Here is a 55,018-nt window from a genome sequence, read left to right as displayed (position 1 = left end):
GCAGAGGTAGACACCGGTTTTATCGAAGGTACACAACGGTTTTTCCATCCTTTGGACGTCAGGTACACACCAGTTTCGCCAGGAGGTACACAGAGGTTCGACCCTATTTCGGTCCGGCTGTCCTGGGCTTTTGGAGCGCTCTAATCGGTCCGTTTAGCGGCTGTCATCGCCACTGATCTTGATAGGCGATTCCGGCGACGTGGCCGGATGGTTGCAGGGTCGCCTTACCGGGGCCTGCCGCGCCCGGCGAGCGGGGTGGGGGCGCTTGATTTTACGGGTGCCGCCGCCCTGTCAAGTCTGGCTCCCCGGGCGGCGGCCCGGTGTCCACGGTGACGGTTCGGCGACCGGGAATCCAGACTTGACACGGCGGAACCGCGGCACCCACGGCGGGCCATAAGCGGGCAGGACGAGCCTGCCCGCCTCCTACGCGCCCCCACCCCGCCAGTTCACAGACGGACTACCGCAATTGCCTTGTCGTCGTGCCGTTTCGAGCGGGGAACCAGAATGCCGTCCGGATCGACTTCATATTCCCATCGGTGGATACGAGCGAGGAGAGCCGAAAGCTTCGCGCTGTCCATGCTGCCGATTTCCTGCCAGTCGACCTTGAGGGCGTCGATCAGGTCGGTCACTCCGTCGGTCGCCAGAGCAACCCAGGCAATGTCGGCCACTGGGCGAGCCGCAATGATCGCGTGCTGAGCGGCCTCCGGGGCAGTTGACGCAATCCAGTAGCCGCCGGGCCGATTTCGGCGACGCCGCTGTTCCTGCTGAAGCTCGGCGAGAATTTCACGGTGCCTGTCGTCGTATCCCCCACCTTGCTGGAGCCTCGACCGATACTTGCGAGACTGCACGAGACCAAGCTGTTCGAGCCGTTCATCGCAGATGGTCTCCACGGCTCCATCGCGATATCCGAGAACAATCGTGCTGTCGCCAAGGACAAGGAAATCGAGTGTTCCACGGCGCTTCCGAACGATCGCGATCGTGGATGAGGGCGCATTGGGCGACTCGATAGGAAGCTCAAGATCGCTGATCACGTACTGCAGGGCAACCTCGAGAAGTGCTGACAGAGACGCGGACTCGTCGGCAATCCTCACGAGAACTGCCCCTAGCCGCTCGGCGAATGTACCGCCGGAAATCTTGTTCTGGATGCCGTACGTCGTCGCCCCATCCAGAATGATCACCATCTCCGCAGTGATCACCAGCCGGTCCTCATTCGACTTGGCCGGGAGCTGCGCCGTGGCGACCCTCGCAAAGCTCACCAGAGGTACGGTCCTGCGATCAGGCGGGTGTCAACGATTGCGAAGTTATCGTCAAAGTCACAGTGGACGACACCGCTGATCGAGTGAGTCTCGTTGCCGTCGTACAACTTTGCGATGTTCGATTCGATCCACTGACAGACGCCAAGGGAGCCGACACTCATGATCCCGGCGACGTGCAGGACGATGCGGTTGCCGATCACGTGGCGGCCGAAGTATCCGACATCCGATTGGATCGTTGAGTCCGGCCGCCGGTATGGCGAGTCGAACCGGCGGCCATCCCGACTGTCCGTGATCCACCATCGATCCTCTGCCTGAAGGAAATCCAGATACGGATCACCAGCAAGAAGAGTGCGGGCCACAGGCGCGGACTTTGGCCCGCAGATGACGACAGCATCACCCTCGGGCACAACCTCACAGTCCGGCTCGATCGCGAACTTTGTTGATACCAGAGACAATCGGCCCAATGTCGCTTCCATGGCCGCCTGAGCGGCGGTGTCCGCGGCGTCGAAGAATGATCGTTCGCGACCTTCCTCGAAGCCATAGCGACGCGGGATGCCTACCGCCACCGGACCAACGCCGAAGAACGCCCGCTCCGGTGGCGGTGCCGAGGTTCTGATCTGAGTGATGCGGCCCTTCGTGATCCCCAGTTCGGCCGCGATCTCCGTGTAGTTCATGCCGAGGTTGTGATACGCCTCGGAGATCGACGCTCTGCGAAGACGTGCAAGCTCCGTGGCCCGCTGCTGATAGAAGGTAATGAGTTCGGTCGCACGCCGACCACGCCGCAGCGGGTCAGGATCGCGGCGGACCGCCTCAAACTCATCATCAGTCAGGTTCACGGGGCTCAGTTTAGGGGGTATTGACTCTCGGCAGCGGACGCGCCTACCCTTTGGTTTATACCACTCAATCGCCCGCGACCAACATGGCAGCGTTGGTTTAGGGGTATAAATCGACGCTCGTTCGAAGAGCGTGCGCCGGAACAAAGAGGCTCCCCGCCGATCGGTAGTCGTCGGGGAGCCCAGCACCGGAGCGGTTGCCACCGCCTCGATCATTTATCCACTTCAGAGACGTTAGGAAGACCTGAAGCAATGTCTATCGTAGTAGACCAACCTCGCAGTTCCGAGACCGGAACTGTCACCCCGAACGTCCGGCTCGCGGTTGTCATGGGCGGGCTGCGGCTCACCAATCATGGCTTGGCCCGGCGTATGCGTGATGCCAGTCAGCTCGACGGCGGCAAGCCGTTGGCTACCTCGAACACGAACATCGCGAAATACCTTGCGGGCCAGCACACCCCGACACCGCGCGTGTGTCAGGTGATGCTGAACGTGCTGGGCCAGCTCGCGAATCACCATCTCACCCCGGCGGATATCGGCTTTCCGAATGTGCGTCTGGAACTCGATCCCCGTGTCTCGGATCTGTCCGGGATCAGCTTCCCGCCCCGGTTCACCTTCGCCGGGGTGTGCATCTGGTGTCATCGGCGCGGCTGCAATGACCAGCGGTGCCGCGACCGGCACCGGGGCGCGCAGTGGGCGATCTGCTCGCTGTGCGACGGCGCGGCGATCGAATGCACCTGCACCTTCGGCATGATCGCCATCACTACGTCCTTGACGGCCACGATCGGGGAGGTGACCCGATGACCACGGTCGAAACCACCGCCGGCACTTGGACCCCGAACACGACACTCGCGTCGGTCACGAGTGAGTTGGGGTTGTCGAACAAGGGCTTCGCCCGGCTGATGCGTGAGGTCTCCCGTCAGGACGGCGGGGCTGCGGTCTCGCCCGACGGGAGTTCGCTGGCCCGCTACAAGTCCGGAGAGCACCAGCCCTCAACACGGACGTTGCAAGTCATGGTCAAGGTGCTCGAACAGATCACCGGCCACCAGTTCAGCACCGATGAACTCGGGTACCCGGATCGGGACCTGACGTTGCCCGCGATCGTGCACCGCCCACACACCTTGTCCAGCATGTTCTTCCCGTCCCGGCTGACCTTCGCCGGGGTGTGCATCTGGTGCCAGCGGCGCGGCTGCACCGCCGTCGAATGCATCGAAGAACACCGTGCCTCGCGCTGGCTGGTGTGCCCGATCTGCGACGGCACCGCGATCGGGTGCGAATGCACCTTCGGCATGATCCTGACCGAGCCCGCGGCGAGCACCAAGCCCGACCTGAAGGTGGTGCGCTGATGAAGGAGGTCAAGGGAATCCGTTTGCAGGGCTACGACAGCCTGTGGCACGAGTGGCTCTCGCAGATGTACGGGGTGCCGGTGGCCTTGATCAGCCGCATGACCGGCATGCGTACCGATCGGGTCTACCGCATGATCAAGCGCTGGCACCTCACGGAAATGTGCCGAGTCGCCCGCGTCGACTACAACATGCCCGGACCGTGGCGGCGCTCGTCCTACGACGCGCCCGACGCGGAAAACTCCGGGCCGTTGTGGGTGTGGCCGGACCGCGAATCAGCCTGGGGCATGCTGGATTTCGATCCCGGCGATTGGGAGCCCAAGGCCAGCACCGCCGCGCACCTGACGGCGGTCGCGCACCTGCGCTACGCGATCAACGGCCTGAACACCGATCCGGATATCTGGACCAGTGAGCGGATCTTGCGGCGGCGGATGGAACCCGGTTCCCACATCCACGACGGCTGGCTGCTCGATGAACACGACCGCGACCAGATCTGGGGCATCGAGGTCGAACTCTCGCGCAAACGGGAGAAGGGGCGACTGGTTGCCACCATGGCGGCGGCGCTGGACTCCGCCGACCAGCACGACCTCGCAGGCGTCCTCTACTACGTCCGCGGCGCGGATCTGCGGCGCGCCGTGCAGAGGGCCGCACAGACCCTCGCGCGGGAACGGGGCCAGATCCAGCTGTCCAACCTTCACGTTCACGACCTGGACGTGATCCTGGCCGGACACGAGGTGCCGTGATGACCATGAACCTCCGACTCCGGGAAGCCCTCATGGCAGCCCATCTCACCCCGGAGACCGCCGCCACCCTGCTTCAGGTCGATCCGAAAACCATTGAGCGGTGGATCAGTTCGGGCCGCACTCCCTTCCCCCGGCACCGCTACGCCATGGCCGCGCTGGTCGGCGTATCGGAATCGGACCTGTGGCCCGAGGCCGGGACGCTGAAGCCCTTGCGGTTCAGCTTCGCCGGAATATGCATCTGGTGCGACCAGCGCGGCTGCACCGACACCGAATGCATCCTCCGGCACGAGGCCGCACGCTGGGAAATCTGCCCACTGTGCGGCGGCGCACCTTGGACCCGGCCGGGCAGCACCTGCGGGTGCCTCAACGGCCTCGTCCAAGCAGTCATGACCAAGTTCGCGCTTCCCAAGGCGGTGGCCTGATGGATCATGACCGTTACCTCACGGCCAAGGACTGCGAAGAGTTGACCGGCATCCCGGAGTCCACATGGCGTTATTGGGCGCATATTGGTTCGGGGCCAACCAGTTTCAAGCTCGGCCGCCGCCGCGTATGGCGGGAGAGCGTGATCCTGGCCTGGATCGCCGAACAGGAAGCCGCGACCAGCAGCGACGGGGCGGCCTGACCATGACAGCCCGACGGAACCGCCGCGCCGGGGTCGAAGACCTCTGGTACAAGACCATCCGCGAGGAGGACGGCACCACGCGGCGCGTTCCGTCGAACCTGTTTGAGACCGGAAAGCGCTGGCGTGCAAGGTATGTCGATGACGGCGGCCACGAGCACACGCAGCGGTTCACCCGGAAGACTGATGCGCAATCATGGCTCGATATTCAGACCGCCGCCCTGGTCGCCGGGACACATATCCGGCCGCGCGATGCCCAGAAGACCGTTCGACAGTGGTGCGACGAGTGGCTGAAAGGCTATGCCCAGCACCGGGATACTAGCGAAGTGGCACGTGAAGAAGATCAAGGCGGAGTTCGGCGATTTGAAGCTGTCAGCCGTCCGACCGTCCGCGGTGAAGGCGTGGACAGCCAAGCTGAAGGCCGAAGGGCTTGCGGACAGCTACGTCTACTCGCTGCACTCTCGCCTGTCCCAAATCTTCAGCGATGCAGTGCATGACAATTTGTTGTCACGTAATCCGTGCTCGCGTCGGACATCGCCGAACGCAGGCCATCAGAAGATTTACGTAGCAACTACCGAACAGATCTGGGCGTTGTACGAGGCGATGCCCGAACACCTGCGGGTGGCGATCCTTCTCGGTGCTTTCGTCGGGCTCCGTATTTCGGAGGCCGCAGCGTTGCGGATCGATGAAGTCGATCTCGAAGACGGCATGGTCTATCCACAGCGGCAATGGCCAGATCGTCCACTCAAGACCAAGGCCAGCGATACGCCGGTGCCGATTCCGCAGGAACTTACGAGCCTGTTGAAGGTGGCCATCAGGGGGCGGACAGGCGGACACGTGGTCAGCGACGAGTTGGCCAAGCCCGTGTCCCCCTGGGTCATCGGGTGGCATGTCCGGTCAGTGAGGGCGGACATCCCCGGACTTCCCAAGGGCTTCAGCTTCCAAGACCTACGCCACTTCTATGCCTCCCTGCTGATCCGGCAGGGGGCGGACATCAAGACTGTCCAGGCCCGTGTCCGCCATGGCAGCGCGGTGACCACCCTGCGCTACTACGCCCACCTATGGCCGGACGCGGACGCCACCACGCGGACAGCCGTGGCCACCGTCCTCCGAGAGCATTTCGGCGGGACTGCGTACTAACTGCGTACCGAGACGGAAAAATCCGGCACTGACGTACCGGATGATTCCGAGAACCCGCAGGTAGATCGGGCTAGTTGAGGCCCGCGTAGCTGTGCAGGCCGCTCACCACGATGTTGATGATGAAGAGGTTGAAGAGCATGGCTACGAAGCCGGCGATGTTGATCCAGGCGGCTTTGGTGTCTCGCCAGCCTGAGGTGGCTCGGGCGTGGAGGTAGGCGGCGTAGAGGACCCAGGCTATGAAGGAGCAGGTTTCCTTGGGGTCCCAGCCCCAGAAGCGGCCCCAGGCGGCTTCGGCCCAGATGGCGCCGAGGATTACGCCGGCGCCGAAGATGGGGAAGCCGATGATGGTGGTGCGGTAGGCGAGGCGGTCGAGGAGCTGGGCGTCGGGGAGGAGGCGGGCCAGCTGGCCGAAGATGTTGTCGGACTCGGCGCCTGCGGGCTGCCAGATGCGGTAGAGGAACAGGAGACTCGCTACGCCTGAGACCAGGAAGACACCCGAGCCGATGGAGACGACGGTGACGTGGACCGGGAGCCAGTAGGACTTGAGGGCGGGGACGACGGGGGCCGCGTCGACGTGGAGTTTGGTGCCTGCCAGGAAGAGCAGGATCAGGACGGGGGTCAGTAGGAACGACCACATGCCGCGGTAGCGCTGGTCGCGCAGGAGGACCAGGCCGAGGCCGACGGCGGCCGCGGTGGCCATCGAGATGAACTCGAACATGTTGCCGAGGGGGAAGCGGTGGGTTGCGAAGCCGCGCAGCACGATCGAGGCCGCGTGGACGCCGAAGCCGACGTAGAGGACCGCGAAGGCCATGTTGCCCAGGCGCTCGGGGAAGGGACGCTCGGCACCGCGGGGGGCGACCTTGCCGGGCACGTCGGCGCGGGGCTCAGCCGGACCGGCGGTGTCGGAACCGCCGCCGACGGTGACCAATCGGCGCGCGGTGGTCGGCACCGTGCGGGTGAGGGCGAACTGCCACACCAGCATGATCCAGACCAGCGCGTAGATCACGATGGCCGACTTGAAGCCGAGATCACTGTAGGAGGCGATGGTCTCGTCGATCGGCATTACTTCTCTCCCGTCAGCAGCCGCTCACGCAGGCGGTCGAATTCGCCGCCCCACCCGGCCTGGTCGGTGCGGGCCAATCCGCCCATTTCTACTACGGTACGTCGTACCCCATCGGTTTCGGCGCCGGGGTACACGCGCAGCCAGATGCGTCGGCGCTTCACCAGCAGCGACACCAGCAGGCCCGCCATCATGGTGAGCGCGGACACCAGCACCCACTGCTGGGCCGGGTCGTGCGAAACCTGCAGGTTCACAAACTCTTCCGCGCCGTCGAAGGTCACCTTGGTGCCGTCGGCCAGGGTCGCGGACTCACCCGGCTTCAGGTTCACGCGCTGCTGCTTGACCAGGCGGCCCTGCTTGATCATCTCCGGATCCAGCGCGAACAGCGACTGCGCGCGACCGGTGTCCAGGCCGGTGTCGCCCTGGTAGATGTCGATCGCCACGGCCGGATCCTTCATGGCCGGATACCGGGAGGTGAGCAACTGGCCGTGCATGAGCGCGGTCGGCGCGAACAGGCCCTGGATCGCCACCTGATGCTTACGCCGCTCATCCTCGCTCGGATACATGCCGCCGGGCGGATCGATGCGCAGCACACCCGAGGACAGGAAGGTGGTCGCGTCGTCCGGCTTCCACTGGATGGCCTCGGTACGGGTCTGGCCGTTCGGGAAGGTCACCGTGAACTTGGGCGCGAAACCGTGGCCCTGCAGGTAAACCCGGTCACCGGCGACCCGCAGCGGATGGTTCACCTGGATGGTGGTGTCGCGCCAGGGGTCGGAGTTCAGGTCCTTGCCGGTCTGGTACCGGATGTTCGAGGTGAACATGGACGCCTGCCCGTTGGGCAGGTAGTCGGCCTTGAAGTCCTTGACCCGCACGCACATCGGCGTCAGCCCGGTGCCGTCGTTGACATTGCCCGCGCGGAAGGAGTCGAACACCGCGGGCGAGGTGGTGCAGAAGCCCGGCCCGTCATTGGCGAGCACGACCACATTGCCCTCGTAGCCGAACAGTTTGCCGATGGCCACCGCCGCCAGCAGACCCACCAGCGCCAGGTGGAAGACCAGGTTGCCGAGCTCGCGGGTGTAGCCCTTCTCCGCCGAAAGGGTCAGCTCCCCTTCGCGATTGCCCGGTTGCACGACCGTGCGCCAGCCGCGCATCTGCGCGCGGGCCCGCTCGATCGCCTGTTCCGGAGTCGCAGCATCGCTGCCCGAGTAGTGATGCGGCAGACGGGACAGATTGCGCGGAGCCTTCACCGGCGGCGTGCGCAACGCCCGGTAATGATCCAGGCAGCGCGGCAGGATGCAGCCCACCAGCGAAACGAACAGCAGCACATAGACGGCCGTGAACCAGGCACTGGAGAACACGTCGAACAGCTGCAGCCGGTCCATCCACGGACCCAGCGTCGGCCGGTTGCGGATGTAGTCGTCGACCTTGCCCGCGTTCAAACTGCGCTGCGGCAGCAGCGCGCCGGGGATGGCGGCCAGGGCCAGCAGGAACAGCAGCATCAGCGCGGTGCGCATACTGGTCAGCCCGCGCCACGCGTTGCGCAGCAGGGCGAGCAGGCGGCGCACCGGCGACTGGCGCGGCGGAAGGGCGGGGGCGCTGGGGGTTTCGATGGTGGCAGTCATGTCAGATCGGGAGGGTCACATCCGAGACGAAGGCGTCGCGGACCCAGGAAACGAACTGGTCCCACGCCCCGGTCACCAGGGCGATGCCGACGGCCACCAAGAGCAGCCCGCCGATCACCTGAATGGTGCGGGAATTACGGCGCAGCCAGCCGACGCCGCGCAGCGCGGTCGCCGAACCGAAGGCCAGGATCACGAAGGGCAGGCCCAGACCCAGGCAGTAGGCCACGATCAGGGCGACGCCGCGGACCGCGGTGGTGCCCTCGGTACCGGCCGACACCGCCATCACACCCGACAGCGTCGGGCCCAGGCACGGTGTCCAGCCGAGCGCGAAAACCGCGCCCAGCAGCGGAGCTCCGATCAGACCGCTCAGACGGCGCGGCTCCATGCGGGTGTCCCGCTGCAAGGCCGGGATGAGGCCGATGAAGGCCAGACCCATCACGATGGTGACCACGCCGCCGATGCGTTGCAGCAGATCGCGATTCACGTTCAACGCCTGGATCGCGCCGAACACCGTCGCCGAGGCGAGCACGAACACCACGGTGAAGCCCGCCACGAACAGGCCCGCCGCACCCGCCACCCGCAGGCGCGCGGAATTGCGGTTGGCCACGGCTGTTTTGGCGCTCTTGGCCGATTCGACCGTCACCGGCGGGGCCTCGGCACCGACCACACCCGCCAGGTAGGACAGGTAGCCCGGCACCAGCGGCACCACGCACGGCGAGGCGAACGACACCAGCCCCGCCAGCAGGCACGCGCCCAGCGCCAGCAGCAGCGGCCCGGTGGCGGCGGTCTGCTGGAACGAATCCCCCACGCTGGCAAGCACGGTCACGTGGTTCACGACTGCTCCTGCGCGAGCTTGTCCACCACCGGCTGCAGGTCCTCGGCCAGCAGGGCGCGCAGGAACACCGCCGCAACCCGGTGCTGCTTGTCCAGCACGATGGTGGTGGGGATGACGCTGGTCGGGAACTTGCCGCCGAGCGCGAGCAGGCTGCGCATGGACGGGTCGTAGATGGAGGGGTACCCGACCTTGTTGTCGGTCACGAAATCCTGGGCCTTGTCCTTCTGGTTGTCGCGGACATTGATGCCCAGGAAGGCGACGCCCTTGTCCTTGCTCGCCTGGTAGACCTGTTCCAGCGCCGGGGCTTCCGCGCGGCACGGGCCGCACCACTGACCCCAGATATTGATGACCACGACCTTGCCGGGGAAGTCGTCCACCGAGGTGGTCTTGCCGTCGTGCATCAGATCCGGGCCGGACAGCTTGCCGATGGTGCCGCGCGATGACGGCGGATCGTAGAAGATCTCGGTCTTGCCGCCCGGGGAGACGAAGTCGAAGGTGCCGCCCTGGGCCACCGCGTCCTTGCCCGCCGTCGAACAACCGGCCAGCACTGCTGCCGCACACAGTCCGGCCAGCAGCGCCACCGCGCGCCGGAAGGGGCGCGCGGGACGGGACGGGGACGCGGGGCGGGACTCGGACACGATGGCGGGTCTCATGCTCCGGTCACCGACGGATCGGACGCACCGGCCGGCTCCGAATACACGATGTCGATCAACGTATCGCCCTGGTAGACAAGCGAAGTCAGCGACGCCAGCGAGCACTGCCGGTTGCGCGGGTCGTGCCACAGCCGTTGCCCCTGCAGGAACCGCCGCAGCGTCCACACCGGCAGCTGATGCGACACCAGCACGGCCTCGCGACCGGCGGCCTCCACCCGCGCCTTGTTCACCGCGGCCAGCATCCGGTGCGCGATCTGCAGATACGGCTCACCCCAGGACGGCGTGAACGGATCCCGCAGCTTCCACCAGTGCCGGGGCTTGCGCAGCGCCTTGGGCGAAACCGTCAGGCCCTCGAAGGTATTGCCCGCCTCGATCAGATTCTCATCGGTCCGGATGGTGAGCCCGTGCCCGATCGCGATCGGATCCGCGGTCTCCTGCGCCCGCTGCAACGGCGAGGCCACCACCAGCGCGATGTCATGGTCGACCAGCGACCGCGCCACGGCCTGCGCCTGCGCCCGCCCGGTCACCGAGAGCTGGAACCCGGACAGCCGCCCGTACAGAATCCCCTTCGGATTGTGGACTTCACCGTGCCGCAGCACGTGCACGATCGTCTCGACATCGGAGGCCACATCCCCCGGCAGGATCAACCCGCTCGCCGCGATGTTGGATTCGACAACTTCGTCCCCGGCATCGGCAGCGTCCTCGGCATCGGCATCGGCATCGGCATCGGCGTCCGCGGCACCGTCGGCGTCCGCGGCACCGTCGGCGTCCGCGGCATTGTCGGCAATGAGCTGCGCCGCACCGGATTCGCCCGCCTCGTCCGCGGCGGGATCAACCTCGACCACCACTTCGGCCGTGAACCCGGCGGATTCGACGAACTCCGAAACACCCGCGAGGGAACCGTTCCCACCCGCCGCGAACTCATCGGCGGCACCGGCAACGGCCGCGAACACCTCGGCGGCAGACGAGACGGGCACACCCTCGGCACCGTGCTCGGCCGCCTGAGCGGTGAAATCGCCCGCCGCCGATCCGCTCACGCCCGATTCATCCGATTCCGCGGCGCCACTGGCATTCTCAGCGGCGATCGGCACGTCGGAAGCGGATTCATCTGCGACGAACTCGGCGGCGACAGCAGCTGCGCCCGCGACAACAGAATCGGCGGATTCGCCCTCGGTGGCTGATTCGCCCTCGGTGGCCGACTCAACCCCGGTGGCCGACTCGCCGCCGAGAGAATCGGCCGTGCCGGTGGCGATCTCGCTCGGCGCCGAGGCGGCCACGCCCGATTCGCCGGGTACCTGGGTCTGCGGGGCGGATTCGGCGGCGGTCGTCGCCGCGGATTCGGGTGCGGCGGTGGCGGCCTTGTTGACTGCCGGTGCCGCGGCGGGCTGGGCGGCGGGTTCGGCCTCGGTGGCCGCGTCGGAATTGTCGGATTCCGGTGTGGTGGCGGCGGATTCGGTGGCCGGGGAGACGGCGATGTGTTCGCCGGTTACGGCCAGGTCGTGTTCGGCCTGGCGGATGGAGTCCAGCAGGCGGGTGGCCTCGGCGGCGGAGAGCGGGGCCTCGTGGGGGGCCGGGGCGGGTAGGCCGGAGTCGGGGTGGGCGGAGCTCACGCGGCGGATCCTTCGGGGGTGGCGGCCGCCGCGGCGCGCGCGGCGGCGGGGAGGGCGGCGGCGATGCGGTCGAACGCGTTCTCGTCGAGGGCGGCCGAGACGAACCAGGCTTCGAAGGCGCTCGGGGGCGCGTAGACGCCGGCGTCCAGCAGCGCGTGGAAGAAGGCTGGGAAACGCCAGGTTTCGCTCGCCTTGGCGGCGGCGTAGTCGGTGACCGGGTTCTCGGCGAAGAACACGCTGACCATATTGCCCGCGAATTGCACGTGATGCCCGACGCCCTCGGCGGTGAGCGCCTCGGTCATGAGCGCGCCTAGGCGCTCGGCGTTCTTGTTCAGCGTCGCGTAGACCTGCTCGTCGGCGGCGCGCAGCGTGGCCAGGCCCGCGGCCACCGCGACCGGATTCCCGGACAGGGTGCCCGCCTGATAGACCGGACCCATCGGAGCCAGGTGGTTCATGATGTCGGCGCGCCCGCCGAAGGCGGCGGCCGGCAGGCCACCGCTCATCACCTTGCCGAAGGTGTAGAGGTCACCGGCCACACCGTCGAGGCCGAACCAGCCCGAGTGACTCACCCGGAAACCGGTCATGACCTCGTCCATGATCAGCAGTGCGCCATTCTCGGCGGTGAGCTTGCGCAGCCCCTCGTTGAATCCGGGCCGCGGCGCGACGGCGCCCATATTGCCCGCCGCGGCCTCGGTGATCACGCACGCGATCCGGCCCGGGTTCGCCGCGAAGGCGGCGGCCACGGCCTCGAGGTCGTTGTAGGGCAGCACGATGGTGTCGGCCGCCTGCGCACCGGTGACGCCCGGCGAGGTCGGCAGGCCCAGGGTGGCGACGCCCGAACCGGCGTCGGCCAGCAGCGCGTCCACGTGTCCGTGGTAGCAGCCGCTGAACTTGACGATCTTGCCGCGCCCGGTGAAGCCGCGCGCCAGCCGGACCGCGCTCATGGTGGCCTCGGTACCGGAGTTCACCAGCCGCACCCGCTCGACCGGTGCGACCCGGCCCGCGATGGTCTCGGCGAGTTCGATTTCGGCCTCGGTCGGTGCGCCGAAGGACAGCCCGCCCGTGGCCGCCCGCTGCACCGCCTCGACCACTGCCGGGTGCGCGTGCCCGAGAATCATCGGACCCCACGAGCACACCAGATCGACGTACTCGTTGCCGTCGGCGTCGGTCAGCGTGCAACCCCGCGCGGACGCGATGAATCGCGGCGTCCCGCCCACGGATTTGAACGCGCGCACGGGCGAATTCACGCCACCCGGAATGACCGCCGCGGCGCGTTCGAAAAGTTGGGCTGAGACCGGGACCGACACCTGGCTCACACGCGGAGAAGAACTCACGGCACCCAGTCTCTCAGCCGCCCCAACCCCCGTCGACGACAGGGTGTAGTCGAGTGGTGGGTCCCACAGCCGAACCGGCCATCCTCGCACCCCGGGGGTGAACTTCGCATCCCGGATGCAAACCCGCACTCGGCAGCCGCGCTTACACTCCCCGACCTCGGATCACTCCGTCCCGAGCCCGCGCACGCCCCCCGGATGTAGGCCGACATCGCACGGCACCGGGTCGGCGTACCGCGGCGCGGCCAGCATGGACACGCCGCACGCAACACGCCGAAATGAGTTTCGTACAACGTTATTCGCTAGTCGATTGCTGATGCGTAATGTCTCGGCGCAGGAGACTGCTTCGGAGAGAGGGCGAGACGAATGCGGGTCGTTCTGTTCGGGGTTGGAATCGCAGCGATCACCGCCGGGGCCGTGGCCGCGGGTGGCGCGGCGTCCGCGGGGGTGCCGTTTGCCCAGATCGATCAGGGGCGGGTGGGGGTGGCCTTGTCGCATGATGAAACCGTCGCTATCGCCGATGGTCCGATCCCCGCGGTGATCAGCATGTTCGTGCCCTTGAGCCGGATGGGGGCCGGGTTGCAGCCGGACACCTCGATATATAAGGACGACAAGGGCGGCGTGCATGCCTCACTGCGGCAGGTGATCATGGAGGCCGGCGATCACCCGGACGGCAGCGTGGTGGTCTTCTTCAATGCTCCGGGTACCCGCGGCGGCCGGGTGCTGGATATTTACCAGAACTGGGGATGAGCGCTTCGCGAACCGGGACCGAGTACTTCGCGTCAACCGGTCTGACGGCTTTCGCGAGCCGGGCGGCGGCGCGGTCTGCGGTCGCGCCGCCGCCACCGGCTCGGTGACACGGCCCCGCTACGAGAGCGGAATCCCCAGGCAGAAGACTGCCCATCCGGTGGATATCAGGCAATTCAATTGAGGCGGTAGTAGGTCTTCCCAGGAGGCCACGGGCTGCGCCCGGAGATCCGGGACGGCATCGACCGATGCTGCGGCGGCCGGAGCCACCGCCACCGCGCCGACGACACCCGTGGCCAGCACCGTTGCGGCGATGCGTTTCACGAGATCAATTCGCTTCATGAACACTATCTTCCGCCCGCGCACGAAGCCGCCCAAGACAAAACTCGACTTCGCACCCCCACCTCCGGAGTGTCGGCCCGACATGCGGGGCCCACTCCTCTGAAAACCGGCGAAAAGGTCAGCGCTCGCGGCCCCGTTGCCCCCGAGACGGTGAAAATGCCCGCGCCACAACATCGATGAACAGCAGTCCGGCCCCGATGGTGAAAACCGCCGATCCCGCCAGCCAGGGCCCGACATATCGGGTGGCGCCGAACGTCGGCGCCTCACCCTGCGGCTTGAACACGGTGGTCTGAATACCGTTGCGCCAGCACCACACCGCCGCCACCACCAGCACCGGCACGAGCACGAATTCGGCGAACACGGTCGGCCACCGCATCACCGCGCCTCCTTCTCCTCGACCGTTCCACCGTTCAACCGCTCCAGCGCGGCCGTGAGTTCGGCCCGCAGCGTGAGATGGTCACGCGCCCACGCCTGCACGAGCCGCCCGTCCTTCAACTTCAGCCCGAACCCCCTGCGCCGCCGCGGCACTCCGCTCAGCTCACCCAGCGCCCGCGCCGACTGCCAATCCTCATAATCCCAGGATTCCTCGTCCTCCTCCGGCAGCACCTCGGCGATGTCGCGCAAGGAGGTCACCTCGGTGCCCTCGCGCAGACTCTCCGGCGTCAGCTCGACACTGATGTGCCGCCGGCCCGCCACCACCTGCAACCACACGAACCCGGCCAGCAGCAGCGCGCAGAACGCCAGCCCGAACCAGTGGATGGCGCCCCCGCGAATCACCTCGATCACCAGGATGATCGTGCACAGCGCGGGCCCGTACGCGATGGCGCGCCAGCGCGCGCCGGGCTCGGAGAACAGCACGGACCCGGGGGCGTTGATGGCCTCACTCATAGGTCGAGCGTAAAGATCGTGGAATCGTTCAGCGGGCCAGGCCCGGAATCAACAGCACGGCGAGGGTGAGCAGTCCGAAGAGGAACAGCAGACTCAGCACCAATACATCCCGCCGTAGGCTGTGCGGCTGCTGGATCACCACTCGCATCGTTGCCTCCGCCTTACCCGGAGCCGATACGCGCCATCGCTCAACGCATGACGACCGGCTTCCGGTTCCCGAAATCCCTGTGACTGCCCTCACCATACCCGTTAGTACGCCCGTAACAAACTCAGGAGTACCTACTGCGCCCCGGGGCGGAAGTACGCCTCCGATTCACTTCGGTAGCAAAGGAATACGGCCCCACCTGCCAGCACCGCCTCGACGATATTGGCGCCGCCCGCCACCAGCGCGGCGGCGCTGTGCTTGACCCCGATCCCGAACAGCGTGCCGGCCGCGCCGAGCACCAGGAAAACCCCGAATCCGGTGAGCAGCGCTCGCGCCCAGGCCTTTCCACGGCCGAGCTGATACACCACCCCCACCGCCGCCCCGGTGAGGACCAGCCAGAACACGGCGACCAGGAAGAAGACGATGACCGTCCAGGTCTGCACCTGCGCCAGCGTCACCGCCGGCTGCTGCGCCTTGACCTGATCGAACATCTGCTGCGCCAACTCGTGCCGCTGCCCGTACTGCGCGACGAGCGTGGCGACCAACTGCACCACCCCGACACCCAGCGCGGCGTACCAGAGCTGGCAGGCGGTGCGGACGTCTTCCGGCGACGGGCGCGAAACACCCGGTGGGACCATCGGATTCACGACAGGAGCTACTCGGTTCCGCTCACCGCAACCAGTGCGCGGCCTCGGTGGCCCAGTAGGTGAGCACCATGTCCGCGCCCGCCCGCCGGATACCGAGCAGCGATTCCAGCACCGCGCCCTTGCGATCGATCCAGCCGCGCTGCGCGGCGGCGGTGATCATGGCGTACTCGCCGGAGATCTGATACGCCGCCACCGGCACCGTGGAGCGGTCCGCGACCTCGCGCAGGATGTCCAGATACGACATCGCCGGCTTCACCATGACGATGTCCGCGCCCTCCAGCAGATCCAGTTCCAGCTCGCGAATCGCCTCGCGGCGGTTGGCCGGATCCTGCTGATAGGTTCGGCGATCGCCCTGCAACGAGGAGCCGACGGCCTCGCGGAAGGGGCCGTAGAAGGCGGATGCGTACTTCGCGGCGTAGGCGAGGATGCCGGTGTCGGCGTATCCGGCGGCGTCGAGCCCCTCGCGGATCGCGCCCACCTGGCCGTCCATCATGCCGCTGGTGCCCAGCAGATCCGCGCCGGTTTCCGCCTGCGCCAGCGCCATTTCGACGTAGCGGGTGAGGGTGGCGTCATTGTCGACCGCGCCGTCGTCGTCCAGCACGCCGCAGTGGCCGTGGTCGGTGAACTCGTCGAGGCAGGTGTCGGCCATGACCACCGTCGACCCGCCGACCTCGTGCACCAGCGCGCGCAGGCCGCGATTCAGGATGCCGTCCGGATCGCTGGCCCCGCTCCCCTGCGCGTCCTTGTCCTCCGCCTTCGGCACGCCGAAGAGCATGAGCCCGCCGACGCCCGCGGCCACCGCTTCCACCGCGGCCTTGCGCAGCGAATCCATGGTGTGCTGGAAAACGCCTGGCATGGAGGAGATTTCGCGCGGTTCGTCGAGTCCGTCGGCGACGAACATGGGCAGAATCAGCTGCCGCGGCTCCAGGCTGGTCTCGGCGACGAGCCGACGCATGGCGGGAGTGCGGCGCAACCGCCGAGGGCGGTCCATTCCGGTCATGCACGCATGATATGCCCGACGCGCGAACCGGATGCGCGCGCCTCTTCGCCCCGGCCCGGCGCGGCCGTGAAAGTCATTGTGAGCAGCGAATTTTGTCGGTGGGTCCGAGTAGAATCGAAGATGTGTTCGATGGGGTCGCACCACCTGCTCGATGCTCGGGACAGGGGTGCGGGTCCGGATCGCAACGGAAGGAATGGCCGTGCTCGCAGCCGTAACCAGCATGTCCGACAAGAGGAACAAGCCCGCCGGGGTGCCGAAGAAGGGGGACGTGATCGATCACGCCTGGATGCCACTGGCCAAACAGCCGCTGCCGGCCGGAAGGCCGCGCACGTGGTACATCTCGCACAATCGCCGCCTGAAGGCCATGCGCCTGGCCATCGCGCTGCTGGATTCCGGCGCCTTCAGCCCGGATCAGGCGACGAACGAAACCATCCGCGAGACAGCCGAAGTCATCGGCGTGCACTGGCCCTCCGATGCCACCTGCCGCATGGTCCGCCGCCTGATGGCGGCCCAGCGCTGACCGCTCGCTGATCGCGATGGAGGCACTCCGACGGCCGCGCAAGCGCGTCGGGGAGCCTCCACCACGGGCAGTCGGCCTAGTTGAGGCAGCCGGTCTGGGTCGAGCCCGGCGACACGATGCCGCCCGAACCGGCGGTCAGGCACTTCACGATCGTATTGATCAGGATCGGCACGAACCGCACGGCATCGGAGCCGGAGGAACCCGAGGACCCGACACCCGGGTTATCGGCGACCGCCGCGGCAACCGAGTCCTGCTCCGGCGCGGACGCCGCCGCCGGAGACAGGCCCGCGCCCAGCGCGATCGTCGTCATGGCCAGCAGCCCAATAGCCGTGCGCTTCATGAATTCACCTTTCGAAGATCGATTACGACCGAACTGTATCGGCCGCCATCAAGGGTGAAACGCCAGCATTTCCATGGGCACTCACACCATGGGCATCCACCCAGCGAATGCGAAAAGGCCACGGCCCAACCATCATTGGCCGTCCGCCGACCAGTCGGCACCGGCCACCCGTCGGTCCGCCGCCATCGGGCATAGCGGCCTTGCCGCCACTGCCCGGTCATCCGGCGATTCGCAATCGTTGTGACACACCGGAATCGGATCGAATCGGCGAGCGGGGGCCGACCGAGCCACGGCGGCAGCCGGTTCCGACGGTACGCACAGGCACGTAAGGCAGTGGAAAGACATCGGCCCCGCATCGCTGTCGATGCGGGGCCGATGTGCGGGCCGGTCGGGCCGGAGCCTCAGCGGCTGCGGCGGCTCTTCTTGCGGGGCGGGGGCAGCAGGCCCTCGGCGCGCAGGTGGGCGGCGTGTTCGGCGAGCGCCTCGACGAGGGGGCCGACCTGGGCCACCTCGGGTTGGACGTCGACGCGCAGGCCGAATTCGATTGCGGTCTCCGCGGTCTTGGGGCCGATGCAGGCCACGATGGTGCGGGCGTGCGGCTTGCCCGCGATGCCGACCAGGTTGCGGACCGTGGAGGACGAGGTGAACAGGACCGCGTCGAAACCACCGGTCTTGATCATCTCGCGGGTCTCCGCGGGCGGCGGAGACGCGCGCACGGTGCGGTAGGCGGTGACATCGTCGATCTCCCAGCCGCGGTCGCGCAGGCCCTCGGCGAGGGTCTCGGTGGCGATGTCCGCGCGCGGCAGCAGCACCCGGTTGACCGGGTCGAAAACGTCGTCGTAGGGCGGGAAATCGGCCAGCAGGCCCTCGGAGGACTGCTCGCCCGAGGGCACCAGCTCCGGGTTGATGCCGAACGAGCGCACCTTCTCCGCGGTGGCCTCGCCGACGCAGGCGATCTTCACACCGCTGAAAGCGCGGGCGTCCAGGCCGAATTCGCCGAACTTCTCCCACACCGCGCGCACCGCGTTGGTGGAGGTGAACACCACCCACTGGTAGCGGCCGTCGACCAGACCCTTGACCGCGCGCTCCATCTGCGCCGGGCTGCGCGGCGGCTCGACCGCGATGGTCGGCACCTCCATCGGAATGGCGCCGTGGTTGACGAGCTTCTCGCTCATCTCACCGGCCTGCTCCTTGGTGCGCGGCACCAGTACGGTCCAGCCGTACAGTGCCCGCGACTCCCACCAGGAAGTCTTGGCGCGCTTGTCCACCTCCTTGCCGACCGTGACCACCAGCGAGCCGACCAGTTCGGACGCGGCATTGTTCAGCGTCGCCAGGGTGGCGTCGATGGTGCGCTGCTGACGCGTGGTCCCGCGCACGGTCACCGCCACCGGGGTCTGCGGCGCGAGGCCGTGTTCCACCAGCGCGGAAGCGGTTTCGGCCAGGTGCCCGGAGGTGGCGTGCAGCACCAGCGGACCCGGCGCGCCGGCCACGGCCGCCCAGTCCACCTCGCCGCGCACATCCACCTCGGTGTGGCTGGAGCCGATTTCGATGCCCGCGTAGGCGGGCACGGTGGTACCGGCCGAAAGGCCCGGCAGCACCTCGAAGTTCAGATGCGAGCGGGTGACCGCGTTGATCTCGTGGATGACCGAATCGGTGGTCATCGGATCACCGGACACCAGGCGCACCACATCGAAACCGTTGCGCGCCTCCGCGATCAGGGTCTTGGCCACCTCGGCGGCGTCACCCAGCGCGGGTCGCACGTCCACCGGACGGGTCCCGTCCGGGCTCTCCTCGACCGCGGTGCCGATCAGGGCGAGCACGCCCTTGTCGACATCGGGATCGGTGAACGCCAGCGTCGCGCGGCCGATCACCTCCCGGGCACGCACGGTGAGCAGCGCCGGATCACCGGGCCCGGACCCCACGAAAAGGATCCGACCGGGATTCTTCTTCGTCACACGGCTCATCGTTGGTTCTCCATTGGGCTGGGATTGCTGTCGTCGGTGAGCTCAGCGGATTCCACGTTGTTCGATTCCTCGTTGTTCGAACCCTCTGTGACGCTGAGCAGTTCGCGCGCCCCCAGCTCCAAGAGCTCGCGCGCCAGTGCTCGGCCCAGTTCCTCGGCATCCGCCACCGGGCCCACTACTGAAGCCCGGATCACGTCCGAGCCGTCGATCGCCGCCGCGCAGGCGCGCAGCGACAACTCCTCCACCACCCGGCCGTCGTCGTCGAGCGATTCGACGACCTCGGCCAGCGCACCGATCGGTGCGGTACAGCCGGCCTCCAGTTCGGCCAGCAGCATCCGCTCCGCGGTGATCGCGGCACGGGTGCCGGGATCGTCGAGGGCGGACAGGATGGTCACGAGTTCGGTGTCGGCGCTGCGGCACTCGACCGCCAGCGCGCCCTGCGCCGGGGCGGGCAGCATCTGCACCGGTTCGAGTGATTCGGTGACGGCGTCGAGGCGGTCGATGCGGGCCAGCCCGGCCCGCGCCACCACGACGGCATCGAGTTCACCGTTGACAACCTTGGAAATCCGGGTGTCGAGATTGCCGCGCAGCGGCACGATCTCGATGCCGAGGCCCAGCGCCTTCAGCTGCGCCGAGCGCCGCGGCGCGGAGGTGCCGACCTTCGCGCCCGCGGGCAGCTCGCCCAGCACCAGGCCGTCGCGGGCGACCAGCGCGTCGCGCGGATCCTGGCGGCCCGGAATGGCGGCGATATCGAACAGCGGGTCCTGGGCGGTCGGCAGATCCTTGTACGAGTGCACCGCGATATCGACGGTGCCCGCGGCCAATTCCTCGCGCAGCGCGGCGGTGAACACACCGACGCCGATCTTCTGCACGGGATCAGTGGCGTTGCGGTCACCGGCGGTCTTCACGATCACCAGTTCGGCCTGCTGGCCGTTGGCGATCAGGGCGTCGCGCACGTGCCCGGCCTGGGTGAGCGCCAGCAGACTGCCGCGGGTCCCGATGCGCCAAGGCGAATCTACTGTCCCGCGGACTGTTGTCTCGTTCTCGTGCACCATTGCTCCGGTCATGCGGTCAGCCCCTGTTCGTCACCCGGGTGGGCGGCGGTGAAATCGTCGGCCAGTTCGCCCTGCAGGGCGGAGATCTCCATCGGCGCGGCAACCGCTTGTGCCGCACCGGGTTTGAGTTCGAAAAGCTCGCGCAGCGCCTCGGCATAGCTGTCCCCGCCGGGGGTGGACGCCAGCTGTTTGACCCGCACCGTCGGCGCGTGCAGCAGCTTGTCGACCACCCGTCGCACGGTACGTGCGACCTCGTCACGTTCTGTCGATTCCAGTCCCGGTAGTCGGGAATCCAGGCGTAGCAGCTCGGCCTCCACCACGTCGGCGGCCATCTGGCGCAGCGCGGCGACGGTCGGGGTGACCTCGGCCATGCGCTGTCCGGCAAGGTATTTGGAAAGCTCGTCGGCCACGATGGTGCGCGCGGCGGCGGTGTCGTCGGCGGCCGCGCCGGCCGACGGATCGCGCTGCAGCGTCTCCATGTCGATGACGGTCACGCCGGGCAGCCCGGCCACCGCGTGGTCCACATCCCGGGGCAGGCCCAGATCGCAGATGACCAGTTCGCGGGCACCGGCCTTGGCGGACAGCGCGCGATGCACATCCGCGAGGGTCACCACGGTGCCGACCGCGCCGGTACAGGTGACCACGACCTCGGCCGACGCCATGGCCTCGTCGAGCCGATCGATCTCGATGGCCTCGGCCGCCACCCCGTGCATGGTGGTGGCCGTATTCGCCAGCCGCTGCGCCTTTTCCAGCGTCCGGTTCACCACGATGACCTTCGCGGCCCCGCCGCGCGCCAGCTGCGCCACCGCGAGCCCGCCCATCGCGCCCGCGCCCAGCACCAGCGCCGTGCGCCCGGCCAGCGGACCCTGCACCGCGGCGGCGCGATCCAGCGCCACCGACACCACCGAGGCGCCCGCGCGGTCGATCCCGGTCTCGGAGTGCACCCGCTTGCCGACCCGCAGCGCGTGCTGGGCCAGCTCGTGCAGGGTGCGCCCGGAGGCCTGCTGCGCGTCCGAGGCGGCGTAGGCGGCGCGGATCTGGCTCCGGATCTGCTGCTCGCCGACCACCATCGAGTCCAGGCCCGAGGCCACCGCGAACAGGTGCTCGGCCGCGGCCTCGGCGTAGCGCACGTAGGCGTGCTTGGTGAGCTCCGGCAGCGGCAGACCCGAATGCCGGGTGAGCAATTCGCCGATCTCGCCCAGCGCCGGGTGGAAGGCGTCCACGACCGCGTAGACCTCGATGCGGTTGCAGGTGGAGACGATCATCGCCTCGGAAACGTGGCTGGAGGCCAGCATCTTGTCGGTCAGCTTGGGCCGGTCGGTCTCGGTGATGGCGACCTTCTCGAGCACCGCCACCGGCGCACTTCGATGCGAGATCCCGACGAGAAGCACACTCATGGCTGGACCACCGCTCCCTTGCTGGTTGTCTCCGCGCCCGCCGCCGGGCCGCCCGCAGGCATCTGAATCGTCGCCACCCGGCGAATCGGGGTGGACACCACGCTCACGTCATTGGCGGCGCCGCCCGCGGCGGCCGCGCTCATCGCTTCCTCGGCGGCCGATTCCGCATTGCGGGCCCGCTCGAACGAGAGCAGCTGCATCTCCACCGCGAGATCCACCCGCCGCACCTCGACGGTGGCGGGCGCGTCCAGCGCCAGCGCCGAGAAGCTCAGAATGCACTGCACCCCGGCGTCCACCAGCAGATCGCACACGCCCTGCGCGGCGGTGTCCGGCACGGTGAGGACGGCGATGGTGGGCTCCAAAGCGGCCACGGCATCGGCCAATTCGGCCACATCGCGGACGACCAGTCCGCACACCACGGTGTCGATCACCGCGGGATCGTTGTCGAACAGCCCGACCATGGCGAAACCGCGGCGGCGGAAACCGCCGTAACCGACCAGCGCCCGACCCAGATGACCCGCTCCGACCAGCACCACCCGGTGTCCCTCGGACAGTCCGAGCACATCCTCGATGCGGTCGCGCAGCTTGATGACGTCGTAGCCGACACCCCGAACGCCGTTGGGCCCGAGGAACGAAAGATCCTTGCGCAACTTGGCCGAACCGACACCCGCCGCGACAGCCAGTTCCTCACTCGATACGATGGCTACACCGTCGTCGGCGAGTACGGCGAGCACACGAAGGTACGTAGCCAGCCGGGCCACCGTGGCCTGCGGGATGTCCTTCTGCAGAGCCTTGGAGACGCCAGTCGGCGGCGTCTCGTGCTGCTCTGTCACGTCGCTTGCGCTCCTCGTCCGGCCGGGGGTGAGTGTCCGGGTTCTTTTGTCGACCCGACGCCGGGAGACCGTCGCGGTCCTTACTGGCGAGGTCGAGTCAGGTTCAGGGGGTCGCGTCCGCTGAACGCGGGTTGCGTGCCACCACCGTAACCGCTTGTGAAGCCCTGCACAAAGTCGGTGAATTCAGTCACTTTGCGGCGGGCTCCGGCCCCGGGTTCATTCAACCCTCATCGGCCCGAACCCGCTACGCAACACACCGGAGCGGACGGGGGAAGGGGGTTCGGGTTCGCGGCCCCCAAAAGTCCCCTATCACTCGCTATTTCGCGAGGTCGGCGCGCAGGCGGGGTTCGTCCACGTCGAAATAGCTGTGCTCGCGCCCGTCCAGCAGCACCACCGGCAGCCGGTCCCCGTATTCGGCGCGCAGGCCGGGATCGGTGGCCGCGGCCTCGTCCACATCGACGGTCGCCACCTCGATGCCGAACTCGGCGCAGATCGGGCGCAATTGCTCGAGTGCCGTATGGCACAGTCCGCAGCCATTGCGGGTCAACAGAGTCACAGCATGTGGAGAATCGCTCATAGCCACCATCTAACAACTCTCCGTTATGTCGTTCACCGTCTACGTTCCGGCCATCAGTGGGCGTTACTGTTGACTGTGCCGGCGCATGCACCCTGCGTATTGGTCGCGGGCTGACCGGTGTGATAGCGGAGCAGGCGGAGGTACTGGTGCCGGAACGTTCGAAAGAGCAGGGGACGAGCTTCATCGCGGGCCACTTCGGTGAGTTCCCCGCGCGCTGGGGTCAGAGCCTGGCCGACCTGCAGGATCAGTTCACCCGCATCACCCGCAGCCCGTTCGGCCCCAGCGAGGAAGAGGTCCGCGCCAATCTGGCCGGTGAGGCCAGCGCCGATGCCGCTCTGGCCCTGCACGACGCCGAACTCGCCCTGCAGGCGCACGATGACGACACGCCGGCCCCCGCGGTCCCCCGCGACCTCACCGCCGCCGCCTTCTTCGATGTCGACAACACCATGGTGCAGGGCGCGTCCATCGTGCACTTCGCCCGCGGGCTGGCCGCGCGCAAGTACTTCAAGACCTCCGACCTGGTCGATATGGCCTGGAAACAGGTCAAATTCCGGGTGACCGGCAAGGAGAGCCACTCGGATATGGCCTCCGGCAAGGAGAAGGCGCTGTCCTTCATCGCCGGGCGTCCCACCGCCGAACTGGCCGCGCTCGGCGAGGAGATCTACGACGAGATCATCGCCGACAAGATCTGGCCGGGCACCCGGGCGCTGGCCCAGATGCACCTGGACGCGGGCCAGCAGGTCTGGCTGGTCACCGCGACGCCGGTGGAGCTGGCGCAGGTCATCGCCAAGCGCCTCGGCCTGACCGGCGCGCTGGGCACGGTCGCCGAGAGCGAGAACGGCGTGTTCACCGGCCGCCTGGTCGGCGACATCCTGCACGGGCTCGGCAAGGCGCACGCGGTGCGCACCCTGGCCATTCGCGAGGGCCTGAACCTCAAGCGCTGCACCGCCTATTCCGACAGCCACAATGACGTCCCCATGCTCTCGCTGGTGGGCACCGCGGTGGCCATCAACCCGGACGCGGACCTACGCGAGGTCGCCAAGAACCGGGGCTGGGAGATCCGCGACTTCCGCACCGGCCGCAAGGCCGCGAAAGTCGGTGTGCCGACGGCCATCGCGCTCGGCGCGGCCGGTGGCGCGGCGGCCGCTGTGCTTTCCCGCAAGCGGGAAGCCAGAGCCAGCTAGGCCGAAAAATGAACCGGCCCGGTCCAATCGGACCGGGCCGTTCGTATATCTGTGCGAATTCTCTAACCCGTGAACGGATTACGGCGCTTGATCAGATTCTTGTACAGCGTTCCCTGAATGGTTTCGCGCACCTGATCGGTCACTTCGAACATCGTCATCGGATCATCCGCGTCTGCGGGTTCGTATCCCGAGGTCGAAATCGGTTCGCCGAATTCGATGTACCACTTGGACGGGAACGGAATCGCGCCCAGCGGTCCCAGATGCGGGAACAGTGGCGTCACCGGGAAATACGGGATACCCAGCAGCCGGGCCAGCGGCTTGAGGTCGGCCAGCTTGGGGTAGATCTCCTCCGAGCCCACGATGGAGCACGGGATGATCGGCACCCCGGTGCGCACCGCCGCCGAGACGAAACCGCCACGGCCGAAACGCTGCAGCTTGTACCGGTCCGAGTACGGCTTGCCGATGCCCTTGTAGCCCTCCGGGAACACGCCCGCGACTTCGCCCGCGCGCAACAGCCTTTCGGCGTCCGAGGGGCAGGCCAGGGTGTGCCCGGCCTTGCGCGCCAGCCCGCCGATGAGCGGCGCCTCGAAGATGAGATCTGCGGCCAGGATGCGCAGCGCCCGCTGCTTGGGATGCCGGTCGTGCACGGCCAGCTGCAGCATCAGCCCGTCCAGCGGCACCGTGCCCGCGTGGTTGGCCACGACCAGCGCGCCGCCCACCTCCGGAATGTTCTCGATGCCCGACACCTCGACCCTGAACCACAGGTCCGACAGCGGCCGCAGCATCGGCAGGATGACCGATTCGAGAAGGTGCTCGTCCAAACCGAATTCGTCGACCTGGTAGTCGCCGGTGAGGCGACGGCGGGCGAAATCGGCGGTGTAGCGGACCCCGTCGGCTACGGTCCCCCGGATCAGCTCGCCCAGCGACTTGGGCTGGCGCGCTTCGGCTTCGGCGAGCCGATCGGTCAGCGAGGTCACCGGGGTGAGCGCGGCCGGTTCCCCCACCGGCCACACCCGAGACGGGCGATTGTGCCGCGCCTCGAAATCCACGTCGTGAAGACGAATCACCTTCGCTACATCACTCATTGGTGTGCTCCCGTCCCGGCCCCGAGCAGACCGAGAAGTTTTTTCTCTGCGGCATCGATCCACGCGGGATCGATTACGGGCCGCAACGCTGCGCCCCCTATGAAGTCGTCGAATGCCTGCACCGTGGTCCAGCGCGGTTGGAATCCGAGTTCGGTGCGCATCCGGGTGGTGTCCAGACCGCAGCCGAAGTGGAAATAGTCGATCTGCTCCGCGGTGAACTCCCGCATCACCGGGCCCATGACGGTGCGCCCGCCGGTGCGGAAAACCGCGTACGGGACCGGTAATTCGACCCGCCCGGCCCGGCGGATGGCCTGCGACAGCGCCATGGCGCCGTCCCCGGCCACGTTGAAGGTGCCACCCGGTGCCGTCATGGCGGAGTGCACGAGGGCGGCGATGCCGTCCTCCTCGTGCAGCAGCTGCATGCGCGGATCGCGGCCGAGGATGGTCGGCGTGATCGGCGAACGGAAATACTGCACACCGCGTTTGGCCAGCTGCGGACCCACGATCGGCGGAAACCGCAGAATGGCCGCCGAGATGTCGGGCCGCCGCCGCGCCAGACCGCGGACGAAACCCTCCACCTCGACCATGTCCCGCGCGAACCAGCCGCGCGGTGGGGTGCGCGCGCTCATCTCCTCGGTGAACTTCACCGGATCCTTGGCGCTGCACCCGTAGACGGCCGACGAGGAACGCACCACCACCCGCCGCACGCTGGATGCCTTGCGGCACACCGCGAACAGCTGCATGGCCCCCAGCACGTTCATGTCCTTCATGGCCGCGCGGCCGCCACCCGACGGCGGGCGCGACAGTGCCGCGGGATGCACCACCGTGTCCACCTGATTTCCGTCGATAACCTTGCGGATCAACGGATTCCGAATATCGGCGCGAACGAATTCGGCGCGCCCCATGCGGCGCAGCAACTCCCGGCTGGGCTGTTTGGCATCCACGGCGATGATCCGTTCGACGGCAGGATCGGCCGCCAGCCGGGCCACCACATTGCCGCCGAAGAACCGGCTCGCGCCGGTCACCATGACAACCTTGGGTGCCTGCCCGTCCCGGGTCCCTGCCGCACCGGATCCCACTCGAGCCCCCATCTTGAAATATCACTGCCTTATTCCCGCGCTCCCAGGGTAACCGGCGAGTAGGGGGCATCCGAAGGGTATTAACCAGGATCTAACGATGACTTCAATCACCCGTGAAAATAGCGAAAGCCCGTCACCGAGGTGACGGGCTTCCAGCTACGACGCAGCGACTTACTTGCCGAGTTTGCGACGCTGAACACGCGTGCGGCGAAGCAGCTTGCGGTGCTTCTTCTTCGACATGCGCTTGCGGCGCTTCTTGATCACAGAACCCATAGGGTTGTTCCTCGCGTTCTCTCGGGTCATCCCCGCGTCAACGGGGTGCACACTGTCTGACCCTGCACAGTCCCTACCCGATACGGGCCGAGATGGACCCGGCGGCACCACCGGCACGTACAGGATGCCGGTCCATGCTACCGGGCCACTCTCCGGCGAACGAAACCGGTGGGGCTGGATGACTAGCCGGGCGTTTCTACCCCGCGTCGAAGTAGGACGTCTCCAGATAGTCGTGCACCGCCTTGGCGTGCACCCGGAAGGAACGCCCCACCCGCACCGCGGGCAGCTCTCCCGAATGCACCAGCCGGTACACCGTCATTTTGGATACCCGCATCAGATTCGCGACCTCGGCGACGGTGAGGAACTGCGTACCTCCGCCGATAACGGATCCCGCGTTGATTGGGCTGTTTCCGGACCTCGCTTGGCTGTTTCCAGACATCATTGCGCCACTGACCTCCGGCACGTCCGCGCCGCCGGCTTCCCCACCGGCGGAACAGACACGCACGTGCTCCTTGAAGCTTAGCGGGACCAGTGGGATTGCTGCGACGGGTGTGAGAAATCAGCCTTTGCTGTGGCGAGTCGGCCTTCGGCAGCAAACTAGCAACCGAGCAGTTTTGAATGCGGCGAGCGCGACAACCGCATCAACAACGTTAGTCCGCGACGGCGCCGAGTTCCACGGAACGGCGTTTTGCGGCATGCAATGCGTCGTGGAAAGCCGAACGCACCGCGCCCCGCTCCAACTCCCGCAGACCCGCCGCCGTCGTGCCCGCGGGCGAGGTGACGGCCGCACGCAACTCCGGGGCAGACTGACCCGACTCCTCGAGCAGGGCCGCCGAGCCGAGCATGGTCTGGGTGACCAGCTGGGTGGCCACGTCCCGGTTCAGGCCCAGACCCACCGAGGCGTCGATCATGGCCTCGACGATCAGGAAGAAATACGCCGGACCCGAACCCGACACCGCGGTCACGGCATCCATCTGCGACTCGGAGACCGTCACCACCTTGCCCACCGCCTCGAGCATCTCGGTGACCAGGGTCAGCTGCTCCTTGCGAGCGTAGCGGCCCGGCGCGATGGCACTCATGCCCTGACCCACCAGCATCGGGGTGTTCGACATGACGCGCACGACCGGGAAGCCGGCCGGCAGCCGGGATTCCATGCGCGCGGTCGGCACGCCGGCCGCCAGCGACACCAGCACCTGATCGTGGTCGTCGCCGAGCTCGGCCTTGCCCAGCTCTCCGACCACACCGTCGACATCGTTGGGCTTCACCGCGATCACGATGAGGTCCGCGGACTCGGCGGCATCGGCGATGTCATCGGTAACGCGAATCCCGAAACGGTCCGCCAGCAACTCCGCCCGCGCCGCCACCGGCTCGACCACCACCAGATCCTTGCTCGCCCGCCCGGATTCGAGCAGCCCGGCGATCAACGCCTCCCCGATCCGGCCACCGCCGATTACCGCAATCCTCGTCATGGATAAAGGCTAGCTGTACCGTCGCGCCGCGATTTCAGCGCGCAGCGCCTCACCTTCGTATGCCGAGGCGACAACTGATTTCGCAACGGTCGGGGTAACTCACCGGGTACGCCCAAAGTGGTTTCGGCTCCCAACCGGCGGCCCGCATCGCCAACGCCGACGGCTCTCAGCCGCGCGCTGAAGGCTCGGAGAGACGGGTCGGTATCAGGGCCAGTTGGCGGCTCTGGGCGACGATGGCGCCGGTGGAGTCGATGACCAGTTGGTCCTCGTCGAACATGCGGTGGCCGACCTCGCGGGCGCGGGCGATGACGCGGAGCCAGCCTGAGGCCGGGCGGCGGCGGAGGTAGGTGGTCATCTGAACGGTTGGGGCCCAGCCGAAATGGCCCAGGTTCATGGGGACCGGGGGGCTCATGTCGGCCGACATCATGGCGAAGAAGGCGGAGACGTCGGGGTCGGCCTCGTCGCCTTCGAGGGGGCGGATCCACAGGCGCAGGCGGGGATCGGACTTCTCGCCGGACAGGAAGCGGGCCCACTTCGGGTCGATGGCGACCGAGGAGCCCCGGGCCACGTGGACGAGCTTGCCCATCGGGTTGCGCTCGTCGTAGGCGAGGGCGTCGGCGGGCGGCTCGGCGGGCATATCGCCCGCGTGGTCGTCGGCGTAGTGCGGATCCGAGTCGTCAAGGTGGCTGAACGTGAAGGCGGTGTGCACCAGGGTGCGGCCGTTCTGGATGAGGCTCGCGTCGACGAGTCCGATCTGGCGGCCCAGCTTGCGGGTGCGCACCTCGTAGGAGACCTCGCCCGGATCGGGAGCGCCGAGGAAGTCGGTGCTGGCCGAGATCGGGAACATGGCGGCGTGGTCGGGTGCGGTGCGGCGCAGCCATTCGGTGGCGGCGGCCGCACTGCTCGCGACCATGGTGCCGCCGTGCACCTTCGGGCCGATGGTCCAGATGGGGTCGATCGAACCCGCGAAGCGACCGACCTCGGGGGTCGTCGAATCGAGTTCGGTCATCGCGCACACACGACCGAACGGCGCGTTCGCCAATCCGCTCGCCGATTCCAGATCGACGGTCGACTCCGTTGTCATCCGCTGCCCTTCCGCCATGGTTTGTACAGCGTAAACGGACGCCTCGAACATTCCGGTCGGGCGGTGGGATGAATCACTTCCAGCGAACCGGACCAATTCCAGCGAACCGGATCGACGCGGCTCAGCCGCGGTGAGCGGCCGTGGGCTCCGGGGCCGGGGCGGGGGTGAAGTCGTTGAGATGGGTGCGGGCGAAAGTCAGCGCGCGATTGAGCATGGCGGCGCGGTCCATGGTGGTACGCGCCATCTGGGTGTTCACCTCGATGACAGCCTGGCCGTCGAAACCGTTGTGCACCAACATCTCACAGAGCTCGGCTACCGGCTGGGTGCCGTCGCCGGGAATCAGGTGCTCGTCGGTGGCGGCACCGCGGCCGTCGGCCAGGTGCAGGTGGGTGAGGCCGGAACCCATGCGGCCCGCCAGCACCAGCGGATCCATGCCCGCGGTCGCGGTGTGCGAGGTGTCCAGGGTGTAGTGGCGGAAACCGACGTCGGTGGGTTCGTAGGAGGGACCGAAGGTGGTGATGGACGGGCCGGGGCCGCCGCGGCGTTCCAGGCGCTGAATCGAACTGCCGCGGAACAGCGTGTCGGCGCGCATCGGGAACATGTTCTCCACCGCCACCGCCACCGGGCTCGAACTTTCCAGTTCGGCAACCTGTTTGGCGAAGCCCTCGGCGTAGCGGCGCTGCCAGCGGAAGGGCGGGTGCACCACCACGGTCGCGGCGCCCAGCGCCTCGGCGGTGTGCACGCTGCGGGTGAGCTTCGCGATCGGGTCCGCCCCCAGACCCGTTGCGAGATCAGCAGACACGGCGCGTGCACGGCCAGCACCGGCACGTCGTACTTGTGCGCGAAATGCTGCACGGTGGAAATCGACTGGCTGGCCGGTTCGGCCCACACCATGAGTTCCACCCCGTCATAACCGAGTTCGGCCGCGTACCGGAAAGCGGCCTCGGTGTTCTCCGGATACACCGACGCGGTCGAGAGACCGACCCGGACTTCCTTGCGCCCCGCCCGGCCTTCGGTGTTCGCCCCCTGCGCCTGCACGATATTCCCCACTGCTGCTCCCTGCTCAGTTCGTACTGAGTAGAAAGGCTAGCGGTCCGAGCGTCACGAAGACGCCTACGACGACGGCAATCACAGTGGAGAAAATGTCATCGGTGCGCCGTAGTACCCGCACCAAGGCGACCAGACCCAGAATCACGATCATCGCCAGGGTCAGGGCAACCCACGGGAGCATTTCCCACATGCGCTCGAAACCCTTGAACAGCAACATTCCCGCGACCGCCGCGCCCACGCTCTGGCCCGCGATCATCAGCCACTGCCGGCGGTGCTCGTCCTCGTCGGAGCGGCCCTTGGCGCGCGAACGGGCGGCGGCGGACTCGGCGCCGGCGGTGCGCTTGGCCCGGGAACCGCCCGCGGCCTTGCGACCGAGCGCGCCGGCCTTCTGCGTGAACGCGGAAAGCCGTCCGGCCATGGAGGTTTCGGGCTCGTCGTCGTAATCGTCGTAGTCGTCGTCGAGCGGTTCGTAGAAGTCGGTGAGGTGATCGGCGGGATCGGGTTCGGGTGCGACCGCGGTACGCCCGCGGAAACCGCCGCCGCGCCGATTGCCGTTGTTCCGCGAATTCCGGTCCGCGCGTTCCACATCGCGATCGTGGGCGTCGCGAAGCAGATCCCCGGCAACCGATTGCCCGGAGAGCAGCTGCTGATCGTCGTCGGCCAGCGAGGACGACCACGCGGCGGTCGGCACCGCCGCCTGATCCACGCGCTCCGGTGCGCCCGGTCCGGCCACCGGTGCGCCCGGTCCGGCCACCGGTGCGCCCGGTGCGGGTTCGGGGCCCGGTCGTCTTCGCGCCGACCACGCCGGGAGTCCGTTGGCGGCACCGTGATCCACGCCGCCGCGGCGCTCGGCCGGCGGGGCGGACTGCCGCTGGGCCTCCGCGTGCCGGCGGGCCGACCGCGACATCGGCGGGGCGGCGGGGGCGGCCTGCGTGGGTTCGAAGCCGGAACGATTCCCGTCGAAGCCCGGGCGGTTGGCGTCGAATCCCGGAAGGTCAGCGTCGTAACCGGGACGATCCGGGCGCGGATTGCGCGGTAGCGGTTCGGGTCCCGGCGCGGGCGGCCACGCGGGAGCCGCCGGATCGAACCGCGTGCGGTCTTCGAAGGGCGCGCGGGCCGCGGGGTTGAACTGGGTGCGCGCGGGCTCCTCGAGCGGCGGCCGCGGGGCGGCCTCACCGCGGAACGGGCGCACCTCGTCGGTGTTCTCGTCGTCCGGGTCGTAGCGGCGGCGACGGCCGCCCTCGCGGGGCGGGGCGGGGGTTTCGGTGCCCTGCAGGCGATCCAGGGACACCTCGGAATCCAGCGGATCCGGCTTGCGGCGGCGACCTCCGCCGGTGGCGCGACCGTCCGGCTGTAGCGGGTTCTCGGTCGGGGGCCAATTCAGGCCGGCCGACCAGTCCTGACCGGACGGCTCGGGTAGGGACGGCGGCTGCAGGGCCGGCGCCAGCGGGTCATAGTACGAAATGGGCCCGGAGACCGGGGAATACGCGGGTTCCGAATCGGGCATCGAGTAGGACGGAGTTTCCGGCCGGCCCGATGACGCGGCGGCGTAGAGGTCCGCATATTCCGAAAAGTTCGAGTAATCAGAATTATTCGAGAAGTTCGAAAAGTTTGAATAGTCCGATTCAATCGGGGTGTGTTCGGGCGCGGGAGCGGCCGCCTCGTCGTCCGGTGCGGCATGTGACGACGATCCGGCCCGCGGCACCACCGGAATGTCACCGGTCAGCTCCGCGACGGAAATGCCACGGCCGCTTCGACGTCTACGCCCCCCACCGCTCGCGGGGGTCCCATTTTGCTGCCCGTTTCGTGCCAATAGTTCGGCGACGGACAGCTGGCTTGCATCCTCGGTCATCGAGACACCGTTTCGATCGGGCCCGACAGGCCGCCCTCGGGGCCGCCGGTTATCGGTTCGCTATCCAGGTCGGTATCCAGTTTGCGCAAGATCAATCCCTCTCGCAGTGCCCAGGGACAGATTTCGAGCGTGTCCAGGGACAGTGCCCGCATACTCGCCTCCGCGACCAGCGCGCCGGCCACGAGTTGCTGTGACCGATCAGAACTTACGCCTTCCAATTCTGCCCGGTCGGCGGCCGTAATTCTCGATATGAACGCAATCAGCTGCCGCAGGCCGGAACTCGTGAGGGTACGCCGAACCCGGGGTCCCGCAACAGAGGGGGCGGCACCGGTCAGCCGGGCCAGCGAGCGGAAGGTCTTGGAGGTGCCCACCGCAAGATCCGGGCGTCCCACCTCGAGCAGCTGCTTGCTCGGCAGCACCAGCTCGGCGTCGAGCCAGTCGCGCAGCACCGCGACCCGGCGCTTGCCCGGCGGATCGTGGCGCAGCCAGTCCCGGGTCAGCCGGCCCGCGCCCAGTTGCAGGGAGAGCGCCACATCCGGATCCTCGTCGGCGCCGTTGCTCATCTCGAGCGAGCCGCCGCCGATATCCAGATTCAGAATCCGCCCGGGGCTCCAGCCGTACCAGCGGCGCACCGCGAGGAAAGTGTGTCGAGCCTCGTCGACCCCGGAGAGCACCTCGAGCTGCACCCCCGTCTCGCGCCGCACCCGGGCCAGCACCTCTTCGGAGTTGGTGGCCTCGCGGACCGCGGAGGTAGCGAAGGCCATCAACTCCACACAACCGGAAGTCTTTGCGATGCTTGCGAATTCGGCTACGGTAGCGGTGAGTCGGGCGGCGCCGGTCGGGGTGATCCGACCCTGGTCGTCCATGCTCTCCGACAGCCGCAGCGCGGACTTCGTCGAGCTCATAGGCATCGGGTGTCCACCACGATGCGCGTCCACCACGAGCAGGTGGACGGTATTGCTTCCCACATCGAGTACACCGAGCCGCACAAGAACACGGTACTGGGTGCGTCACGACTTCAGGCCAGGCGACTGAGCTGTTAGCGTTCCGCGTTGTGACGGCAGGTGCATCGGCGAGCGGGCCGACCGGGCTTCGACCAGCGGCGAAGATCGATCCGGCGCCCGAGGTGGAACTCGACTTCCCCCGGGAGTGGATCGAATTCGTCGATCCGGCAAATGACGAGCATTTGATCGCGGCCGATCTGACCTGGCTGCTTTCGCGCTGGACCTGTGTTTTCGGCACTCCAGCCTGTCAGGGCATCATCGACGGCCGCGAGAACGACGGCTGCTGTTCGCACGGCGCGTTCCTCTCCGACGCCGAGGACGGCAAGAAGCTGCACGAGGCTGTGAAAATGCTCACAGCCGACGACTGGCAGCTGATGGACCGGGCCGTCGACGACAAGGGCCGGGTCCGCAAGAAGCTGTATCTGGAAGAGGACGACCTCGACGACGAACCGGCGTTGCGCACGCGGCGTGTCGATGGCGCGTGCATCTTCCTGAACCGGCCCGGCTTCAGTGAGGGCATCGGCTGCGCACTGCACACCATGGCGCTGCGCAAGGGCCTGGAACCGCTCACCGTGAAGCCCGAGGTGTGCTGGCAGCTGCCCATCCGGCGGACCCAGGAATGGGTGGACCGGCCCGACGGGGTGGAGATCCTGCGCACCGCCATCACCGAATACGACCGGCGCGGCTGGGGTCCGGGCGGGCTCGATCTGAACTGGTACTGCACCGGATCCCCGGATGCACACGTCGGCACCCGGCCGGTGTGGGAGGCTTACGCGCCGGAATTGATCGAGCTGATCGGCAAGCCCGCCTACGACGAGCTGGCGCAGCACTGCAAGCGCCGGCAGGGCCTGGGCATCGTGGCCGCGCACCCGGCGACCGCCATCGCGGAGGAGAAGGCGGCCGAGTCGCGGCAAGCGGCGTCCGCTCCGGCCAAGACGGCGTCCGCTCCGGCCAAGACGGCGTCCGCTCCGGCCAAGGCGGGGACCGCTCCGGCCAAGGCGAAGGCCGTGAAGAAGGCGAAGCCCGCCAAGCAGTAGCGGAAAACTTGCCGGTAATTTTTTGAAATCGGCATATTTCACATAGCCGCTCACCTACTGTGCGAACGATCCCTACCCGCAGGGGTCGCAGCACAGGAGTACGCATAGTGAGCAAATTCCCCTTGGGCGGCCGCCATCTCGGCATCGGTCTCGCCGGGCTGGCCATCGCGACGGGCGCCGTCGCCGTGGTGACCACACACGAGGCTCCGGCCGCCCACGCCAGCGTCGACTCGGTCACCGTCTCCGGATCGAACTGGACCGTCGGCAACACCTACACCCTCCACGCCAGCCTCTCCGGCGCGTCGTTCGGCCTGCTCGTCTACTGGAGCGACAACGGCAACAGCCTCACCCCCGCAGGCAAGGTGCCGTGGCCGCCCTACAACGCCAGCCTCGACTGGAAGCCGACCACCGCGGGCCAGCACATCATCACAGCCTCGCAGGGCAGCAGCACCAACACCCTGATCGTGAATGTCGCCGACGGCACCACCACCCCGCCGACCACCACGACCACCACCCCGCCGACCACGACCACCTCGCCGACCACGACGCAGCCGAGCGGCGGCGGCAGTGGCAGCAGCGGCTCGGGCAGTGCCACCGGCAGCGCGGGCTCGCTGGTCGGCGGACTGCTGCGCGGACTGTTCGGCAGCAGCTAGACCCGGACGCGGGGCGTGACGGGTGCTGTTCCGGGATCCGTCACGCCCACCTGAAGCAAGCGGACGCTTGCTTCAGAATTTTTTCGAAACGCCTGCGCTTCAAATGCTTCTCCCCTTAAGGTGCGAAAGCCCGTACACCTCCCTCGCCCGCAGCACAGGAGAGCAACACATGCGCAACACATCATCCAGATTCGGCGCGCGCCGAATCGGCGTGGGACTCACCGGTTTCGCCGCCCTCGCCGCCACGGCCGTGATCGCCGCCCCCGACGCCCTGGCCGCGGTCGACACGGTCAGCATCGACCAGAAGAACGTCGTGGTCGACAAGGCGTACACCATCTCCGCCACGCTCAGCGGCGCCTCGATCGGCCTGCTCGTGTACTTCAGCGACAACGGCAACGAGATCGGCCCGCCGCGCATCCCGTCTCCCCCGGGCCACGCCTCCATCAGCTGGCGGCCCAGCACCACGGGACGGCACATCATCACCGCCTCGCAGGGACCCAACAGCCAGTCGATCGTGGTGGACGTCGCCGACGCGCCGTTCGGCTCCGGGTCCACCAGCTCCGGCAGCGGCTTCGGGTCCGCCGGGCCGCTCGGCAGCGGCAGCAGCGGGACCACCCCGAACTAGCAGGCGAGACAGGACTTTTTTTCCCATGAGCAGCATCTCCCGCCGGATCGGCGCCGGCGTCGCGGGGCTCGCGGCCACCGCCGCCGTGGCCGTGCTGGCCGCGCCGCAGGCCGCCGCCACCGTCGACTCGGTGTCCATTTCCGGCAGCGCCCCCTACACGATCAACACCGGATACACGCTGACCGCCAATCTCAGCGGCGCGGGCATCGGCCTGCTGGTCTACTGGTCGGACAACGGCAAGAGCCTCACCCCGGCCGGCAAGGTCCCGTGGCCGGTCGGCTACTCCAGCATCGACTGGACGCCCACCACCGCAGGCCAGCACCTACTCACCGCCTCGCAGGGCGGCAATACCAAGACCATCGCCGTAACCGTGAGCGACCCGTCCCAGCCGGGCGGCGGCACCGGCGCCGGGGGAACCGGCGGCGGCAATACCGGCAGCGCGGGTTCGGCGCTGGGCGGGCTGCTCGGCGGGCTCACCGGCAGCGCGGGCTCGTAATGGCGCGGGTGTCCGGCAGGTGAACAATCGGTGCCGGCACCGGGGTTCGAATCAACCTGCGTGGAAGTATGTTTCGAATTCCCGACGGTCCCGTGACCTCGGTCTGTGAATAGCCGGAAGTGCGCCCGACATCGACCGGCTATTGCCTATTCACCGAAACGTGTTAGAAATCCAGGCCATGATCAAGAAAACCCTCGCCGTCGCGGCCCTGGCCGCCGGTGCCGTCGTCTCCATCGCGCCGCAAGCCTTCGCCGATAACGCCGATCCCAACGCGTACTCCGACCACACCGCCGATTTCGTGGTGTACAACGACCCGGCCGTGCTGGGCGCCAAGGACGCGGGCAAGCAGATCATCGTCAGCCCGTACGGCACCAGCCACACCATCGCGTGCAAGGGCAACGGCGTGGACGTGCCGCTGTACGACTGCATGCAGCAGGACAACCCGGGTCTGGGCTGGATCATCCTGGACCGGCAGGAACTGCCCGGCCTCGGCCCCGCGTGGGTCGACACCATGAAGAACGACCCCAACGCGTAGGTCGCCGATAACGGCCGGGGGGCTGCACGGATCTTGGTCGGGAGAAAGCATGAAGTCCGCCCGCCTCGCGAATCGCGAGGCGGGCGGACTTCTTTCGTTGACGTATGAAACGTGACGGCTGATTTCGTGACGGTCGGGGTAACTCACCGGGTACGCCCAGAGTTGTTTCGGCACCCGACCGTCGGCCCGCATGCACAGCTGTCAACGGCTCTCAGCCGTGTGTTGAAGGCCCCGGGGGCTTACGCCTCCAGCTTGTAGCCCAGGCCGCGGACGGTGACCAGGTGTTCGGGCTTGGCCGGGTCGGCCTCGATCTTGGAGCGCAGGCGCTTGACGTGGACGTCGAGGGTCTTGGTGTCGCCGACGTAGTCGGCGCCCCAGACGCGGTCGATGAGCTGGCCGCGGGTGAGCACGCGGCCGGAGTTGCGGAGCAGGTATTCGAGCAGGTCGAACTCCTTGAGCGGCAGGGTCACCGCCTTGCCGTTCACCTGCACGGTGTGGCGGTCCACATCCATGCGCACCGGACCGGCCTCGAGCACGCTGGTCTCGCTGCCGTTGTCGGGCTCCTCGCCCGCGCCGCGACGCAGCACCGCGCGGATGCGGGCGATCAGCTCGCGCGAGGAGTAGGGCTTGGTGACGTAGCCGTCGGCACCCAACTCCAGGCCGACCACCTTGTCGATCTCGCTGTCGCGCGCGGTCACCATGATGACCGGCACACTGCCGCGAGCGCGCAGTTGCTTGCACACGTCGGTGCCGCTCATGCCGGGGAGCATGAGATCGAGCAGGACGATGTCCGCACCGGCGCGATCGAACTCGGTCAGCGCGGAGGGACCGTCACCCACGACGGTGACCTCGAACCCCTCCTTGCGCAGCAGGAACGCGAGCGGATCGGCCAGCGACTCCTCGTCCTCGACGATCAGCACACTCGTCATCGGGTTGCCTCCACACCGTTGGTTCTGGCCCGCCCGAGGGGACTTGGGCCGTTTTCCTTCTTGGCCACCGGAACACCGGTGGCAAGCTTCTTGTCGCCCTGCCCGTTGGAATCGGCAGGATGGGCCGGGACGCGCAGCGTGAACGTCGATCCGGTGCCCAGTTTGCTCCACAGGGTGATCTCACCGTTGTGGTTGGCGGCCACATGCTTGACGATAGCCAGCCCGAGGCCGGTACCGCCGGTGGCACGCGAGCGCGCCTTGTCGGCCCGGAAGAAACGCTCGAAAACGCGCTCCTGATCCTCCTTGGAGATGCCGATGCCGCGATCGGTGACCGCGATATTGACATAGCCGCCGCGCAGCGCCCGGCTCACCGACACGTGCGAGCCGCGCGGGGAGTACGCGATGGCGTTCTCGACCAGGTTGGACAGCGCGGTCACCAGCAGGGTCTGATCGCCGAGCACCTCGAGGCCGCTGGTGGCGTCGGTGGAGACGGTGATGCCCGCGGCCTCGGCGACATTGCGGGAGCGCTCGATGGCCTGGGTGACCACGGTGTCGACGTCGACGGCCTCCAGCTCCGGCAGCCGCTCCGCGCCCTGCAGGCGGGACAGCGCGATCAGCTCGGTCACCATCTTGCCCATGCGGCGGGCCTCACCGTGTAGGCGTTCACCGAAGTGCCGCACCGAATCCGGATCGTCCGCCGATTCCAGCAACGCCTCCGCCAATAGGCTCATGGCGCCGACCGGGGTCTTGAGCTCGTGGCTCACATTGGCGACGAAGTCGCGGCGGGTGGCCTCCATGCGGGCCTGCTCGGAATCGTCGTCCGCGAACAGGACCACGAAGTTCGGATTCTCCTGGGAGAGCGGTCGAGCAACCCCTCGGACAGCCAGGCGGGCGCGGCCGGGCATGGGGATCTTGGCGGTGAGCTCGAATTCCACGTCCTGGCCGCCGGCCAGCACCTGCTCGACCGCGGCCCAGGCGCGCTCGTCGAGCAGGCGGTCGTGAACCACGCCCAGTTCCTCGGCACGCGGGTTCACCAGCACCACGTCCCGGTACTGGTCGACCACGGCGATGCCGGACTCGGAGGCGAGCACGATCAGGTCCAGGACCTGCGACATGGTCAGCCCGGTATCGGTGGCGGCACGCAGGCGTTCCTGGCGGGCGTTCACATACGGACTGAGCAGTCCTCCGACGGCCAGTCCGACTACGGCCGCCAGGACTGCCAAAAGCACGGCCTGTGGAACGCTCACATCTTGAATCGTACGGTCGTCCAAGCCTGGTCAAACCCCGGGTGCTGGAAGTTTCACGCAGGTCACGGGTCCTTCCACGCTCGTTAGCCCGGTGTTTACGCAATGTTCGGTCAGCGTGTCGCCACCGGTGAGCGCCCTTGTGGCAACCACGTTCGCGACGACGGTTCAGTCCTCGGGGTCGCCGTAGAGGGCGGTGCGCACGGAATCCCCGTGGCGGTCCGCCCACTCCCCCAGCGCGAAGATCGGGCGCAGCAGATCGACGCCCGCCGCGGTCAGCGAATACTCCACGCGCGGAGGCGCTTCCACGTACCTGCGACGTTCCAGCAAACCCATCCGTTCCATGCGCCGCCGGGCAGGCGGCCGCAGCCGCCGCGGCGATCGGCGACGGCGCGCGGGCCGTGACGATCACGGAGGCGGCCGGATTCGGCGCGGTGACACTGCTGGCCCTACCGGTCGACGCGCTGTCCGAAGTCCTGGCGTCCGTCGGGCGCGCCTTCGACGGACGAATCCTGCTGGACTGCACCAACGCCTTCGCGCCGGACGGCTTCGCGCCCGGCAGCGGCGGTTTCGCCCTCACCGAACCGGCTGTGGCCGAACGCATTTCGGCCGAGGCGCCCGGCTCACGGGTGGTGAAGGGCTTCAATCACCGTCGCCGTGACGGCCGGCATCTCGCCCGCGTATGTGTTCAAGCTCTTCCCCAGCAAGGTGGAGTTGTTCGTCGCCGCCCTCGACCGGTGTTTCGAGCGGGTCGAGGGGGCGTTGGCCACCGGCGCCGCCCGGATACCGGGCGGCGACCCGGAGCAGGTCCTGCACGAAGTGGGCGGGGCCTACGCCGAATTGATCGTCGACAAGAGCCTGCTCATGCTGCAGGTACACGCCCTGTCGGCGGCCGATACACCCGATATCGCCACGGCCATGCGCCGCGGGTTGCAGCGCATCACCGAATTCGCCCAAACGCGTTCCGACGCGACCGGAGAGCAGGTTCAGCACTTCATGGCCTACGGCCAGCTGTGCCACCTGATCACCACCCTCGGCCTGGATGCCACCGAAGGCCCTTGGGCCGCCACCCTGACCGCAGGTATCCGCCACTACAACTGAGCTGCACGCGCCCTCCGACCGAGGGCGTTTTCTTTCAACCCAAGAGTGATTGACCAGTCACACACCTGGAAGGTGCGGACCGATGTCGACCATCATCGCCACCGAAGTTGCGCTCCCCGGACGCGTCGAGCCCGAGGGCCCGACCGTCACCACCCGCGAACTGCCGCCGACCCGGCCGGGCGAGGCGCTGGTCCGGATGGAGGCGACCGGAGTCTCCTTCGCCGAACAGCAGATGCGCCGCGGCAAGTACTACGACCAGCCCGCGTTCCCGTTCGTGCCCGGCTACGACATCGTCGGCGAGGTGGTCGCGGTCGGAGCCGGGGTCGATCCGGCACTGATCGGCCGCCGGGTCGCGGCGCTGACCAAGATCGGCGGCTGGAGCAGTCACCTCACGGTGCCCGCGGGGGATCTGGTCCCGGTCCCGGACGGGCTCGGCGCGGAGGCGGCGGAGACCTTCGTCGTCAATGGCATCACCGCCTGGCAGATGCTGCACCGGTCGGCGAAAGTCCGTGCGGGGCAGACGATTCTGGTGCACGGCGCAAACGGGGGCGTCGGCTCGACGCTGGTGCAGCTGGCGCGGGCCGCGGGGATCCGGGTGATCGGGACGGCGTCGGCGCGCAATGCGGACGCGGTGGCCACGCTCGGCGCGACACCGGTGGACTATCGCGGGGATGTGGCCGCGCAGGTGCGGGCGCTCGCGCCGGGCGGGGTGGACGCGGTCTTCGATCATGTCGGCGGGCCCGGCATCGTGGACTCCTTCGGGCTGCTGGCCCCCGGCGGCACCCTGGTCTCCTACGGCAGCGCGGCCACCAAGAACGAGGAGGGCGATTCCAGGCTGCCGGTGCTGAAGCTGTTCGCCCGGCTGCTGTGGTGGAATGCGCTGCCCAACAAGCGCAATGCGTCCTTCTACAACATCTGGGCCGGACGCCGCCGGCTCTCCCGGTTCCGGGCACGGCTCGCCGCGGATCTGGCCGGGGTGTTCGAGCTCGCCGAGCGCGGCGTGCTGCACCCGCAGATCGCGGCCCGAATCCCGTTGCGGGAGACCGCCCGTGCGCTCACCCTCGCCGAATCCGGCACCGTCACCGGCAAGGTCGTGCTGGTCGGTGATCGCGAATCCTGACCGTGCGCAAAAGAAAGCCCCGGGCGTGCACGCCATTGTGCACGCCCGGGGTTTCAGTCCCGGAGAAGCGGATTCACCAACCGGTATTGCCGCGGACCGGGATGTTCACGAAGCTCGGGCGATCCGGATCGAGCTGCAGGTGCTCGGGCTTCAGGCCGGTGTCGATGAGCATCGGGAGGATGGGCAGGCCCTTGGGGAAGTTGCCCGCGAAGACGTCCACGCGCAGGCGGTGGCCCGGTTGCAGGACGGCCTGGGTACCGCTGAGGGCGATGTCCAGGGTGGTCGCCTCGCCCGGCACGGTCTCCTGGCGCTTGTCCAGCGAGGTGAAGGCGCGCGGGTCGGTGTAGTCGCCATTGGCCGAGCGGGTGCTGTTGGCCTCGTCGACCTGGCGCAGCGAGGCCATGAGCGAGCCCGAGGTGAGCACGGTCGACTGACCGTCTGGGGCGACGTCGTTGACGGTGACGGTCCAGTAGCCGTCGGCGGCGTCCTGAACGGTATTCAGGTGCACCGCGATCGGACCCGAGATGGTGGTGGCCTCGGCCACCGGCGCGCTGGTGAAGGTGAGCGCGTTGGTCTCGGCGATGCGGTTGTCCTTGGCGCAGGCGTCGAGCAGGTCCAGCGCGCCCGCGCTGGCCTGGGCGGCGTCATTGGAGCAGACGGTGTACAGGCCGGGCGCGATGGACAGCCGGTCGGTGTCGCCATTGGCGGCCGCGGTGAGCGAGCCGTCGTGGACGCTGTTCGCGGTGCCGGAGGACTGCGCCGAGAAGTACATACGCCGGTAGTCGGCGGCCTCGGAAACCGGTGCGGTGGGTCCGAATCCGCCCTGGGTGTTCCAGCCGCCGCCCTGCGTCTTCAGCGTCACCGGACCGTAGGAGTCGATGCCGTTGTCGATGCCCTTGAGCCACTTGTCGAACCAGGCGCGCTGCAGCACGTCCAGGCGCGGCGGTGCGCCGACGCGGTTCACGTCCGCGCCCGAGGTGACGTGGTAGGTGTTGCCCATCAGCAGCTGTTTCTGGCCGGTCGGCAGCGGAATCTGGTTGTAGATCTTGGATTCCGAGTAGGTGAACAGGTCGTGCCAGCCGCCGGTCACGAAGGTCGGGATCTGGATGCGGCTCGGGTCGCCCAGCCATTCCCCGCGCTCCTGGCTGAGGCCGTTGAGCATCTCCCTGACCCGCGGGTCGATGGTGTCCATCGAGGTGCTGGTGTAGGCCGACATGAGCACGTCGAGGTAGCCGAAGGGATCGTCGGCGCGATCCTGCAGCCACTTGAAGTCGAAGGCGCCGTTGGCGATCGAGGCCAGGTCCGGCACCCACTTGAGGCCGTTGATGGCGCCCAGCCAGAGCGGGATGAAGTTGAAGCCGAAGCCGCCGCCGGGCGCGAGCACGTCGTCGATGAGGTCGCTGCCGGGCACGATGGGGAAGATGGCCTTCAGCGCGGGCGGCTGCTTCTCGGCGGCCTGCACCTGGTTGATGGCCGAGTAGGACAGGCCGTTCATGCCGATGCGGCCATTGCTGAAGCCCTGTTTGGACGCCCAGTCGATGACCTCGACGGTGTCCTGCTGCTCGCGGCCGCGCAGCATGTCCCACTCACCCTGCGAGAAGCCGGTGCCGCGCACGTCCACGACGACCTGCGTGTAACCGGACTTGATGAGCTGGCGGTCGACGGAGAAGTTGCGGAGTTCGCCGTTGCCCGCCGCGTTCAGCAGTTCGCCGAAGCCGGTGATCGGGGTGCCGTCCAGCCGGATGTTCCGGAAGACGTTGAGCAGGGTGTCGCCCAGGCCGGGAATCGAGATGGCGCTGTCGGCGACGTTCGACACCAGCTTGGTGTAGGGCGTCATGTTCACGACGGTCGGCGTCGGAGCGGCGATGGGGCGGCCCGCGGCGTCGGCCGGGTGGTAGACGTTGGCCTTGAGAATGGTGCCGTCACTCATGGTGATCGGGACGTCCCACTCGATGAAGACGTTGGGGTACTGCTGCGGTCCGTCCTCGGCGGCGGTCCAGGCGGCGCCGGCGGCGCCGCCGTCGGGGCCGGTGGGGGTGTCGGCATCGGCTGTTATGCCGGTCAAAGGGAGGAGCAGAGCGGCTGAGGTGGCGAGCACCGTGGCCCGTAGCGCGTGCTCCATCGAACGTGATCTACCTCTCGCAAATGGTCGAACGATCAGCAGCATATCTACTCGAAAGTAAGTTGCAAACCCCGAGTTACAGATACCCATTTGAACGGGCAACGACTCGGCAAATTCGACTGCGGCAGCAAGGAATACCCTACGGTCACGTAGTGAGATGTGCATCACACTCAATTGTCGTGAAAATAATGCCCCGCCCAATCGCATTGGGCGAGGCACCATTTCGAGGGTTTCAGAGGCGAAGCCCCGAGAGTCGACGAGAGTTGTTATTTCCCGCCCTGATTGGCGACGGCGGCGGCACCCGCCGCGGCGGCCTCCGGGTCGAGGTAGACACCCGTGCCGATGGGGCGCAGGTTCTCGTCCAGCTCGTACTTCAGCGGGATGCCGGTGGGGATGTTCAGCTCGGCGATCTCCTCGTCGGAGATGTTCTCCAGGTGCTTCACCAGCGCGCGCAGCGAATTGCCGTGCGCGGCAACGAGAACGGTCTTACCGGCGCGCACATCGGTGGCGATGGTGTCCTCCCAGTACGGGACCATGCGGGCCACGACGTCCTTCAGGCACTCGGTGCGCGGCACCTCGATGCCCGCGTAGCGGGGGTCGCCGTCCTGCGAGTACTCGCTGTCCAGCTCGATCGGCGGCGGCGGGGTGTCGTAGCTGCGACGCCACAGCATGAACTGGTCGTTGCCGTACTGCTCCTTGATCTCCGCCTTGTTCTTGCCCTGCAACGCGCCGTAGTGGCGCTCGTTCAGACGCCAGTCCCGAACCACCGGAATCCAGTGCCGGTCACAGGCGTCGAGAGCATTGTTGGCGGTACTGATCGCCCGGCGCAGCAGCGAGGTGTACACGATATCCGGCAGAATCCCGTGCTCGGCCAGCAATTCCCCGGCACGCTTGCCCTCGGCGACACCCTTGTCGGTGAGGCGAACATCCACCCAACCGGTGAACAGGTTCAGGGCATTCCATTCGCTCTCGCCGTGGCGCAGCAAAACGAGGGTGTACGTCATGGGGTCATCCTCCCACGCGGGGATTTCCCTGCATCCCCGGCCCTCACGCTGCGGTTATGCCCGCTCGAACGCAGATCTATCCGCGCCCGAGCGCGAGGATCGCCGCGCCTTGCAGGGTGGCTTGATCGGTCAGTTCGGAGGGCACCACTCGCAGTTCACGCAGGAACTTCAGGCGGGCGTGTGCGGCCGCGGCCGCACGCAGCGGAGCCCACAGCGGCTCACCGGATTGCGCGAAACCGCCACCGATGGCGACCAGGTCGGTGTCGAGCAGGGCGGCGGCCGAGGCGACGGCCGTCCCGATGGCGGTGCCCGCCCGCTCCAGCGCGGCCACGGCGATCGCCTCCCCCGCGTGCGCGGCGGCCGCGAGTTCCACCCCGGAGATCCCGGCCCAGCCTTGCCGCCGAGCCCAGCGCACCGAGGATTTCCCGCTGGCCACGGCCTCGACGCAGCCGAAACCACCGCAGGCGCAAGGCTCCTCCTGACCGGGCACCACGATATGACCGACGTGCCCGCCATTCCCGGTGCGGCCCATGACAACCCGGTCATCGGAGATGATGCCGCCCCCGATGCCCGATGACACCGTCAGGGCGAGAACGTTCCGGAATCCGCGCGCGGCCCCGAGCCGCTGTTCGGCCAACACCAGGCACACGCCGTCGATGGCGAGGCGAATCTCGGCCTCGGGAAACAACTTTCGTACCGAGTCCACGATCGGGAACCCGTCGGCCCACTCCGGAATATTGAGCGGACCGCATACTCCGGCGTCTATATCCACCGGTCCCGCCGACCCGATCCCGACCGCACCGATCCGCATATCTCCGGCCACCTCGGCGAGCAGGCCCCGGCAGGCGTCCCACACTCCGGATTCCGGTACCCCGACCCGCCGCGACTCCCCCACCGCCCCGGCCGGATCGACCAGCGCAGCCGCGAATTTCGTCGCCCCGATATCCAGTGCCAGCGCTGTCATGCCGCCCGGTCTCCTTCGTCGATGGGATTCCGGTGCGATTGTGCCAGCTGGTTACTGCTTGTCGGCCGAATCCACGAGGTGTTCGAAGGCGCGGAGGTTCTTCAGGGATTCGCCGCGGGAGACGCGCCATTTCCATTCCTTGCGAATGGATTCGGCGAAGCCGAGCTCGAGGAGGGTGTTGAAGTCGGCGTCCACGGCCTCGAGGATCTGGCCGAGCCAGCGGTCGAGTTCGTCGGGGGTGACGCGGTCGTTGGACATGCGGCCGACGAGGTAGATGTCGCCGACGCGGTCGATGGTGTAGGCCACGCCGTAGAGGCGGCGGTTGCGGCGGAGCAGGAATTTGTAGACGCCCTCGAAGTTCTCGTCGGGCTTGCGGCAGACGAACGACTCCATGCGCACGCCGTGCTTACCGACGCTGACGCCGATGACGGTCTTGAGTTTGCGTTCGCCGGGTAGCACGACGACGAACAGGTCGGGGGCGTCGCGGGTGTATTCGATTTCGCGTTCGCGCAGCGTCTCGTCGATGAGTTGTGCGGTGGCGCGGGCGGTTTCGTCGTTCAGGCCGCCGGTGCTGGCGTGCGGGCGCGGCGTCCAGTCGGCCGCGCGCTCGACCTCGCTCATCTGCGTAGTGCTCCCGTCCGCCGCCGCCATGCCGGCTCGACCTCCCGGCGTATTGTTCGCGGGCTACTGCCGGTCAATGTTCTCGATCTGGCCTGATTGCCGTCGGTATGCAGGCTACCGCCGCGCAGGCGGCTGGCGCGCGCCTGGGACAGCGCGGCCGTATAGCTGTCGAGCAGGCCGTCGGCGGTGTGCGCCCAGGAGAAGTTGGCGGCGTGGTCGACGGCGGCCGCGCCCATGACGGCCAGGCGGGCCGGGTCGTCGAGCAGCGAGCTCAGGGCGTCGGCCCAGTCCGGGGTGCGGTGGCCGGGGACCAGCAGGCCGGAGACGCCGTCGCGCACGGCGGTGCCGAGCCCGCCCACGTCGGCGGCGAGCACGGGGGTGCCGCTGGCCTGCGCCTCGATGGCGACCAGGCCGAAGGACTCGTTGTAGCTGGGCACGGCGACCACGTCCGCGGCGCGGTACACCTGCACCAGGCGGTGCGCGAGCTGCGGCGGCAGGAAGGTGACGCGATCGGAAATGCCGAGGGCGGAAGCCAATTCGATGAGCGCGTTGGGTCGCTCCAGGCCGCTGCCGGAGGGTCCGCCGACGATCACCACGCGCAGCGGGCGGCGGAACGGATCGGGCCGGGCGGCCTCGTCGGCGAGCAGCCGGGCGGCGGCGCGGACGAGGACGTCGGGGGCCTTGAGGGGCTGGATGCGGCCGACGAAGGCGACGATGCGCTCGTCGGCGGGCAGTCCGAGTTCAGCGCGGGCGGCGAGCTTGTCGCCGGGGCGATAGCGGGACAGGTCCGCGCCCGGCAGCACCACGTCGATACGGTCGGGATCCGCGCCGTAGAGCTCGACGAGCTGGCGGGCTTCCTCACCGGTATTGGCGACCAACCGGTCGGCCTCGGCGACGATCTGCTTCTCACCGATCTCGCGAACCGCGGGCTCGGGGCAATCACCATCGGCCAGATAGGCGTTCTTCACCGCGGCCAGCGTGTGCGCGGTGTGCACCATGGGCACCCGCCAGCGGTCGCGCGCCAGCCAGCCGACCTGACCGGACAGCCAGTAGTGCGAGTGAATGAGGTCGTAGTGACCGACCGGATGCCGGGCCTCGGTCCGCAGCACCTCGGCGGCGAACGGGCACAGCTGCGTGGGGAGATCGTGCTTGTCCAGACCCTCGAACGGCCCGGCCACGACATTGCGGACCAGCACGCCCGGCGCGGCCTCGACGACGGGTTCGTCATTGGAGGACGTGGCCCGGGTGAAGATCTCGACCTGGGTCCCGCGCTTGGCCAGTTCGATGGCCGTTTGCAGCACATAGACGTTCATGCCGCCTGCGTCACCCGTCCCCGGCTGGGCAAGTGGTGAGGTATGTACCGATAGCACGGCAATCCGATTGGGCCGTACGTCCGGTCGTTGACTCACCACTCCAGTGTGCACACCGAGGTCAACACCTCATGCGGTGGTTACCTTCCCAAGTGACCTGCTTCACAAGGATTTTCGTCGACGTGAATGCGAATTCGCTATCAATCCAGGTCGCTCGCGAAAACTGTGACCTCGGACACGAACCGCTCGGGATCTTCGATGAAGAGGCCGTGCTGCGCGCCCTCCCAGTAGGAGGTCCGGACGTCGGGCGCGGTGGCGGCGATGTGGCGGCCGTTCTCGATCGGCACCACCGGGTCCGCGGTGCCGTGCAGAACCAGGACCGGCACGTTCAGGCCGCGCAGGGTCTCGGTGTTGTCGACTGTGCGATAGAACAAAGCCTTGCGGACCCGGGGCAGGGTGGCGATGCTGCCGCCGAACAGGCGCTGGGCTTCGACGCCCTTGTCGCGTCCCGGACCGGTATTGGCATTGCCGAAGGCCGCGAATCCGCGCATGGCCTTGCCCGCGCTCTCGTCGAAGACATCCGGGATGGCCTTGCCCATGCCGGGACCGGTTTCCGCGCCTGGGACGCCGCGGCCGATATTCGCCTGTGAACCGGTATAGACGACGCCCGCCAGCGCGCCGGTGCCGTAGGCGGTCAGGTAATCCGACAGCACGATGCCGCCGTAGGACCAGCCGAGCAGGATCGCGCCGGAGGTGATGCCCTCACCGGCGAGCACGGCTGCGATATCGGCGGCCCAGTTCTTCGGATCGTCGTATCCGGTCTCGGGGGCGTCGGAGTAGCCGTGGCCGCGCAGATCGACCGCGATCACCCGGAAGTGCTCGGCGAGCAGGTCCGTCGCACGTCCCCACTTGAGCAGGTTCCCGGCCCAGCCGTGCAGCAGCACCAGCGGCCGCGCCCCTTCCGCACCGGTCACCCGGTAGACGATGGTCGTGCCGTCCGCGCTCACTACATCCCGAATAGCCATGCGAGTGAGGCTAACCACCCGCGACGCGCCGCCGACACGCCCTGCCTAAGCTCAGGTGCATGAGCACTCGTACCGCTGTGGTGACCGGAGCCAGTTCGGGTATCGGCGAGGCAACCGCCCGCGAACTCGCCAAGCAGGGGTACCACGTGTACGTCGGTGCCCGCCGGGTCGATCGGCTGGAGGCGCTGGCCGCGGAGATCGGCGGGACGGCGCTGCCGCTGGACGTCACCGACGAGGAGTCGGTGCGCGCCTTCACCGACGCCGTCGAGCGCTGCGATGTGCTGGTCAACAATGCGGGCGGCGCGAAGGGCCTGGCCCCGGTGCTCGAGGCCGATCTCGACGACTGGCGCTGGATGTGGGAGACCAATGTGCTGGGCACGCTGCGGGTCACGAAGGCGTTGCTGCCCAAGCTGATCGACTCCGGCGACGGCCTGATCGTCACCATCACCTCGGTGGCCGCCATGTCGGTCTACGACAATGGTTCCGGCTACACCTCGGCCAAGCACGCGCAGGCGGTGCTGCACCGGACGCTGCGCGGTGAGCTGCTCGGAAAGCCGGTGCGGCTGACCGAGATCGCGCCGGGCGCGGTGGAGACCGAGTTCTCGCTGGTGCGATTCGGCGGCGACGCGGAGCGTGCGGCGAATGTGTACAAGGGCATCGATCCGCTGGTGGCACAGGACATCGCGGAGATCATCGGCTTCGTGGCCTCGCGCCCGCCGCACGTCAATCTGGACACCATCGTGGTGAAGCCGCGCGATCAGGCCGAATCGGGACGTTTCGCGCGCCGCGGCTGATGCGTTGTTCCGCAATGTAATTCATTGCGCCCACCTCGCATTTCGTGGTTTTACCCGACACGCCCGAGCAACAGCGGATAGCGTCCGGGGCGAAGGTATCGATGGTGCCCGCGGCTACCGGCGTCGTGGCCGGGTTTCCGTCGGTGATGCTCGCCGATATTCGGGTGTGATGCAGCATGGGAATCGTAATCTCCTCCGTAGCCACCGAAATCGGCGGCGACTCCATCGAGCAGGCCGCGGCCGCCGCCCGCCGGGTCATGGCGGATGCCGGTATCACGCCGGACCGGATCGACGCGCTGATCAATACCGGCGGCTATCGCGATTCGAATATGGCGGAACCGGCCATGTCCGCGCTCATTCAGCAGCGGGCGGGCATCGGGCTGGAATATCACAGCGGTGATGTGCCGTGCCTGTCGTTCGACCTGATGAACGGGGCCTGCGGCATTCTCAATGCGATCCAGGTCAGTCAGGCGCTGCTGGAAGCCCCGACCGTACACCGGGTGCTGCTGGTCGCCGGTGACGCGCGGCCGTCGAAATCGGCTGGGCCGCAGCCGGGTTTCCCGATCGAGCCGGTCGGCGCGGCCATGCTGCTGGAAAAGACGCCGGGGACGGCCGGATTCGGGGCGCTGCATATCAGCGCGACCGATGGGCGGCCGGCCGAGGGATATCCGCGGCCGTCGGAAATGGGCACGACCGGTCGGTCCTCGATGCTGGTGAACCGTTCCAGCAGTGTCGAGGAGCTCCTGCACCACGCGATTTCGGCGGCCGGCGAGGCGCTCGAGGTGGCCGACGCGGACCTCGACCGCACCGTCCTCATCTGCGGCCGCCCCACCGCGGATTTCCCCGACCTGCTGGCCCGGCGGCTCGGCATCACCACGGTCGCGGCCGACGACACCGAGAGCCATGCCCAAACCTCGGCACTGCCCGTCGCATACCTGGCAGCCCGCGACAGCGGCAAGCTCGCGCGGGCCGACGTAGCCTTGTGCGTGGCCGCCGGGGCGGGCCCCTCGGCCGCCGCCATCGCCTACCGCTTGCCGAAACCGTAAGCCCGGGCACCGTATCCACCGGAGGGGACGATGAACGAGCGCTGGGTGCGCGTGCGAGCCTGGGGTGTGCGCAAGACTCTCCCCCGGTACGCCGAGCAACGGCACAAACCGGAATTGGTGGACATCCGGTGAGCGGTGAGGATTTCACCGCGCTGCTGCGGGAGCAGGTGCTGCGGACCCCCGACGCGCCCGCGCTGGGCATGATCGGGGAGCCGGCGCTCAGCTTCGCCGAACTGGACGCCCGAATTCGCCTGGTGGTGAAGCGACTGCACAGCAAGGGTTTCGAGCCCGGCGACCGCATGCTGTTCGCCATCCGGCCGTACGTCGACGCGGTGGTGCTGATCCTGGGCACCGTCGCGGCGGGCGGCACGATCGTGTTCGTGGATCCGGGGGTCGGGCCCGAATTGTTCGCCCGGCAAATGGAATTGGTGCAACCGCGCTGGGCCGCGACGGAATCGCTGATGTATCTGCTGAGCGGGCCGCTGCGCCGGTACGGACACCGGATCGGGCTGTCACTACCGGAGTTCGGGCTGGCACTACCGGAATTCGGGGTGTCACTACCGGAATTCGGGCGGTTGCCGATGCGGCACATCCACAGCGGGACGCGGCTACCGGGGACGCCGCGCGGCTCCATTCCGCTACGGCAACTGGTCGGGTCCGAGCCCGGCTGGTCGGGACCGGCCAGTCGGTCCACGGTTGATACGCCGGTCGAGAATCCGGACGCCGAGGCGCTCATCGTCTTCACCTCCGGCACCACCGCCGACCCGAAAGCCATTGTGCACAGCCGGGGTTCACTGGGTGCGGGACTGGCTGCGATGGCGGGGTGCACCAGCCTCATGCCCGGCTCGCACCTGCACACCGAGCACCCGATGATGGGGTTGCCCGCGGTGCTCGAGGGGGCGCGCTGGTCGATGCCGCGGTATGCGCGCTTCGCGACCCATATCGACCCGATCGGCTTCGCGCGCACGCTCGGCACGGCCACGCACGCGTACTTCACGCCCGCCGATCTCGCGGTGGTCCTCGACGCCATCGAGTCCGGGAAGCTGGCCGCGCCCACCCATATCGAGGAGATGTCGCTCGGGGGCGCGCCCGTCACCACCGCGCTGCTGCGCCGCGCCCGCGCCGCGCTGCCGGATACCGAATTCCTCGCCATCTACGCCAGAACCGAAATCCTGCCGGTCGCCGTCGCTTCCGGCGGCGACAAGCTCGAGTTCTCCGGCCGCGGCGACCTGCTCGGCCCGCCGGTCGACGGCGTGGACGCGCGCATCGCCGACGACGGCGAACTCATCCTCTCCGGCCCCAACCTGTGCCGCGGCTATCTCGGCGAGCCGCCCATGAAGGAGATAGCCACCGGCGACCTCGCCCGCTTCGAGGACGGCAACCTGGTGCTCGTGGGCCGCAAGCAGGACACGGCACTCTGACCGATGTTCCCCCGGCGCACCGGAAATCGCTTTGCGGGACGGCGAGCGCGGTGTACGGTCCCGATCATGCAGCGCGCACAGTCGACCACGACGCCGGACACCGTCCCGGCGCGCTGATCCCCGTTTCGATCGTCGCGCTACCGGCTGTCCCTCCCCGGTTCCGGTGGGAAATACGTTGCGGCCCCGGAGATGTGGCAGCGGGCGACCGAGCTGCTGACCGAGGTCTTGGACCGCTCCGGCCTACCCTACGAGTCGACCGCGGGCGAAACCGCCTTCTACGGTCCGAAGATCGATGTCCAGGTCACCGATCACGCGGGCCGCGAGGCCACCCTGTCCACCGTGCAGATCGACTTCCACCAACCCGAGCAGTTCGACCTGCACTACATCGGGCCCGACGCGAACAAGCATCGCCCGGTCATGGTGCACCGCAGCATCATCGGCAGTGTCGACCGCGCGGTCGCGCACCTGATCGAGTCGCGCACCTGATCGAACAGCACGGCGGCGCGTTTCCCGCCTGGCTGGCCCCGGTTCAGGTGGTGGTGCTGCCGGTATCGGAGGCCGAGGCGGGCGCAGCCGCGGAGTTGGCCGAACGCTGCCTCGCCGCCGACCTCCGCGTCGACGTCATCGAGGCGGAGGCCGGCAGCCTGGGTGCGCGCATCCGGGAAAACCGTTTGGTTCCTTACCAATTCGTCCTCGGCCCCGCCGAGACCGCGAACGGCGAAGTGGCCGTGCGGCTCCGGGACGGGCGGCGACTGCCCGCGCAACCGGCCGAGCGAGCGGTCGGCCGGGTGCGCGCGCTGATCGAGTCACACGACACCCGCCTCTGGACCGACTGAGCCTCGGGGGGTCAGGCGGACATGCCGCCATTGATGCCCGCCATGCGGCCGTACTCGTCGAAGTCGACGGTGCCGTTCACGGCGGGGCTGTCGAAGCGCAGCGATTCGCCGTTCGGGGCGAAGGCGACCGCGAGGCCGCGGCGGGTCAGGTAGCTGTGCACGGCGCGGCGGTGGTCGGTCAGGGCGAGTTCGGCGACGCCCTGGGAGAGCACGCGGAGCAGGCGCGGGCCCGACGGCGGCGGCAGGCGGAGTTCAGGGTGTTCGACGAGGAAGGCGACGAAGGTGCCATTGCCGACATTGCCCTGATAGGAGGTCCAGTGACCAGAGATCGGCTTGGCCAGCTCCATCATGGTCCAGGACACCTGGTGGGGTTCCAGGTCGTCACCGAACGCGCCGAAAGGCACCTCTGCGGCGGCCAATTCGGTAATTCCATGGTGAGCACCGAACTCCTGCACGGCCTTCGCCACCGCGACCACCTCGGCCGGATAGCCGGTCGGGTTCGCCCACGACCACAGCCAGGACTGCGGACCTGGCGCCGCGCTACCCAGCATATGCATCCCGGTACAGACGAGAGTTCGTTCCGCACAACGAAATTCGAAGCGCCGCTCGGCGAGGTTCACATTGAACGAATGCTCGCCGAGCACCTCCGAGAGATGCATCTGATGCTCGAACGACAGCAGCGCGGCATCGTCGAGCACATCGGCCAAGGTCAGATTTCCGGACACGCTGCGACCGTATCCAGACTCACGGGCCACTGCCACCCGGTGATTCCACCGGGTGGCAGCGACCTGCCGGAACCGGCCGTCAGAGCCCGCGCGCGAAGTCCGCCAGCAAAGCCGGTACCGCCGAATCGCAACCGGCGATATCGAACCTTCCCGCGTCGTCCGGAAGAGCGATCGTGAAGTTCGTGGCCGTCATGCCGATCACGACCAGCTTCGCCTGCGGGTTGACCTCGCGCCGGTACTGCGCCAGCGCCTGATGCGGATGCATCCGGCCCGCCCACGTCTCCGTTGTCGATGGCGACCACGAACACGTCGACGTGGAGCTTGCGCTCCAGCGCGTACAGCATCGGCAGCGCGCAATCGGTGCCGCCGAACGGCAGATCGCTGACCGCGCGGATGGCGTCCTCGAGCCGCTGACGCGGGCTGATCGACAGCGGAGTCAGACCGGTGTCCCGCCGCGAACCGTACCCGCTGCCCGAGGTGAATCCGACTATCTGGCACTCGGATTCGATCGACGTGGTCACCAGCGCCAGCGCGGCCGACGCCTCGCGGGCACTCAACGGCATACCCGAGACGGACGCCGTCACCGACCCGGACACGGCCAGCGCGAACAGGTGCCGCTTACCGGTCGGCTCGACCGCCTCGAATGCCGCGTAGAACGCCGCGTCGAGAACATCCACGATCGGACGCGAAGGCTCCCAAGAGCTTTCACCACGTACCGACCGCGCCTTCGCGTAGGTTCGCTGCGCGACAAACACATTCACCGGGTGCACCCGAGCCCGGCGCAGCCGGTCGCGATCGGCCAACTGCTCGGCGATCGCCCACGTCCGCGCGCCCAGCGGGGCCAGCAGACCGAGCCGGGTCAGCCGCGGCAGCTGCCGCATCAGCGCGGTCTGCGGCATCCCGTTGTCCAGCAACGCCTCCCACACGCCCGCATCGTCCAGCGCCGCGTCGGGCAGCATCTCCCACGACAGCCGGTACTCGCGCACCAGGTCCGAATGTGCTCCACAATGACGGTCTACGTCCGTGTGGCCCTCGATCAGGCACAGCCCGTCCAGCGAAGCCTCGTGGATCCAACCGAGCATGCGACGCGGCTCCACTCGGACATCCCGAATTCAGTATGGTTGACGATCTCCAAACAGGTTGCGAGAAACACTTCCTCCGATAGCTCCCATTTGATCATGTTGACGTCCTTGTGGACCCACTGCACGTTGTCGATGGCGTAGCCCTTCGAGCTGTCGATACGATCTAGTGACGCATCACCACCAGAACGCTCCGCTGGGAGGACGAGAGATCTTCCTGTGTAGACGCAGCGACCACTTTGACGTAGCCAGATCTCCCAAAGTTGTTCAGCAGTAACCAAGTACTCGATCCCGCGCTTCTTTGCACTGTTCTTGACCCGCGCGATGTAGCTCCCGGTTACCTAAAAATGACCTCGGTCGTTGGACTTCTCCGCCAAACGCTGCTGGCAGCACTTGGTGTACTTTCGTCGGAATACTGAGCTCGGACTCGGGCCGTGGTCAGACCCACATCGCGTGCACCGATACGTGTACAGGATGTTTCCGTGCCGATCGTGTCCTACGATCGCAGTGATCTCCTTCTGCCCCCGTAAGCTGCCAATAACGTACTTGCCTCGATTTTTGCTCCGCTTCACTGCCGAGATCTTCGCTCTGGTCTCAGGCGGACACGGTTGCCCCACGAGGTGACCTTTCTGTCCGGTATTTCGCGGCTTGATTTGCCAGCACATAAACCGGTCGAGATGCCATTCACCGACCGCATAGCGGCAAGTCATAGAACTGGCGGCTAGCGCGGATTAGAACAGATCCCTTCTGCCTC

Annotated in this window: 59 protein-coding genes and 1 pseudogene; 21 read left to right on the top strand and 39 right to left on the bottom strand. The window is 67.8% G+C overall.

Going from position 1 to position 55,018, the window contains the following annotated elements; genetic code table 11:
• Nucleotides 1–446: 446 nt before the first annotated feature.
• Both NS2_RS13695 and NS2_RS13690 read right to left on the bottom strand, forming a co-directional pair.
• Nucleotides 447–1,256, bottom strand: coding sequence for a protein phosphatase 2C domain-containing protein (locus NS2_RS13695; RefSeq protein ID WP_052086368.1), 810 nt, complete (start codon nt 1,254–1,256; stop codon nt 447–449).
• Nucleotides 1,253–2,092 carry a sigma-70 family RNA polymerase sigma factor gene (locus tag NS2_RS13690; protein WP_228102603.1) on the bottom strand — a complete coding sequence of 280 codons (840 nt, stop codon included), beginning with the start codon at nt 2,090–2,092 and terminating at the stop codon, nt 1,253–1,255. Before NS2_RS13690 ends, NS2_RS13695 begins: the two co-directional genes overlap by 4 nt.
• A gap of 249 nt (nt 2,093–2,341) precedes the next feature.
• On the opposite strand from NS2_RS13690, the gene NS2_RS13685 reads away from it, so the two are divergent.
• The 6 genes from NS2_RS13685 (at nt 2,342) to NS2_RS13660 (ending at nt 5,931) form a co-directional block, all read left to right on the top strand.
• Nucleotides 2,342–2,890: a hypothetical protein gene (locus NS2_RS13685; protein ID WP_143837469.1), complete on the top strand. Its 549-nt coding sequence runs from the start codon at nt 2,342–2,344 to the stop codon at nt 2,888–2,890.
• Entirely contained in the window at nt 2,887–3,432 is a 546-nt protein-coding gene (locus tag NS2_RS13680; RefSeq protein ID WP_033087789.1) for a hypothetical protein, read from the top strand. The genes NS2_RS13685 and NS2_RS13680 overlap by 4 nt, the downstream gene beginning before the upstream one ends.
• Complete coding sequence (locus NS2_RS13675) at nt 3,432–4,172, top strand: hypothetical protein (protein WP_033087790.1); 741 nt, start codon at nt 3,432–3,434, stop codon at nt 4,170–4,172. The genes NS2_RS13680 and NS2_RS13675 overlap by 1 nt, the downstream gene beginning before the upstream one ends.
• Entirely contained in the window at nt 4,172–4,594 is a 423-nt protein-coding gene (locus tag NS2_RS13670) for a helix-turn-helix domain-containing protein (protein ID WP_033087791.1), read from the top strand. Before NS2_RS13675 ends, NS2_RS13670 begins: the two co-directional genes overlap by 1 nt.
• Nucleotides 4,594–4,794 carry a helix-turn-helix transcriptional regulator gene (locus tag NS2_RS13665; protein WP_033087792.1) on the top strand — a complete coding sequence of 67 codons (201 nt, stop codon included), beginning with the start codon at nt 4,594–4,596 and terminating at the stop codon, nt 4,792–4,794. The genes NS2_RS13670 and NS2_RS13665 overlap by 1 nt, the downstream gene beginning before the upstream one ends.
• Nucleotides 4,795–5,124: 330 nt before the next feature.
• Complete coding sequence (locus tag NS2_RS13660; RefSeq protein WP_228102602.1) at nt 5,125–5,931, top strand: tyrosine-type recombinase/integrase; 807 nt, start codon at nt 5,125–5,127, stop codon at nt 5,929–5,931.
• A 70-nt stretch (nt 5,932–6,001) separates the two neighbouring features.
• On the opposite strand, the gene ccsB is transcribed toward NS2_RS13660, so the two are convergent.
• The 6 genes from ccsB to hemL form a co-directional block, all read right to left on the bottom strand.
• Nucleotides 6,002–6,994, bottom strand: coding sequence for a c-type cytochrome biogenesis protein CcsB (gene ccsB, locus NS2_RS13655; RefSeq protein ID WP_033087793.1), 993 nt, complete (start codon nt 6,992–6,994; stop codon nt 6,002–6,004).
• Nucleotides 6,994–8,613 carry a cytochrome c biogenesis protein ResB gene (resB, locus tag NS2_RS13650; RefSeq protein WP_033087794.1) on the bottom strand — a complete coding sequence of 540 codons (1,620 nt, stop codon included), beginning with the start codon at nt 8,611–8,613 and terminating at the stop codon, nt 6,994–6,996. Before resB ends, ccsB begins: the two co-directional genes overlap by 1 nt.
• 1 nt (nt 8,614) lies before the next feature.
• A complete protein-coding gene (locus tag NS2_RS13645) occupies nt 8,615–9,439 on the bottom strand; it encodes a cytochrome c biogenesis CcdA family protein (RefSeq protein ID WP_081985898.1) in 825 nt (274 codons plus the stop codon).
• A gap of 5 nt (nt 9,440–9,444) precedes the next feature.
• Entirely contained in the window at nt 9,445–10,101 is a 657-nt protein-coding gene (locus tag NS2_RS13640; RefSeq protein ID WP_081985895.1) for a TlpA disulfide reductase family protein, read from the bottom strand.
• Entirely contained in the window at nt 10,098–10,763 is a 666-nt protein-coding gene (locus NS2_RS13635) for a histidine phosphatase family protein (RefSeq protein WP_370737297.1), read from the bottom strand. The genes NS2_RS13640 and NS2_RS13635 overlap by 4 nt, the downstream gene beginning before the upstream one ends.
• A 944-nt stretch (nt 10,764–11,707) precedes the next feature.
• Entirely contained in the window at nt 11,708–13,045 is a 1,338-nt protein-coding gene (gene hemL / locus NS2_RS13630; protein WP_045437597.1) for a glutamate-1-semialdehyde 2,1-aminomutase, read from the bottom strand.
• 363 nt (nt 13,046–13,408) lie between these two features.
• Here hemL and NS2_RS13625 point away from each other — a divergent pair, with 363 nt between their 5' ends.
• A complete protein-coding gene (locus NS2_RS13625) occupies nt 13,409–13,792 on the top strand; it encodes a hypothetical protein (protein ID WP_033087797.1) in 384 nt (127 codons plus the stop codon).
• 117 nt (nt 13,793–13,909) lie between these two features.
• On the opposite strand, the gene NS2_RS13620 is transcribed toward NS2_RS13625, so the two are convergent.
• The 5 genes from NS2_RS13620 to hemB form a co-directional block, all read right to left on the bottom strand.
• On the bottom strand, nt 13,910–14,131 hold the full coding sequence (locus tag NS2_RS13620; protein ID WP_143161480.1) for a hypothetical protein: 222 nt from the start codon (nt 14,129–14,131) through the stop codon (nt 13,910–13,912).
• A 118-nt stretch (nt 14,132–14,249) separates the two neighbouring features.
• Entirely contained in the window at nt 14,250–14,507 is a 258-nt protein-coding gene (locus NS2_RS13615; RefSeq protein ID WP_052086370.1) for a hypothetical protein, read from the bottom strand.
• Complete coding sequence (mce1N, locus tag NS2_RS13610; protein WP_033087799.1) at nt 14,507–15,019, bottom strand: transport-regulating membrane protein Mce1N; 513 nt, start codon at nt 15,017–15,019, stop codon at nt 14,507–14,509. The genes NS2_RS13615 and mce1N overlap by 1 nt, the downstream gene beginning before the upstream one ends.
• Before the next feature lie 279 nt (nt 15,020–15,298).
• On the bottom strand, nt 15,299–15,802 hold the full coding sequence (locus NS2_RS13605) for a hypothetical protein (RefSeq protein ID WP_052086386.1): 504 nt from the start codon (nt 15,800–15,802) through the stop codon (nt 15,299–15,301).
• A gap of 31 nt (nt 15,803–15,833) precedes the next feature.
• Nucleotides 15,834–16,811: a porphobilinogen synthase gene (gene hemB / locus NS2_RS13600; RefSeq protein WP_033087801.1), complete on the bottom strand. Its 978-nt coding sequence runs from the start codon at nt 16,809–16,811 to the stop codon at nt 15,834–15,836.
• Between the two features lie 199 nt (nt 16,812–17,010).
• Between hemB and NS2_RS13595 the strand changes: the two genes are divergently transcribed.
• Nucleotides 17,011–17,331 carry a hypothetical protein gene (locus tag NS2_RS13595; RefSeq protein ID WP_228102601.1) on the top strand — a complete coding sequence of 107 codons (321 nt, stop codon included), beginning with the start codon at nt 17,011–17,013 and terminating at the stop codon, nt 17,329–17,331.
• Nucleotides 17,332–17,407: 76 nt separating this feature from the next.
• Here NS2_RS13595 and NS2_RS13590 read toward each other — a convergent pair whose 3' ends face one another.
• The 6 genes from NS2_RS13590 to NS2_RS13560 form a co-directional block, all read right to left on the bottom strand.
• The gene (locus NS2_RS13590) at nt 17,408–17,671 is read right to left on the bottom strand and encodes a hypothetical protein (RefSeq protein ID WP_033087803.1); all 264 of its coding nucleotides are present in this window, start codon (nt 17,669–17,671) and stop codon (nt 17,408–17,410) included.
• A 401-nt stretch (nt 17,672–18,072) separates the two neighbouring features.
• Entirely contained in the window at nt 18,073–19,635 is a 1,563-nt protein-coding gene (locus NS2_RS13580; protein ID WP_033087804.1) for a bifunctional uroporphyrinogen-III C-methyltransferase/uroporphyrinogen-III synthase, read from the bottom strand.
• Nucleotides 19,632–20,690 (bottom strand): hydroxymethylbilane synthase, encoded by a 1,059-nt coding sequence (gene hemC, locus NS2_RS13575; RefSeq protein ID WP_045437594.1) that lies wholly within the window; start codon nt 20,688–20,690, stop codon nt 19,632–19,634. Before hemC ends, NS2_RS13580 begins: the two co-directional genes overlap by 4 nt.
• An 8-nt stretch (nt 20,691–20,698) precedes the next feature.
• A complete protein-coding gene (locus tag NS2_RS13570) occupies nt 20,699–22,087 on the bottom strand; it encodes a glutamyl-tRNA reductase (RefSeq protein ID WP_033087805.1) in 1,389 nt (462 codons plus the stop codon).
• The gene (locus tag NS2_RS13565) at nt 22,084–22,920 is read right to left on the bottom strand and encodes a redox-sensing transcriptional repressor Rex (protein WP_033087806.1); all 837 of its coding nucleotides are present in this window, start codon (nt 22,918–22,920) and stop codon (nt 22,084–22,086) included. The genes NS2_RS13570 and NS2_RS13565 overlap by 4 nt, the downstream gene beginning before the upstream one ends.
• A 316-nt stretch (nt 22,921–23,236) precedes the next feature.
• The gene (locus NS2_RS13560; protein ID WP_033087807.1) at nt 23,237–23,497 is read right to left on the bottom strand and encodes a glutaredoxin family protein; all 261 of its coding nucleotides are present in this window, start codon (nt 23,495–23,497) and stop codon (nt 23,237–23,239) included.
• 146 nt (nt 23,498–23,643) lie between these two features.
• On the opposite strand from NS2_RS13560, the gene NS2_RS13555 reads away from it, so the two are divergent.
• Complete coding sequence (locus tag NS2_RS13555) at nt 23,644–24,681, top strand: HAD family hydrolase (protein WP_033087830.1); 1,038 nt, start codon at nt 23,644–23,646, stop codon at nt 24,679–24,681.
• A gap of 62 nt (nt 24,682–24,743) precedes the next feature.
• Here NS2_RS13555 and NS2_RS13550 read toward each other — a convergent pair whose 3' ends face one another.
• The 9 genes and pseudogenes from NS2_RS13550 to NS2_RS13510 all read right to left on the bottom strand — a co-directional run bounded on the left by NS2_RS13550 (nt 24,744) and on the right by NS2_RS13510 (nt 33,562).
• Nucleotides 24,744–25,766, bottom strand: coding sequence for a lysophospholipid acyltransferase family protein (locus tag NS2_RS13550; protein ID WP_036545873.1), 1,023 nt, complete (start codon nt 25,764–25,766; stop codon nt 24,744–24,746).
• Nucleotides 25,763–26,794: an NAD-dependent epimerase/dehydratase family protein gene (locus NS2_RS13545; protein ID WP_033087831.1), complete on the bottom strand. Its 1,032-nt coding sequence runs from the start codon at nt 26,792–26,794 to the stop codon at nt 25,763–25,765. Before NS2_RS13545 ends, NS2_RS13550 begins: the two co-directional genes overlap by 4 nt.
• A 222-nt stretch (nt 26,795–27,016) precedes the next feature.
• Nucleotides 27,017–27,118, bottom strand: a complete 102-nt coding sequence (locus NS2_RS13540) for a 30S ribosomal protein bS22 (protein ID WP_003402602.1) — start codon at nt 27,116–27,118, stop codon at nt 27,017–27,019.
• A 196-nt stretch (nt 27,119–27,314) separates the two neighbouring features.
• Nucleotides 27,315–27,557: a helix-turn-helix domain-containing protein gene (locus NS2_RS13535; protein ID WP_045437601.1), complete on the bottom strand. Its 243-nt coding sequence runs from the start codon at nt 27,555–27,557 to the stop codon at nt 27,315–27,317.
• 211 nt (nt 27,558–27,768) lie between these two features.
• Entirely contained in the window at nt 27,769–28,587 is an 819-nt protein-coding gene (proC, locus tag NS2_RS13530) for a pyrroline-5-carboxylate reductase (protein WP_033087809.1), read from the bottom strand.
• 166 nt (nt 28,588–28,753) lie between these two features.
• Nucleotides 28,754–29,671 carry a thioesterase family protein gene (locus NS2_RS13525; protein WP_081985900.1) on the bottom strand — a complete coding sequence of 306 codons (918 nt, stop codon included), beginning with the start codon at nt 29,669–29,671 and terminating at the stop codon, nt 28,754–28,756.
• A gap of 121 nt (nt 29,672–29,792) precedes the next feature.
• A pseudogene (locus tag NS2_RS13520) lies at nt 29,793–30,709 on the bottom strand (sugar phosphate isomerase/epimerase family protein).
• Nucleotides 30,710–30,734: 25 nt separating this feature from the next.
• Entirely contained in the window at nt 30,735–32,228 is a 1,494-nt protein-coding gene (locus tag NS2_RS36000; RefSeq protein ID WP_052486664.1) for an Rv0497 family membrane protein, read from the bottom strand.
• 341 nt (nt 32,229–32,569) lie between these two features.
• Entirely contained in the window at nt 32,570–33,562 is a 993-nt protein-coding gene (locus NS2_RS13510) for a Ppx/GppA family phosphatase (RefSeq protein WP_033087810.1), read from the bottom strand.
• A gap of 65 nt (nt 33,563–33,627) precedes the next feature.
• Between NS2_RS13510 and NS2_RS13505 the strand changes: the two genes are divergently transcribed.
• From NS2_RS13505 to NS2_RS13485, 5 genes are all read left to right on the top strand, one after another.
• Nucleotides 33,628–34,614 (top strand): DUF3109 family protein, encoded by a 987-nt coding sequence (locus tag NS2_RS13505; RefSeq protein WP_228102600.1) that lies wholly within the window; start codon nt 33,628–33,630, stop codon nt 34,612–34,614.
• A gap of 107 nt (nt 34,615–34,721) precedes the next feature.
• Nucleotides 34,722–35,267, top strand: a complete 546-nt coding sequence (locus NS2_RS35995; protein ID WP_033087811.1) for a hypothetical protein — start codon at nt 34,722–34,724, stop codon at nt 35,265–35,267.
• 169 nt (nt 35,268–35,436) lie between these two features.
• Nucleotides 35,437–35,892, top strand: coding sequence for an Ig-like domain-containing protein (locus tag NS2_RS13495; RefSeq protein WP_143161481.1), 456 nt, complete (start codon nt 35,437–35,439; stop codon nt 35,890–35,892).
• A 25-nt stretch (nt 35,893–35,917) separates the two neighbouring features.
• On the top strand, nt 35,918–36,388 hold the full coding sequence (locus NS2_RS13490) for a hypothetical protein (protein ID WP_033087813.1): 471 nt from the start codon (nt 35,918–35,920) through the stop codon (nt 36,386–36,388).
• Nucleotides 36,389–36,566: 178 nt separating this feature from the next.
• On the top strand, nt 36,567–36,923 hold the full coding sequence (locus tag NS2_RS13485) for a hypothetical protein (RefSeq protein ID WP_033087814.1): 357 nt from the start codon (nt 36,567–36,569) through the stop codon (nt 36,921–36,923).
• A 239-nt stretch (nt 36,924–37,162) separates the two neighbouring features.
• On the opposite strand, the gene NS2_RS13480 is transcribed toward NS2_RS13485, so the two are convergent.
• From NS2_RS13480 to NS2_RS13470, 3 genes are all read right to left on the bottom strand, one after another.
• Nucleotides 37,163–37,852: a winged helix-turn-helix domain-containing protein gene (locus tag NS2_RS13480; protein WP_033087815.1), complete on the bottom strand. Its 690-nt coding sequence runs from the start codon at nt 37,850–37,852 to the stop codon at nt 37,163–37,165.
• The gene (locus NS2_RS13475; protein ID WP_036545868.1) at nt 37,849–39,099 is read right to left on the bottom strand and encodes a sensor histidine kinase; all 1,251 of its coding nucleotides are present in this window, start codon (nt 39,097–39,099) and stop codon (nt 37,849–37,851) included. Before NS2_RS13475 ends, NS2_RS13480 begins: the two co-directional genes overlap by 4 nt.
• A 165-nt stretch (nt 39,100–39,264) precedes the next feature.
• On the bottom strand, nt 39,265–39,441 hold the full coding sequence (locus NS2_RS13470) for a winged helix-turn-helix transcriptional regulator (RefSeq protein ID WP_081985897.1): 177 nt from the start codon (nt 39,439–39,441) through the stop codon (nt 39,265–39,267).
• A 312-nt stretch (nt 39,442–39,753) separates the two neighbouring features.
• On the opposite strand from NS2_RS13470, the gene NS2_RS13465 reads away from it, so the two are divergent.
• Nucleotides 39,754–40,197, top strand: a complete 444-nt coding sequence (locus NS2_RS13465; protein WP_177327183.1) for a TetR/AcrR family transcriptional regulator — start codon at nt 39,754–39,756, stop codon at nt 40,195–40,197.
• Between the two features lie 82 nt (nt 40,198–40,279).
• Nucleotides 40,280–41,317 carry a medium chain dehydrogenase/reductase family protein gene (locus NS2_RS13460; protein ID WP_033087817.1) on the top strand — a complete coding sequence of 346 codons (1,038 nt, stop codon included), beginning with the start codon at nt 40,280–40,282 and terminating at the stop codon, nt 41,315–41,317.
• 73 nt (nt 41,318–41,390) lie between these two features.
• On the opposite strand, the gene NS2_RS13455 is transcribed toward NS2_RS13460, so the two are convergent.
• The 6 genes from NS2_RS13455 to NS2_RS13430 form a co-directional block, all read right to left on the bottom strand.
• Nucleotides 41,391–43,439 carry a CocE/NonD family hydrolase gene (locus NS2_RS13455; RefSeq protein ID WP_033087818.1) on the bottom strand — a complete coding sequence of 683 codons (2,049 nt, stop codon included), beginning with the start codon at nt 43,437–43,439 and terminating at the stop codon, nt 41,391–41,393.
• A 266-nt stretch (nt 43,440–43,705) separates the two neighbouring features.
• Nucleotides 43,706–44,443 (bottom strand): phosphoglyceromutase, encoded by a 738-nt coding sequence (locus NS2_RS13450; RefSeq protein WP_033087819.1) that lies wholly within the window; start codon nt 44,441–44,443, stop codon nt 43,706–43,708.
• A gap of 76 nt (nt 44,444–44,519) precedes the next feature.
• Entirely contained in the window at nt 44,520–45,407 is an 888-nt protein-coding gene (locus NS2_RS13445; protein WP_033087820.1) for an ROK family protein, read from the bottom strand.
• 51 nt (nt 45,408–45,458) lie between these two features.
• Nucleotides 45,459–46,028, bottom strand: a complete 570-nt coding sequence (locus NS2_RS13440) for a type III secretion system chaperone family protein (RefSeq protein ID WP_081985901.1) — start codon at nt 46,026–46,028, stop codon at nt 45,459–45,461.
• Nucleotides 46,025–47,452, bottom strand: coding sequence for a D-inositol-3-phosphate glycosyltransferase (gene mshA / locus NS2_RS13435; protein ID WP_370737296.1), 1,428 nt, complete (start codon nt 47,450–47,452; stop codon nt 46,025–46,027). The genes NS2_RS13440 and mshA overlap by 4 nt, the downstream gene beginning before the upstream one ends.
• Before the next feature lie 86 nt (nt 47,453–47,538).
• On the bottom strand, nt 47,539–48,363 hold the full coding sequence (locus NS2_RS13430; RefSeq protein ID WP_033087821.1) for an alpha/beta fold hydrolase: 825 nt from the start codon (nt 48,361–48,363) through the stop codon (nt 47,539–47,541).
• A 59-nt stretch (nt 48,364–48,422) separates the two neighbouring features.
• Here NS2_RS13430 and NS2_RS13425 point away from each other — a divergent pair, with 59 nt between their 5' ends.
• The 5 genes from NS2_RS13425 (at nt 48,423) to NS2_RS37430 (ending at nt 52,460) form a co-directional block, all read left to right on the top strand.
• The gene (locus tag NS2_RS13425) at nt 48,423–49,157 is read left to right on the top strand and encodes an SDR family NAD(P)-dependent oxidoreductase (RefSeq protein ID WP_033087822.1); all 735 of its coding nucleotides are present in this window, start codon (nt 48,423–48,425) and stop codon (nt 49,155–49,157) included.
• Nucleotides 49,158–49,333: 176 nt separating this feature from the next.
• Complete coding sequence (locus tag NS2_RS13420; RefSeq protein WP_033087823.1) at nt 49,334–50,203, top strand: beta-ketoacyl-[acyl-carrier-protein] synthase family protein; 870 nt, start codon at nt 49,334–49,336, stop codon at nt 50,201–50,203.
• A gap of 128 nt (nt 50,204–50,331) precedes the next feature.
• Nucleotides 50,332–51,624, top strand: coding sequence for a class I adenylate-forming enzyme family protein (locus NS2_RS13415; protein ID WP_052086378.1), 1,293 nt, complete (start codon nt 50,332–50,334; stop codon nt 51,622–51,624).
• A gap of 189 nt (nt 51,625–51,813) precedes the next feature.
• A complete protein-coding gene (locus tag NS2_RS37435; protein WP_228102598.1) occupies nt 51,814–52,110 on the top strand; it encodes an aminoacyl--tRNA ligase-related protein in 297 nt (98 codons plus the stop codon).
• 47 nt (nt 52,111–52,157) lie between these two features.
• Entirely contained in the window at nt 52,158–52,460 is a 303-nt protein-coding gene (locus tag NS2_RS37430) for a His/Gly/Thr/Pro-type tRNA ligase C-terminal domain-containing protein (protein WP_228102597.1), read from the top strand.
• Nucleotides 52,461–52,471: 11 nt separating this feature from the next.
• Here NS2_RS37430 and NS2_RS13405 read toward each other — a convergent pair whose 3' ends face one another.
• Nucleotides 52,472–53,185, bottom strand: coding sequence for a DUF6882 domain-containing protein (locus tag NS2_RS13405; RefSeq protein ID WP_033087824.1), 714 nt, complete (start codon nt 53,183–53,185; stop codon nt 52,472–52,474).
• Nucleotides 53,170–54,267 carry a TROVE domain-containing protein gene (locus NS2_RS13400; protein WP_261772280.1) on the bottom strand — a complete coding sequence of 366 codons (1,098 nt, stop codon included), beginning with the start codon at nt 54,265–54,267 and terminating at the stop codon, nt 53,170–53,172. Before NS2_RS13400 ends, NS2_RS13405 begins: the two co-directional genes overlap by 16 nt.
• Nucleotides 54,268–55,018 lie beyond the last annotated feature (751 nt).

The sequence above is a fragment of the Nocardia seriolae NBRC 15557 genome (assembly GCF_007990715.1).
In the GTDB taxonomy this organism is placed as follows: Bacteria; Actinomycetota; Actinomycetes; order Mycobacteriales; family Mycobacteriaceae; genus Nocardia; species Nocardia seriolae.
This window is presented reverse-complemented; position numbering and strand designations above follow the sequence as displayed.

Excerpts from the sequence above, each read along its gene's own strand:
- NS2_RS13685 (WP_143837469.1), top strand. The coding sequence starts at position 2,342 with ATGTCTATCGTAGTAGACCAACCTCGCAGTTCCGAGACCGGAACTGTC.
- NS2_RS13680 (WP_033087789.1), top strand. The coding sequence starts at position 2,887 with ATGACCACGGTCGAAACCACCGCCGGCACTTGGACCCCGAACACGACA.
- NS2_RS13675 (WP_033087790.1), top strand. The coding sequence starts at position 3,432 with ATGAAGGAGGTCAAGGGAATCCGTTTGCAGGGCTACGACAGCCTGTGG.
- NS2_RS13670 (WP_033087791.1), top strand. The coding sequence starts at position 4,172 with ATGACCATGAACCTCCGACTCCGGGAAGCCCTCATGGCAGCCCATCTC.
- NS2_RS13665 (WP_033087792.1), top strand. The coding sequence starts at position 4,594 with ATGGATCATGACCGTTACCTCACGGCCAAGGACTGCGAAGAGTTGACC.
- ccsB (WP_033087793.1), bottom strand. The coding sequence starts at position 6,994 with ATGCCGATCGACGAGACCATCGCCTCCTACAGTGATCTCGGCTTCAAG.
- resB (WP_033087794.1), bottom strand. The coding sequence starts at position 8,613 with ATGACTGCCACCATCGAAACCCCCAGCGCCCCCGCCCTTCCGCCGCGC.
- NS2_RS13640 (WP_081985895.1), bottom strand. The coding sequence starts at position 10,101 with ATGAGACCCGCCATCGTGTCCGAGTCCCGCCCCGCGTCCCCGTCCCGT.
- NS2_RS13625 (WP_033087797.1), top strand. The coding sequence starts at position 13,409 with ATGCGGGTCGTTCTGTTCGGGGTTGGAATCGCAGCGATCACCGCCGGG.
- NS2_RS13620 (WP_143161480.1), bottom strand. The coding sequence starts at position 14,131 with ATGAAGCGAATTGATCTCGTGAAACGCATCGCCGCAACGGTGCTGGCC.
- NS2_RS13615 (WP_052086370.1), bottom strand. The coding sequence starts at position 14,507 with ATGCGGTGGCCGACCGTGTTCGCCGAATTCGTGCTCGTGCCGGTGCTG.
- mce1N (WP_033087799.1), bottom strand. The coding sequence starts at position 15,019 with ATGAGTGAGGCCATCAACGCCCCCGGGTCCGTGCTGTTCTCCGAGCCC.
- NS2_RS13605 (WP_052086386.1), bottom strand. The coding sequence starts at position 15,802 with ATGGTCCCACCGGGTGTTTCGCGCCCGTCGCCGGAAGACGTCCGCACC.
- hemB (WP_033087801.1), bottom strand. The coding sequence starts at position 16,811 with ATGACCGGAATGGACCGCCCTCGGCGGTTGCGCCGCACTCCCGCCATG.
- NS2_RS13590 (WP_033087803.1), bottom strand. The coding sequence starts at position 17,671 with ATGAAGCGCACGGCTATTGGGCTGCTGGCCATGACGACGATCGCGCTG.
- NS2_RS13580 (WP_033087804.1), bottom strand. The coding sequence starts at position 19,635 with ATGAGCCGTGTGACGAAGAAGAATCCCGGTCGGATCCTTTTCGTGGGG.
- hemC (WP_045437594.1), bottom strand. The coding sequence starts at position 20,690 with ATGGTGCACGAGAACGAGACAACAGTCCGCGGGACAGTAGATTCGCCT.
- NS2_RS13570 (WP_033087805.1), bottom strand. The coding sequence starts at position 22,087 with ATGAGTGTGCTTCTCGTCGGGATCTCGCATCGAAGTGCGCCGGTGGCG.
- NS2_RS13560 (WP_033087807.1), bottom strand. The coding sequence starts at position 23,497 with ATGAGCGATTCTCCACATGCTGTGACTCTGTTGACCCGCAATGGCTGC.
- NS2_RS13550 (WP_036545873.1), bottom strand. The coding sequence starts at position 25,766 with ATGAGTGATGTAGCGAAGGTGATTCGTCTTCACGACGTGGATTTCGAG.
- NS2_RS13545 (WP_033087831.1), bottom strand. The coding sequence starts at position 26,794 with ATGGTGACCGGCGCGAGCCGGTTCTTCGGCGGCAATGTGGTGGCCCGG.
- NS2_RS13540 (WP_003402602.1), bottom strand. The coding sequence starts at position 27,118 with ATGGGTTCTGTGATCAAGAAGCGCCGCAAGCGCATGTCGAAGAAGAAG.
- NS2_RS13535 (WP_045437601.1), bottom strand. The coding sequence starts at position 27,557 with ATGTCTGGAAACAGCCAAGCGAGGTCCGGAAACAGCCCAATCAACGCG.
- proC (WP_033087809.1), bottom strand. The coding sequence starts at position 28,587 with ATGACGAGGATTGCGGTAATCGGCGGTGGCCGGATCGGGGAGGCGTTG.
- NS2_RS13525 (WP_081985900.1), bottom strand. The coding sequence starts at position 29,671 with ATGACAACGGAGTCGACCGTCGATCTGGAATCGGCGAGCGGATTGGCG.
- NS2_RS36000 (WP_052486664.1), bottom strand. The coding sequence starts at position 32,228 with ATGCCCGATTCGGAACCCGCGTATTCCCCGGTCTCCGGGCCCATTTCG.
- NS2_RS13495 (WP_143161481.1), top strand. The coding sequence starts at position 35,437 with ATGCGCAACACATCATCCAGATTCGGCGCGCGCCGAATCGGCGTGGGA.
- NS2_RS13490 (WP_033087813.1), top strand. The coding sequence starts at position 35,918 with ATGAGCAGCATCTCCCGCCGGATCGGCGCCGGCGTCGCGGGGCTCGCG.
- NS2_RS13485 (WP_033087814.1), top strand. The coding sequence starts at position 36,567 with ATGATCAAGAAAACCCTCGCCGTCGCGGCCCTGGCCGCCGGTGCCGTC.
- NS2_RS13480 (WP_033087815.1), bottom strand. The coding sequence starts at position 37,852 with ATGACGAGTGTGCTGATCGTCGAGGACGAGGAGTCGCTGGCCGATCCG.
- NS2_RS13470 (WP_081985897.1), bottom strand. The coding sequence starts at position 39,441 with ATGGAACGGATGGGTTTGCTGGAACGTCGCAGGTACGTGGAAGCGCCT.
- NS2_RS13460 (WP_033087817.1), top strand. The coding sequence starts at position 40,280 with ATGTCGACCATCATCGCCACCGAAGTTGCGCTCCCCGGACGCGTCGAG.
- NS2_RS13455 (WP_033087818.1), bottom strand. The coding sequence starts at position 43,439 with ATGGAGCACGCGCTACGGGCCACGGTGCTCGCCACCTCAGCCGCTCTG.
- NS2_RS13450 (WP_033087819.1), bottom strand. The coding sequence starts at position 44,443 with ATGACGTACACCCTCGTTTTGCTGCGCCACGGCGAGAGCGAATGGAAT.
- NS2_RS13445 (WP_033087820.1), bottom strand. The coding sequence starts at position 45,407 with ATGACAGCGCTGGCACTGGATATCGGGGCGACGAAATTCGCGGCTGCG.
- NS2_RS13440 (WP_081985901.1), bottom strand. The coding sequence starts at position 46,028 with ATGAGCGAGGTCGAGCGCGCGGCCGACTGGACGCCGCGCCCGCACGCC.
- NS2_RS13430 (WP_033087821.1), bottom strand. The coding sequence starts at position 48,363 with ATGGCTATTCGGGATGTAGTGAGCGCGGACGGCACGACCATCGTCTAC.
- NS2_RS13425 (WP_033087822.1), top strand. The coding sequence starts at position 48,423 with ATGAGCACTCGTACCGCTGTGGTGACCGGAGCCAGTTCGGGTATCGGC.
- NS2_RS13420 (WP_033087823.1), top strand. The coding sequence starts at position 49,334 with ATGGGAATCGTAATCTCCTCCGTAGCCACCGAAATCGGCGGCGACTCC.
- NS2_RS37435 (WP_228102598.1), top strand. The coding sequence starts at position 51,814 with ATGTGGCAGCGGGCGACCGAGCTGCTGACCGAGGTCTTGGACCGCTCC.
- NS2_RS13400 (WP_261772280.1), bottom strand. The coding sequence starts at position 54,267 with ATGCTCGGTTGGATCCACGAGGCTTCGCTGGACGGGCTGTGCCTGATC.